Below are 57,671 nucleotides of genomic sequence, written 5' to 3'. Positions count from 1 at the left end.
AGGCCGCGATCCATTTCAAGCGCGGCCGCGAGATCCTGCTGATCGGCCACTCGCACCATCCGGAGGTGGTCGGCACGGTCGGCCAGCTTCCGGCCGGCGCCGTGACGCTGATCGAGACCGCCGAGGACGCGGCGACCTTCACCCCGAAGGACCCGGACAACCTCGCCTTTGTCACCCAGACCACGCTGTCGATCGACGACACCAAGGACATCGTCGCGATCCTCAAGGGCCGGTTCCCGAACATCTCGGGCCCGCACAAGGAGGACATCTGCTACGCCACCACCAACCGCCAGCTGGCGGTCAAGAAGGTGGCCCCGGTGGTCGACGCGCTGATCGTGGTCGGTGCGCCGAACTCGTCGAACTCGCAGCGCCTGCGCGAGGTCGCCGAGCGCGAGGGCTGCCCGATTGCGGTGCTGGCGCAGCGTGCCTCGGACATCGACTGGGCGCGCTTCGAGGGCATCAAGAGCCTGGGCATCACCGCCGGTGCCTCGGCGCCGGAGGTGATCGTCGAGGAGATCATGGGTGCCTTTGCCGAGCGCTACGTGCTGCATGTCGAGACGGTGTCGGCGGCCGAGGAGAACGAGTTCTTCCCGCTGCCGCGCTCGCTGCGTCCGGAAGCGGCCGCCGAGTAAGCCGGCCGCTTGTTTTCCGCCCTCGGCGGCCTCTCGGCCTTGAACCCGGCGCCCGCATGCGCGATGAAGGGCGCAACGGGCCTGTCCGGTGATGAAGTTCGCATCGGAGAGGCGGGGGCAGGCGAACTTCGACAACTGGGATAGCGCATGGCGGTCTATACCGACGTCGCCGCCGACGAGCTTGCGGACTTCCTCAAGACCTACGACATCGGCGAATTGCTGTCCTACAAGGGCATCGCCGAAGGGGTCGAAAACTCCAACTTCCTGCTCCACACCACCAAGGGCTCCTACATCCTCACGCTGTACGAGAAGCGCGTGGCGGTGGACGACCTGCCGTATTTTCTGGGACTGATGGCGCATCTGGCCGAGCGCGGCGTGAGCTGTCCGCAGCCGGCGCGCAATCGGGACGGCGCGGTGTATTCGAGCCTGTCCGGCCGGCCCGCGGCGATCATCAACTTCCTGGAAGGCATGTGGCCGCGCAAGCCGAACGTCACCCACTGCGCCGGGGTCGGTGCGGCGCTGGCGCAGATGCACCTCGCCGGACGCGACTTTCCGCTGGTGCGCAAGAACCCGCTCTCGGTGTCCGGCTGGCGCTCGCTGTTCGCCCAGGCGGGCGACCGCGCCGACACGGTGCAGGCCGGCCTCTCCGCGCTGCTGTCGACCGAGCTCGATCATCTCTCGCGCGCATGGCCGACGGATCTGCCGGAGGGCGTCATCCATGCCGACCTGTTTCCGGACAACGTGTTTTTCCTCGGCGACAAGCTCTCGGGGCTGATCGACTTCCCGTTCTCCTGCAACGACATTCTGGCGTATGACGTCGCGATCTGTCTCAACGCCTGGTGCTTCGAGTCCGATCATTCGCTGAACGTCACCAAGGCGCGCGCCTTCTTCAACGCCTATGGCCGCGTCCGGCCGCTGTCGGAGGCGGAGCTGGAGGCGCTGCCGCTGCTGGCACGAGGCGCGGCGATCCGCTTCCTGCTGACGCGGCTGGTGGACTGGCTCAACGTGCCGCCGGGCGCGCTGGTCAAGCCGAAGGACCCGCTGGAATATGTCCGCAAGCTGCGCTTCCACCAGGCGGTGACCAGCGTGCGCGACTACGGCATCGGTGGAGCAGTGGCGTGAGCGAGCATCCGGTCGTCAGCATCTACACCGACGGCGCCTGCTCGGGGAATCCCGGGCCCGGCGGCTGGGGTGCGATCCTGCGCTTCGGCGACAAGGAGAAGGAGCTCAAGGGCGGCGAGCCGCACACCACCAACAACCGCATGGAGTTGATGGCCGCCATCTCGGCGCTGGAAGCGCTGAAGAAGTCGTGCCAGGTCGAGCTCTACACCGACAGCCAATATGTCCGGCAGGGCATCACCGGCTGGATCCATGGCTGGAAACGCAACGGCTGGAAGACCGCCGACAAGAAGCCGGTCAAGAACGCCGAGCTGTGGCAGCGGCTCGACGCCGCGCTGAAGCCGCACAAGGTCAACTGGCACTGGGTCAAGGGCCATGCGGGGCACGCCGAGAACGAGCGTGCCGACCAGCTCGCGCGCGATGGGGTGGCGATGGCGCGGATGCAGAAGAACGTGCGAGGCTGACCCGATCGCCACGGTCGATCGTCATCGATCGTGGCGTCGCCTTCTCGTCACGTCCCTCCGAGTGGGCTGCGCTCGATGGCGAAATCGTCAAGCAAGGGGGAGCTGCGGCCTCCGATCAGCGTCGCGACGAGCTCCGAGGCGAGGTAGCTGAACGTGATTCCATTGCCGCCATATCCGTAGGCGCCGTATACGTTCTTGTAGCCCGGGACGACGCCGATCAGAGGCAGCCCGTCATCGGTCGTGTCGAATGTTCCGGACCATTGATAGTCGGTATCGAGAATAGCGTGCGGCCATAGGGCCGAGAGTTCTGCAGCCAGGCGCCGCGACTTCTCCGGGATGGCATGGTCACGAGCGTCCGGCTCGATGAGCTCGTCGTCGTCCTCGCCTCCGAAGATGATCCGCCCGTCCGGTGTGGTGCGGGCATAGTGATAGTCGTCGCTGGCCTCCCAGATCAGAACCTCGTCCTTCCAGAGATTCTGCGGCTGGGGCACGGTGGCAATGGCCCAGCTCGACGTCACGCGATGGATCGTCGGCTTGACGATTCGGGGGATCGCGTAGCCGGTTGCCAGCACGACGTGACGAGCCTCGATCTCGTGACCGTCGTCGAGGCCGACGGTCACCCTTGCTTTCCCGCAGTCGAAGAAGACGGCATTGCCTTGAACAAGGTGTGCGCCTCGCGACAGCGCCAGGGACAGCAGGCCGCCTGCCAACTGCACCGGGTCAGCGTCGGCGGCACCGGGGGACAGGATCGCGCCCGCTCGGGCGAAGCCGAAATTGTCGAGGAGAGTGCGGTGATCAAGGAAGATGCCGGGCAGCCCGGCTCGGGTGCGTTGCGCGAGCTCGTCACGCAAAACCCTCGAGTCGTCATCGCGCGCAAGATAGAGCGACTGGCGGGCCCGCAATTCACCGGGCAGCGTCCGCTCCGAGATCTGGCGCTTCAATTCCGTCACCGCGCGCAGGCTGGCCTGATAGCATCGCGCGGCGCGGTCGAAGCCGATCAGCGACCCAAGCTGCCCGAGTGGTCGATCGATTTCCCACAGCAGCATGGCGGTGCTGGCGGCCGTGCTGCCGCGGCAGGGCTGCTCGCGATCAATCAGGACGACGTCGTGCCCTTCGCGGGTGAGCCGTTCAGCCATCATCGCGCCGGTAATTCCGGCGCCGACGATCAGGACGTCGCAGCGAAAACTCGCGACACCGGCCGCCGTCGAAAACGACGGTACATCCGGCCAGGGCGGCCTGACGCTCCGGACGTCGTCCTGCTGCATTTGTTGCGGCTGATCGTTGAAGATGTCGACCTCCCGGCGAACTGAGGAACCGGCCTCTCTAACGCCGTCATGCAACTTCGGTTCGGCGTAAAATGTCTTCGCGAGGTCACTTCCGAGGCGGTCCATTGCGCGGCCTTTCCCCGGTCGACGGCCGAGCGTGGAGGGCCGGGCTGGGACGTCGACAGCGCGCAAAAAGCAAGGGCCGGGAGAGATTCCCCCGGCCCTTCGCCGCATATCCTGGACTTATCCGTTGGAGTCGGCCGCTCCTAGCGCCTTGACGGTCGAAGCCGGATCGAGCCGTCCAGCGCGCCTGATCGCCGTCACAGCTGCCCGAGCAGCGTGTCGCCGCCGGAGACCTCGACCTTGCCCGGGGCGGCTTCGAGGTTCAGCTTGGTGACCGTGCCGTCCTCGACCAGCATCGAGTAGCGCTTCGAGCGGATGCCGAGGCCGGCGCCGGACGCGTCGAGCTCCATGCCGATCGCCTTGGTGAACTCGGCATTGCCGTCGGCCAGGAACACGGCCTCGTCGCGCTGGTCGGTGTCGCGCTTCCAGGCGTTCATGACGAAGGCGTCGTTGACCGAGACGATCGCGATGGTGTCGACGCCCTTGTCCTTCATCGCATAGGCGTTGAGGAAGATGCTGGGCAGATGCATCTTGTGGCAGGTGCCGGTGTAGGCGCCGGGCACCGCGAACAGCGCGACCTTCTTGCCCTTGAAGATGTCGTCGGTGGTTTTGACCTGCGGGCCTTCGCCGGTCATGACGCGGAATTGGGCCTGCGGCAGCTTATCGCCAACCTTTATGGTCATTCGAGTTACTCCTTCCCCTGGATGTGTCTTGGATCTGTCTTGCGCGGTGCGCGCTACACTATTCGGCAGGCCGGAAACGGCAACGGCCCGCCGCGATCACGACTCCGTCATCGCACAACGCTGCCGCCCCGCCAACGGATCAGGCCGCCGCTGCCGGCTTCTTCTTCTCGTCGCGCAGCTCCCGGCGCAGGATCTTGCCGACATTGGTCTTCGGCAGCTCGGTCCTGAACTCGATCTGCTTCGGCACCTTGTAGTTCGTGAGCTGCTCGTGGCAGTGCTTGATGATGTCCTCGGAGGTGAGGTTGGGGTCCTTCTTCACCACGAACGCCTTGACGACCTCGCCGGTCTTCTCGTCCGGCAACCCGATCACGGCGGTCTCCAGCACGCCCGGATGGGTCGCGATGACCTCCTCGACCTCGTTCGGATAGACGTTGAAGCCGGAGACCAGGATCATGTCCTTCTTGCGGTCCACGATCTTGACCGAGCCGTCCGTGGCCATGACGCCGACGTCTCCGGTGCGGAAGAAGCCGTCCGCCGTCATCACCTTGGCGGTCTCGTCGGGACGATTCCAGTAGCCGGCCATCACCTGCGGGCCCTTGGCGCAGATCTCGCCGGCCTGGCCGAGCGGCACTTCGTTGCCGTCATCGTCGCGGATCGACAGCCAGGTCGACGGCAACGGCAGGCCGATGGTGCCGGTGAACTCGGTCGAGGTCGGCACGTTGCAGGTCAGCACCGGCGCGGTCTCCGACAGGCCGTAGCCCTCGGCGATGCTGCAGCCCGTCACCTGCTTCCACTGCTCGGCGACCGGGCGCTGCACGGCCATGCCGCCGCCGTTGGAGACCTTGAGCTTGGAGAAGTCGATCTTCTTGAAGTCAGGATGATGCAGCAGGCCGTTGTAGAGCGTGTTGACGGCCGGGAAGGTGTTGACCTGATACTTCATCAGCTCCTTGATGAAGCCGGGAATGTCGCGGGGATTGGGAATCAGCAGATTGGCGCCGCCGGCGCGCACTGCGAGCAGGAAGCAGCAGGTCAGCGCGAAGATGTGGTAGAGCGGCAGCGCGCAGACGATCAGCAGCTGATCGACATGCGGCGGCCGGTCCATGACCGGCTGCAGCCAGGCGTCGTTCTGCAGCACGTTGGCGACGACGTTGCGGTGGAGCAAGGTGGCGCCCTTGGAGACGCCGGTGGTGCCGCCGGTATATTGCAGGAAGGCGACGTCGTCGGGGCCGATGGTGGGCTTCTGGAAGCGCTTGCCTCGGCCGGCGGCGAGCGCATCGTTGAACGGCACGGCGCCCGGCAGCGAGAACGCCGGCACCATCTTCTTCAGGCGGCGGACGACGAGGTTGACGATCACGCCCTTGAAGCCGAGCAGGTCGCCCATGCTGGCGACGACGATGTGTTTGACCTGGGTGTGTCCCATCACCTGCTGCACGGTGTGGGCGAAATTCTCCAGCACGATGATCGCCTCGGCGCCGGAATCCTTGAGCTGGTGCTCGAGCTCGCGCGGCGTGTAGAGCGGGTTGACGTTGACGACGGCGTAGCCCGCGCGCAGCACCGCGGAGATCGCGATCGGATATTGCAGCACGTTCGGCATCATCAGCGCGACGCGTGCACCCTTCTCCAGACCCAGGCCCTGCAGATAGGCGCCCATCGCGACCGACATCTCGTCGAGCTCGCGATAGCTGATCGCCTTGTCCATGCAGATGAAGGCGCGGCGATCGGCGAATTTCTTGAAGCTCTCCTCCAGCAGGTCGACGAGCGACGGGTATTTGCCCGGATCGATATCGGCGGGAACGCCGGCCGGATAGTGCTTGAGCCAGATGCGCTCCATGACCCTTCCTCTCTGATCGTCTCTTGTTCGTATATCGGCAGCCGCCTCTCTGGGGCCGGCGGCGCCAATATCGAATTTCCGGCCGTTCAAGGCAAGCGGCCGGCGCGTCGATGAAAGGGGAGGTACAGGCAGTCCGGGCCGAGGGCCCGCGCCAGTTGCTGGCTGCGTCCGTATGCGCCGCGCGGGATCAGCCGTCCTTCGGCGCGGGCTTGCCGTCCGTCTTCGGCTTGGCGGCGGCCTTGGGCTTGGCGGGCTTGGGCGCGTCGGAGCCGGCTTTTTCCGCCGGTTTTCCGCCGGCTTCGTGCTTGGCGGCGACGTGGCGTGCCGCGCCCGGCTTGGCGTTCGACGGCTTGGCATCCGACGGCTTGGCCGCGGCCTTCGCATCCGCATCGGTCTTGGCGGCGGTCCGGGTCGCCGGCTTGGCATCCTTGCGGGCGGCGGCATGCGCCTTCTTGCCGCGGTGCCTGGCCGGGGTCTGCGCGTCGGCATCGGCGGCGACAGCTGCGATCAGCGCCGCGCCGGTGCGCGTCGGGCCGGTGTAGACCACGACCGGCTCGGACGGAGCGGGGGCCGCCGCCAGCAGTTCGGACGGCTTCATGGACGGCGCCTGCAGGCCGGCGAGCAGGGTGCCGCCGGTCGCTTCGCCGTCCGCACCGGCAACGGTGTCCTCGTCCTCGTCGCTGGCCGGCCGGTGGCGGCGGCCGTTGCACATGTCGTCGCGCAGGTTGGGCGGCGTCGCGTCGACCGGGGCCAACTGATCGACCGTGCCGAGCGGCGACTTCAGCCAGCTCAGCTGGTTGCCGTTGAAGCCGCGGTCCAGCATCTGGATCGCGCGCACGGCGCGCATCTGTCCCGAGGAGGCGCCGAGCACCACCGCGATCAGGCGCTTGCCGTTGCGGGTCGCCGACGCCACCAGATTGTAGCCCGAGGCGCAGATGAAACCGGTCTTGAAACCGTCGGCGCCGGGATAGCGCCCGATCAGCTTGTTGAAGTTCTGCACCACGCGGCGGCCGTAGCGGATCGACGGGATGTGGACGAAGTATTCGTACTCGGGAAGATCACGGATGATGGCGCGCGCCAGGATCGCGAGATCACGCGCTGAGGTGATCTGGCCGTCGGCAGGCAGTCCGTTCGGATTGACGTAGCTGGTCTGCGTCATGCCGAGCTTGCGGGCGGTGTCGTTCATCATCGCCGAGAAGCCGTCGATGGAGCCGCCGACGCCCTCGGCGAGCACCACCGCCATGTCATTGGCGGACTTCACCAGCATCATCTTGAGCGCGTTGTCGACGGTGAGCTGCGTGCCCGGCCGGTAGCCCATCTTCGACGGCGACTGCGAAGCCGCGGTCGGCGAGACCGTGAACAGCGTGTCGAGCGTAATCCTGCCCTCCTTGACCGCCTTCAAGGTGACATAGGCGGTCATCAGCTTGGTGACTGATGCTGGGTACCAGGGATAGGTCGCGTTCTGCGCTTCCAGCACCTTGCCGGTGTCGGCTTCGACGAGCAGCAGCGCCTCGGCATGGGCCCAGCGCGGCGCGAGCACGAGAGCGGCAGCGAGAACGATGATCTTGATCGGGGAATAGCGGAACAACAGGCGAAGCGTCTGCACTGGTCAGATCCGGTCCTTTGAGACCCGCCTCGCGCGGCGAGGTGGGCAAACGGGCTTTCGGGTTTCAAGCGTGTCCGGTGCCGCTTCGGTTGCGGCAGGTCGCGAACCTATACCGGCTCGACGCTGGCGAACAGAGCCCAGCCATTCAATTCCACGATGAAAGCGTCCCGCGATCAGGCCTTGACGGTGGTGCCGTCGCTGTCCGGCGCGACAAGCGACGCGCGTGCGTTCTCCTGCACCATGAACTGGGCCTTCGCGAGTTCCGCGAAATGGCCGCCCTTGGCAACGAGTTCATCGAACGTTCCGCTTTCGATCACGCGCCCGTTCTCGAACACCAGGATTCTCGTTGCATTGCGAATCGTCGAGAGCCGGTGTGCGATCACGAAGGTCGTGCGTCCCTTCATCACCTCGTCGAGCGCCGCGTTGAGCTTGGCCTCGGTGACGGCATCGAGCGCGGAGGTCGCCTCGTCGAGAATCAGGATCGGAGGATCCTTCAGGAGGGCACGCGCGATCGAGAGCCGCTGGCGCTCGCCACCGGACAGCATGCGGCCGCGCTCGCCGGCGTTGGTATCGAAGCCCTGGTCGGCACGATCGATGAAGTCGAGCGCCTGGGCGCGCGCGGCGGCGGTGCGCAGCTCCTCGTCGGTCGCGTCCGGCTTGCCGACCAAAAGGTTCTCGCGGATCGAGCGATTGAACAGCAGCGCCTCCTGGAACACGACGCCGATGTTCCTGCGCAGTGCCGCGAGCTTCAATCCGCGGACGTCCATGCCGTCGATCCTGATGAAGCCGGATTGCGGATCGAAGGCGCGATGCAAGAGTGCAATCGCGGTCGACTTGCCGGCGCCGGTCGGTCCGACCAGCGCGATGGTCTGGCCGGGCAGCGCGGTGAAGGTGAGGTCCTCCACCGCCGGACGCTTGCCGTCATAGGAGAACGAGACGTCGTTGAATTCGACCAGGCCCGAGAGCCGGCCGACCTCGATCGCGTCGGGGCGGTCGCGCACGGCCGGCACCGCATCGAGCACGGTGAAGAACTCGGCCAGCCGCGGCGCCTCCATGAACACGTTGTTGATGAAGGACACGACCTGCTCGAGCTTCTGGATCAGCATGGTCGCGAACGACACGAACATCACGATCTCGCCCACGGACGTCAGCCCGGCCTGATGCAGGGCGATGCCCAGCGTGAAGATCGCGAGCACGGTGATGGTGGTCGAGGCACGCGTGATGACCGTCACCAGCGCCCACCAGCCGAGCACCGGCATCTGCACCGACAGCAATTGTCCGGCCACGGTGCGCAGGCCCTGCACCTCGGCATCGATGCGCACGAAGCTCTGCACCAGCGCGACGTTGCCGAGCGCGTCGGAGGCACGCGCCGACAGGTCGCTGTAATGCTCCTCGACCTCGCTCTGCATGCCGTAGGTCTTGCGCACGACCAGGGTCGTCAGCACGGTGAACACGACGCACAGCACGAACAAGAGGATCGCGAGCCGCCAGTTCAGATAGAGCGACAGCGGCAGCAGCACCAGCACCGACATGATCGCGGCGAAGTGCTCGCGGAAGAACGACAGCCACAGCTTCCACAGCGCGTCGGTGCCGTTGATCATCACCTTCATCAGCCGGCCGGAATGGGTGCCGGAATGGAACGTCAGCGGTAGCTGCAAGATGTGCTCGAAATAGCTCGTCAGCACCGCATGGCGCTGCCGGTGCGCCAGCCGGTCGGCCTGCAGCGCGACCCAGGCGCTGGCCAGTATCGTGAACAGCCCGAATCCGGCCCAGGCCGCGAGCAGCGGCCAGGCGGTGCTGGTCGAGGCGTTGCCCGAGAGCGAGTCGACAATGCGTCCGAACAGCACCGGCTCGGCGAACTGCGCCACCGCCAGCGCCAGGTTGGCGATCGCGAGAAACCAGCCGAGCCGCGCCTCCTTTCCGAGCAGATGGAGCACGCGGGCATAGATGCGGAGCAGGGACATGGGCGGGGCGCTTCGTGTCGGCAGTTGGAATCAGCGCTGGGCGCGCGGCGCCATGTTAGCAAGGGAACGGCCGCCGCGGCGAGCGCTCAGTTGACCAGCCGGCTGTCGGCGGGCGGCAGGAAGCTGTCGTCGAAGATGTCGGCGGGTTGCGGACGCTTGTGGTGGAATTTGCCGTCCTCGGCGAGTTGGTCGAGGGCCCGCTCGAACCGGGCGGGATCGATGCCGCCGATGCCATCGCGTCGGACGTCCGGCGTCAGCACGTTGTCGACGAGCACGCTCTGCAGCCGCTGCAGCTCGAGCTCGCGGGAGCCGTCATCCATCCGGCCCACCACGTCGGCGATCGCGCCGGCAGGGTCCTTGATGGCAAGCTGGAGGCCCGACGTCAGCGCGCGCAGGAAGCCCTTCACGGCAGCCGGCTGCTTGGCCGCAAAGCCGGGATTGACGATCACCGCATGGCCATAGGCCTCGCAGCCATAATCAGCGAAGCGCAGCACCGCGAGATCGGCGGCGGGCACGCCGCGGTCGCGCAGATTGATCGCCGAGAGATACGAGAAGCCGCTGACGGCATCGACCTGGCCGGCCGACAGGATCGGCTCGCGCACGGCCGCGCCGACGCGCGACAGCTTGATGGTCTCGGGCCTGAGATGGTTGTGCCTCACGACCGCCGGCCACAGCCGGATCGAGAGATCGCCCTCGGCGACGCCGAGTGTCTTGCCTTCGATGTCGCCGAGCCCGTTGATGCCGCGGCTCCTGCGCGCGATGATCGCATAAGGCGCCCTGTTGAACAGCACGAACACGGCCTTGACCGGCTGGCTGTTCGACGCGTCGCGATAGCGGATCAGCTCGTTGATGTCGGCGAGACCCATGTCGGCCTCGCCGGAGGCCACCCGCGCGATCGCATCGGGCGAGCCTTTGGCCGTCGTCATGGTGACCGTTACGCCCTCGGTGGCGAACAGCCCGCGGCTGGCGGCGAGGACCAGCGGCGCCATGCTGCCATCGAGCGGCCGATCCAGCGCGAACATGACGGCGACCGGACGTTTCGGCTCCTCCGCCGCAGCTTCCTGTCGCGACAGGCATGAGGGCACGACGACGACGGCGAGCAGCGCCAAGGCAAGCAGGGTGAGGGATCGTCGCCGCATCATGTCACGCCGGTATTCGCAGGCCGTACCGGTCTTGTCACGCCGGTATTCTAATCAGTTCGCCGGCCGTCGCGGGATCGTCATGTCAATTTCGTGACAACGTCGCTGTCTCGCTGCCCCGCTCGGGGCCGGCGGTGCCTCATCATGTCGGATCGAATGTGAACGGTCCATGAGCAAGGCCTGCGGCGATTTGCGGCTTCGACTCCGGGTTTCGCGAGGGGAACTGTGGGCGCAGTTCGCGAGTTGGTACGCGAGATTTGATCGTACGGAGAAAACACATGAACGCACAGTGCGGAAGTTTTTCCCGCTTTGGCCGTGCTACCGTCCTGGCGACGGTGGCCGCGGTGGCTTTGACGGCCGTGCAGCCGACACTCGCCTTTGCCGGCTCCGCGCCGGCCGACAAGGGTGTCGTCGCCAAGACGGCCAATGATGGCGGCCTGACCGATGTCAGCGCGCGCCGGCGCCACTATCGCGGCAATGGCGGCGCGGCGGCTGCGGCTGCCTTTGCCGGCATCGTCGGCACCGGCCTCGCCATCGCGGCGGCGCAGAACCGCCGTTCCTACTACGAGGACAACTATTACTATGGCCGTCCGGCCTATTACGGCTACGGGCCGCGCTATCAGTACTACGGCGGTGGCCCCTATTACGGTGGCGGCTATTATCATCACCCGCATTGGTGATGTGAGATCGGATGAGACGATCCGCCGGCCCTGGGCCGGCGGATTTTTTCTTGCCTGCTGCGAACGTTAATATGGGGGCCATCGATTTTAACTAGTGTGGCGAGATGACTGATTCGATCGATCGGCTTTATCGCGCTGTCCTGGCGGCCAGGGATCTCGATCCCGCGCGATCGCGCACGGCCAAGCTGATGCAGCAGGGCACGGCCAAGATGGCCAAGAAGCTCGCCGAAGAGGCGATCGAGGTCGCGATCGATGCCGTCGGTGGCGACGCCCAGGCCGTGGTGCGCGAAAGCGCCGACCTGATCTACAATCTGGCCGTGCTGTGGGCCGAGCTCGATGTCCAGCCCGAGGATGTCTGGCGCGAGATGGAACGGCGCGAGCTGATGCTCGGCATCGCCGAGAAGCTGCCGAAATCGCCCGTGAAGGTCGCCAAGGTCGCGTCCGGACGGGTGGCGGGGCGACCGATCGTCGCGGCCGACCGGACGATCCGCAAGCGGCACTAGTGCGGGGGTCCGATTCGGACCGGCATATGGGCCATGGACAAATCCTGCCCGGTTTGCTTCATCGCCACCATGCTCAGACGGATCTACGACTGGTGTATCGACGCCGCCCACAAGCCGCATGCCATGTGGATCATGGCCGCGGTCGCCTTCGCTGAAAGTTCGTTCTTTCCCGTTCCGCCGGATGTGATGCTGATCCCGATGTCGCTGGCGAAGCCGCAGCGGGCCTGGCTGTTCGCCGGCGTCTGCACGGTGGCCTCGGTCCTCGGTGGCATCGTCGGCTACGGCATCGGTGCGCTGCTCTATGACTCGCTCGGCCATTGGCTGATCCAGCTTTACGGCCTCGGCGACAAGGTCGAGGCGTTCCGCGCCTCCTATGCCGAGTGGGGCGCCGTCATCATCCTGCTGAAGGGATTGACGCCGATCCCCTACAAGCTGGTCACGATCACGTCGGGCTTCGCCGGCTATAATCTGTTTCTGTTCATCGTCTGCTCGATCATCGCGCGCGGTGGCCGCTTCTTTATCGCCGCGATATTGCTCAACCGCTATGGCGAATGGATCAGGGTGCGCATCGAGAGGCATCTCGGCCTGTGGGTGGCGATCGGCGCGGCCGTGCTGGTGGCCGGCTTCGTCATCGCCGTGAAGCTGATCTGATGCGGCCGCTGCGCCCGGGGCGGGGGGCGGGGGCAGCGCTGCTCGTGGTCGTCTCCGTGCTCTCTGCCGCCGCGGCATGCGCGCAAACGGCGCCTTCCTTGGGGTTGCGAGAAGCGCCGCAACAGCCACCGCCGGAGGCGCCTGCCGTCCAGCCTGCGCCGCCCTCCAATCCGGGTCTGGTGGAGGAGCTCGGCAAGCTGTTCGAGAAGATGTCGATCATTCCGCTGAAACCTTCGGGCGATGCCCGCGCCGAGCCGCCGGCGGCCGGCAGCGATCCCACCGGCGCTGCCGCGGATCAGCCCGCCGCGACACCGGTGCAGCCCAGCGGCGGCCCGGTCGCGCCGAAGGGCGCCGCCGACACCAAGGACGTGCTGAAGGAGACCGGCGAGACCTTGTCGCGCCTCGCCAAGCCCTCGAGCATGATCACCGGCCGCTCGGTCTGCCCGATTGCCACCAACGGCACGCCGGACTGCAAGCTCGGCGCCGACCGGCTGTGTCAGGGCAAGGGCTACAAGGAAGGCAAGAGCCTCAACACCGATTCCGCAGAGACCTGCTCCGCCAAGGTCTTGATCCCCGGCCGCCAGCGCAAGCCGGATGACTGCCGCACCGACACCTTCGTGACCTCGGCGCTTTGCCAATAGGCGACGCGCGCGTCAGCGCCTCAACGCAAGACCCCCCACGGGCTTTTCCGGTCCCTCTGAGAGCGAATTGCCAGCACGGCACGATGTCGGGCATGCTCGCGATCACGAGCGTCTCCGCATTTCACAACGAGGAATTCCCATCCATGTCCATGCCCGCCTTGTTCAAGGGCCGCCTGTCGATCCCGGTCATCGGCTCGCCGCTGTTCATCATCTCCGTGCCAGACCTGGTGATCGCGCAGTGCAAGGCCGGCGTGGTCGGTTCGTTTCCGGCCCTGAACGCGCGGCCGGCCGCGCTGCTCGACGAATGGCTGGCGCGCATCACGGAAGAGCTCGCCGCCTATGACCGGGCGCATCCGGAGCGCCCGTCGGCGCCGTTCGCCGTCAACCAGATCGTGCACCGCTCCAACAACCGGCTCGAGCAGGATCTCGCGCTGTGCGAGAAGTACAAGGTGCCGATGATGATCACCTCGCTCGGCGCGCGCGAGGAGCTGAACCAGGCGGCGCATGCCTGGGGCGGCATCGTCTTCCACGACGTCATCAATCAGTTCTTCGCCCACAAGGCGATCGAGAAGGGCGCCGACGGCCTGATCCTGGTCGCGGCCGGCGCCGGTGGACATGCCGGCACGATCTCGCCGTTTGCCTTCGTGGCGGAGACCCGGAGCTGGTTCGACGGCCCCATCGCGCTGTCCGGCGCGATCGCGAACGGCCGTGCCATCCGCGCCGCGCGCGTCCTCGGCGCCGACTTCGCCTATATCGGCTCGGCCTTCATCGCCACCAAGGAGGCGAATGCGGTCGAAAGCTACAAGGACATGATCACCAAGTCCGGCGCCGACGACATCGTCTATTCGAACCTGTTCACCGGCGTGCACGGCAACTACCTGAAGCCGTCGATCGTCGCCGCGGGCCTCGATCCGGACAACCTCCCGACCTCCGACCCGTCGAAGATGAGCTTCGGCACCGATGCCTCGGGCGAGCGCGCCAAGCCGAAGGCATGGAAGGAGATCTGGGGATCGGGGCAGGGCATCGGCGCCATCAAGGACGTGCTGCCCGCCGCCGAGCTGATCGCGCGCTTCAAGAAGGAATATGACGAAGCGATCGATCCGCCGCTCTGAGCGGCTTCGCGCCGGACAGAAGAAAAGCGCGGCAGCCAGGGCTGTCGCGCTTTTTTTTGCCGAGGCCGCAACAGAGCGGGCGAGCTACTCCAGCTCGATCGCCTGGAACTTGCCGCGCTCGTCCAGCGCGGTGCCCCAGATCTTGTGCGAGGCCTGGTGCTCGGCGCGGCCGAAGCCGAGCTTGGCGCCGAGACCGAGATCGATGTCACGCATGTTCTCCAGCGTGTCGATCAGCGCCTCGGTGTCGAGCTGCGGGCCGACCCGGCGCAGCGCCTGGATCAGCACGTTGGCCGAGACGTAGCCCTCGAACGACACGTAGGACGGCGCCTCGCCCGGGAAGTACTTCTCCAGCGCGCTCTTGTATTCGAGCACGGCGCTCGAATAGCCGCCGACGGCCGGCACCACCTGGGTGACGATCACGCCGCTGGCATAGCGCGGGCCGAGCAGCATCAGCTCGTCGGAGAGCTCGGTCGAACCCACGAAGGAGACGTTGGTGTAGATCATGTGCGGGAACAGATCGCGCGTCTTCTCGATGAACTTCGCGGCGGCGCGATAGGTTGCGACCATGACGATCGCCTTGGGCGGGTTCTTCAACGCCCTCAGCTGGTTGACCGCGTCGTCGACGTCGACCGTGTTGCGCTTGTAGTTGAGGCGCAAGATGGACGTATCGGCGAGGCCGAGCGTGCGGAAGGCCTTGGCCACACCGGAGAAGCCGGCATCACCATAGGCGTCCTGCTGCGCGAACACGGCAATGTCCTTGGCCGGCAGGCGGCGCAGCTTGACGAGGTAGCGCACGACGGTGTCGGTCTCTTCCGCGTAGCTGGCGCGATAGTTGAATACATAGCGATCCGGCGGATCGTTGCGCAGCAGGTTGGCGCCGGTGAACGCGCCGTAGAACAGCACGCGACGCTGCAGGGCGTAGGGCATCGCCACGGCAGAAGTTGGGGTGCCGACGTTGCCGACGAAGCCGAACACCTTGTCCTTCTCGTAGAGCTGCTTCATCGCGTCCAGCGTCCGCGACGGCTCGTAGCCGTCGTCGGCCGAATAGATCCGCAGCGAGCGCCCGGCGATGCCGCCGGCGTCGTTGGCGCGGTTGAAGGCAGCCTCGATGCCCATCTTCATCTGCCGGCCGAGCTCCTTGGCAGCGCCGGAGAACGGAGCGGCGATGCCGAAGCGGATCTCGTTGGCGGTGACGCCCTGGACGTTGGTCGTGGACGCCGGCGGCAGCGTCGCGGTCGGTGCCGTCGCGGCGACAGCCGCGGACGGGGCGATCACCCCGGCGAGGCTGGTGGCGGTCTGGCTCGGCGCGCTTTGCCCGAGCGAGCGCTCGAGCTCGGCGAGCTGGCGGCCCGCGGAGTTACAGTCGGTCTGAGCCGCCCCGACGCGGTTGCGTCCATCGGCGACGTAGCCGTTGAAGACGCGGGTGAGCTCGTCACGATCCGAGCCGCCGGTGGAGGCCTCCCGGATCACCTCGCGAAACTTGTCGACAATGGCCTGAACGCGGCCCTGGTCGATCGCCTGACAGGCGGATGCTGCTCCCACGATCGGCCCGACCCGGCTCGCAAGATTACGCACCACATCCGCATTGGTGCCCGCCGCGCTGGCGGGCGTTGCGAGCAATGCCGCAACCAAGAACACGCTACAACGAAAGTTCATTGCCACTATCCCACTTTGGACCCCATCCAGGTCTTCCGCCTGGTGAATTGACGCCGTGTCTGCGACGGAGAAGACATAAGACCGTCACCATGCACAGACCAGCCTTTCCTAAGAGCATGACCATTTCGGTAACCCGACACGCCTTTTTCCGATCATACTTTAGGACCTGCTAACGAAACGTCTTCACCAGTTCTTCCCCTTCGAAGCTAATTCTACTCAAGTTCGATTGCCTGATACGTGCCGGTTTCGTCGAGTGCGGTGCCCCAGATCTTGTGCGAGGCCTGGTGCTCCGCGCGTCCAAATGCGAGCGTCGTGCCGAGGCCGAGATCGAGGCTGCGCATCGATTCGAGCGTGTCGATCAGCCGCTCGGTGTCGAGCGGATTGGTCTGCTTCAACGCCTGGATCAAAATCGTCGCCGAGATATAGCCTTCGAGTGACGTGTAGTCCGGTGCCTCGCCGGGCGCGTATTTGGCCAGGGCGCTCTTGTAGTCGAGCACGAGGCTTGAGTAGCCCGAAACCGCCGGCACGCCCTGCGTCACGATGACGCCGTTGGTGAAGCGCGGGCCGAGCAGCTTGAGCTCGGTCGCGAGCGAGGTCGAGCCGACGGCGGACACGTTGGCGTAGATCAGGCCCGGCACCGCGTCGCGCGTCTTCTCGATGAACTTCGCGGCGGCGCGATCGGTCGCGACCATGATGATCGCCTTCAGTCCCGGCTTGTGCGCCTTGACCTGATTGACCGCCTCTTCCACGTCCATCGTCGCGCGCGGATAGTTGATTCGCGTCACGGTATCGCCGATGTTCAACTGTCGGTAGGCCTTCGCGACACCGGTGTAACCGTCGTCGCCGAATGGGTCCTGCTGGGTGAACACTGCGATCTGCTTGGGCGAGACGCGCTTCATCCTGATCAGGTAGCGCACCAGCGCTGCAGTCTCCTCGGCGTAGCTCGCCCGATAGTTGAAGACGTAGCGATCCGGAGGATCGCGTCGCACCACGGCTGCGCCGGTGTTCGGCGCGAAGAACAGCGTGCGCCGCTCCAGCGCATAGGGGATCGCCACCTGCGAGTTGGCGGTGCCGACGTTGCCGATGAAGCCGAACACCTGCTCCTTGTCGTAGAGCTGCGTCATCGCCGCCAGCGTGCGGTTCGGATCGTAGCCGTCGTCCGCCGCCACGAGGCGGAGCATGCGCCCGTTGACGCCGCCGGCATCGTTGGTGCGTGCGAACGCGGCCTCGATGCCCTGGCGCATCTGACGCCCGGTCTCCTTGCGGATGCCGGAGAACGGCAGGACCATGCCGAAGCGGATCTCGCGGTCGGTGATGCCGCGCACGGGGCCGGCGGTGACGGCGCCGGTCGTCGTTTCGGCCTTGACCGGTGTGATCGGGGCCGTCGCCGCAGCCGGCTCGCCGAGCGAGCGTTCGAGCTCCGTCAGTTGCCGCTCCGCGGCCGCGCAGGTCGCCTGCGAGGCGCCCGTACGACTACGGCCCTCGGCGATGTAGCCATTGAAGCTGCGGGTCAGCTGATCGCGCTCGCCGTCATTCCTCGTCGCCTGGCGGATGGCTTCGCGGAATTTGTCGACCATGCCCTGGACGCGGCCCTGCGCGATGTCCGGGCAGGCGGAGGCCTGTCCCACGATCGGCCCAACCCGGCTGCCGAGCTCCCTGACGACGTCGGGAGCCGCCGCCAGAGCGGGGCTGAAGGGAGCTGCGAAAACACTCCCGATGATCAACGTGGACCAACGCACGGCCATCGAACCTTCCACCTGCTCAGCCTGTTTCAAACCCTCTTCGTTCTACTATTCGTGGCATTTCGAATTAATGTCGGGTTTCTCTGTCGCTCTTTTGTCGTGGTAGTCGAGGCCGTCGCGCCTCCAGCGGTATCCTATTCAAGTTCGACGGGTTGGTAGGTGCCGCTGTTGTCAAGTGCCGTGCCCCAGATCTTGTGCGAAGCTTGGTGTTCGGCGCGGCCGAAGCCGAGCTGTGTGCCCAGGCCGAGATCGATGTTGCGCATGTTCTCGAGCGTTTCGACCAGTTGCTCGGTATCGAAGTTCGGGCCCGCGCGCTTCAGTCCCTCGATCAGGATGCTCGCCGCGATGTAGCCCTCGAGCGAGGTGTAGTCGGCCGGCTCGCCCGGGGCATATTTCGCAAGTGCGGTCTTGTATTCGAGCACCAGGCTCGAATAGCCGGAGACGCCGGGCACGGTCTGGCTGACGATCACGCCCTCGGCGTAGCGCGGTCCGAGCAGCATCAGCTCGCTGGCGAGCGCCGAGCCAGCAACCGCGGAGATGTTGGCGAAGATGACGCCCGGAAATACGCCCTGGGCCTTCTCGATGAACTTGGCTGCGGCGCGCGTCGTCGCCAGCATCACCACCGCCTTGACCGGGGTCTTCAGCAGCTTCAGCTGATTGATGGCGTCGTCGACCTCGACCGTGTTGCGCGGATAGTTGACCCGGACGATCGAATTGTCGCTCACCCCGAGCGTCCGGAATGCCTTTGCCACGCCGGCGAAGCCCGCGTCGCCGAAGGCGTCGTTCTGCGCGAACACGACGATCTGGCGCGGATGCAGCCTTCGCATCTTCACGAGATAATGGACCAGCGCGTCGGTCTCCTCGGCATAGCTCGGCCGGTAGTTGAAGACGTAGCGGTCGGGCGGATCGTGGCGCACGACGTTGGCGCCGGTATAGGGCGCGAAGAACAGCGTGCGGCGCTCGAGCGCGTAGGGGATGGCGACCGCGGCGGTGGCCGAGCCGAAATTGCAGATATAGCCGAACACCTGCTCCTTCTCGTAGAGCAGTTTCATCGCATCCAGCGTGCGCGCGGGATCGTAGCCGTCATCGGCAGTGACGAGCTTGAGCATGCGGCCGTTGACGCCGCCGGCCTCGTTGACGCGATTGAACGCCGTCTCGACGCCGATCTTGAGCAGTCGCCCGCTCTCCTTCACCGGTCCGCTGTAGGGAATGACCATGCCGAGCTTGATCTCGCTCTGCGTCACCCCGCGCACGTTGCCGGCCGGCGGCAGCAGTTGCGCCGGGACGGTTGCGGCCTGCGCCGTCGCAGGTCCGATGCTCACGGCAGGCAGGTTCGCGCGCGCCGGAGGCGGCGCTGCGATGGATCGTTCGAGATCGGCAAGCTGCCGGTCGGCGCCGCCGCAATCCATCCGGCCTGACGTGACAAGGCTGCGGCCTTCGGCCACATAGCGGTCGAGCAGGCGCGTCAGCTCGTCACGGTCGGCCTCGCTGGACGCGGCCTCGCGGATGACGAGCTGGAATTTCTCGATGATGGCCTGGATGCGCGGCCGGGCGATGTCGCGGCACGCGAGTGCTGCGCCAATGATCGGGCCGACGCGGCTGCCGAGCTGGCGCGCCACGCTCACACTCTCGCCGGGCGCGGCAACGGCCTCGCCGGCCACGAGGGACGCGAGCAGGATGGCTGCCACACGGGCGTGAGCCAGCGGACGGCGTGCTGCCGCTTTCTGCGGTAGGACGTCGATCATCGTCGCCTGTGAAGTGTTGGAAGCTGGATCAGTCGTAGAGGGTTAGCGAACCCGCTCCATCTGACCCGTCTTCTGGTTCCACTGCATGAACTGCTGCAGCATGGGCTTTTCGGGATTGTCGGAATCTGCCGCGGGCTCCGGAGCGTCCGCGAGCAGCGACTTGAACTGCGACAGCGCCGGGGCGGCCTGAGCCTCGACCCGCTCCGGCAGCGCGCTGGTCTGATCCGCCTTGGCGTCCTGCACGTCGGCGGCGACCGGCGGCAGCGTCTTCATCGACTGCACGGCGGCGACGAAGGACGAGCTCGCGTCGGGCTGGCGCCACACCGGCACGATGTTGACGAAGAACAGCGCGACGACGGCGGCGACGCCGGTTGCGGCGGCGAAGCGGCCGGCCACCTTGAACACGACCGAGCGGCGGTCGCGCTCGCGCTCCAGATCCGGCGGCTCGCGCATGACCTGGGGATTCAGCGATTGGCGAAGGGATTCGAACACGGCGGTCTCCAGGCGAGCATCGAGCGGTCCTTGCTGTCCCGAAGCGGGACGCTCGGCCGCCTCCGCTGCCTTGGCATTGTCACCGACGAGAGATAGACGCGCGGCTTCCGGACGTTCGCGCAGCCACCGCGGTGCATAGTGCAGCGGGTCCTGCGGGTTCATCGGATTCTGTTCACTCAACGAACTCATACGCTACTCCTCTGACGCTCGATTCCGGTAAACTGATACGCTTCTGCCACGGTCGTATGAGAGCTAGTTTCAAACGAAGAGCGGGAGCGGTTCTGCCACTTCAGATCACACGGAATCATTTGCAGAATCAGACGTTTCGCGTCGATCAGCGATCGCACGCCAGCAGTCCCTTCCTGCAAGGCGCCGTGGCACGTTTGCCGTGCCTTGGGCGCCTCTATCGATCCCATGCCCCGCCCCCTGACGAGTGTCAATCGATCGGAACTTCCTAAAGCCGTCGGTTCCGAATTATATGTACGTTAAAGTTATCATCATGATGTGATTAAAATGAGGCATGACAGGTCTTGACGCAGATGCTCATGAATTGCGTCTCATTGATGCCAACATTGCGCCTTGATTCGATCATCATCGAACTATGTCGGGCGGGCCGCTGTCGATTTTTGAGCGGCTTAGCGTCGATTTAACCATCCGTTAACCATCTGGCGCCGACAGTTAACCAATCACTAAGAAGGGTTGGGTCGGATGGTCATGAGTGCCAGCGCTGAAACGGTGCGTCCTGTTATTCGTCTGCGCGGGCGCTCCTACGTCGCCTTCGTGTTTTCGCCGGTTGTGCCGATTGCCGATTGGCTGGCTGAGCTCGATGCAACGCTCGCGGGCTCGCCCGGCTTCTTCGTCGGCAAGCCGATCGTGCTCGATCTCTCGGCGCTGGATCTGAGCCCGCTCGCCATCACCCATCTCATCAAGAGCATCGAGTCGCGCAACATCCGCGTGCTCGGCCTCGAAGGCGTCGAGCAGGGGCGGCTGTCGCTCGGCATGCCGCCCTTGTTGTCCGGCGGCCGTCACTGCGCCGTGCAGGAGATCGAGCCGGAGAAGCCACAGCTGCAGCAGCCGACCTCGCTGCTGCTCGACCAGCCCGTACGCTCGGGCCAGTCGATCGTGTTTCCCGATGGCGACGTCACCGTGCTCGGCGCGGTGTCGTCGGGCGCCGAGATCGTCGCCGGCGGCTCGATCCACGTCTACGGCGCGCTGCGCGGCCGCGCGATGGCCGGCATCAACGGCAACGCGGCGGCGCGCATCTACTGCCAGAGGATCGAGGCCGAGCTGGTCGCGATCGACGGCTACTACCAGACCGCCGAGCAGATCGATGCCGCGTTGCGCGGCCGGGCCGCGCAGGCGCGGCTCGAAGGTCATTCCATGAAGATCGTTGCATTGAACTGAGTAGCAGGAGGATTCCCAAAATGTCGAAAGTACTTGTTGTAACGTCGGGCAAGGGTGGCGTCGGCAAGACCACCACGACGGCGGCGATGGGCGCGGCGCTGGCGCAGGCCGGCGAGAAGGTCGTCGTCGTCGATTTCGACGTCGGCCTGCGCAACCTCGACCTGGTGATGGGCGCGGAGCGCCGCGTCGTGTTCGATCTCATCAACGTGGTGCATGGCGTCGCCAAGCTGCCGCAGGCCCTGATCCGCGACAAGCGGCTGGAGAATCTGTGGCTGCTGCCGGCCTCGCAGACCAAGGACAAGGACGCGCTGACCGAGGATGGCGTCGGCCGCGTCATCACCGAGCTGCGCAAGACATTCGACTGGGTGATCTGCGACAGCCCGGCCGGCATCGAGCGCGGCGCGATGCTCGCGATGCGCTACGCCGATGAGGCCCTCATCGTCACCAATCCCGAAGTGTCGTCGGTGCGCGATTCCGACCGCATCATCGGCATGCTCGATTCCAAGACCGTGCGCGCCGAGAACGGCGAGCGCGTCGAGAAGCACATCCTCATCACCCGCTACGATGCGGGCCGTGCCGCGCGCGGCGAGATGCTGTCGATCGACGACGTGCTGGAGATCCTGGCGACGCCGCTGCTCGGCATCGTGCCGGAGAGCCAGGACGTGCTGCGCGCCTCCAATGTCGGCTGCCCGGTGACGCTCAACAGCCCGGCCAGCGCGCCGGCGCGCGCCTATCACGATGCAATGCGCCGCCTGCTCGGCGAGGAGGTCGAGATGCAGATCCCGACCGAGCGCAAGGGCCTGATGAACCTGCTCCTGGGACGGAGGGCTGCATGAGTGTGCTGCGGCTCTTTACGGGGCGTGCGGCCTCCGCGCCCGTCGCGCGGGAGCGGCTGCAGATCCTGCTCGCGCATGAGCGCAGCCTGCGCGGCCAGCCCGATCTCCTGATGCAGCTGCGCGAGGAAATCCTCGCCGTGGTTTCGCGCCATGTGGTACTTGATCCGGACAAGGTCATCGTTCGCATGGACCGGGGAAAGCATGTCTCGACGCTCGAGGTCGACATCGAACTGCCCAATGGCGCCGACCGCGCCTTTGCCAGCGCCGGCTGAGACGTGGCGAGGCGCGCGCTGATGCGGCCGATCTTCCGCATCGCGGACAATCGGGTTGCCGTCAGCTCCGATGCTGCGGGACCATGGGATCCGACCATGCAACATGGGTCTGCGCCATCGGCGCTGGCCGTGTGGGCGGCCGAGAGCATTCCCACGAAGTCGCCGATGCGCATCGCCCGCGTCACCATCGACCTGATGCGCCCGGTGCCGCTCGCAGAGCTCCTCATCGAGACCGAGGTGCTGCGCGAGGGGCGCAAGATCCAGCTCTGCGCGGTGCGCTTGCGCGCCGGCGACACGGTGGTCGTCACGGCGACGGTGCTCAAGATCAGGCAGGACGCGGTGCCGCTGCCGGACGATGTCCGCGAGCTGCCGGTCGATCTGGTCGGCCCGGACGAGGCCCTGCCGGAGCCGGCTGATTTCTCGACCAGCCCCTTCGTCCGCGGCATGACCCTGCGCGCCGCGCGCGGCCGGTTCGGCGTCAAGGGTCCCGGCGCGATCTGGTACCGCGTCGACTGGCCGCTGGTCGAAGGCCACGCGGTGTCGCAAGCGATGCGCGCCGTGGTCGCGAGCGACTTCTGCAACGGCACCTCCGCCGCGCTCGACTTCCACAGCTACACGTTCCTCAACGCCGACCTCACCGTGAACATGGCGCGCGAGCCGGTCGGCGACTGGATCCTGCTCGACGCCGAAAGCTGGATCGGCCCGGACGGCGCCGGGCTGGCGATGGCGCGATTGGGTGATGCGAGAGGCTATTTCGGCCGCGTGGTGCAGAGCCTGGTGATCGAGAAGCGGTGAGGGGGCGGTCCGCCGTCCGTATCTCGTTCATAGCGGGTTGGCGAACTGATCACCGCACCAGTGCTGCTTCGCTTCCAACGGCGCGCCGCGGCGAGGTGTCATGAGGTTGCGCCGGTGATCGGCGGTTGCTTGCTTCGTTACGGGTGAACCAATCAACCCTGCGCCAAGCTCCGCTGCGCCCTCTCCCCGCTCGCGGGGGAGAGTTGGAGAGGGGGCGCCACGCACACCGCCGCTGGAGCGGCCCCCTCCCTAGCCCTCCCCCGCAAGCGGGAGAGGGAACGCACCGCCGTTGTCGCGACTGAACGAGTCCGACCACGAATGATCTCGCTCTCACGCCGCGCGCACCGTGCCGAGGAAGCGCCCGACCTCCAGCTTCAGCCGGTTGCTGTCCTGCGACAGCGACTGCGCCGCCGACAGCACCTGCGACGAGGCCGAGCCGGTTTCGCTGGCGCCATGCTGCACCTCGGTGATGTTGGACGACACTTCGTGCGTGCCCTGTGCCGCCTGCTGGATGTTGCGCGAGATCTCCTGCGTCGCTGCGCCCTGCTCCTCGACCGCCGCGGCGATGGTCGAGGAAATCTCGGACAGCCGTTCGATGGTGCCGCTTATCTCCCTGATGGCGCCGACCGACTCCTGGGTCGCCGCCTGGATGCCGGAGATCTGCTGGCCGATCTCGCCGGTCGCCTTGGCGGTCTGCTCGGCCAGCGCCTTGACCTCGGAGGCGACCACGGCGAAGCCGCGGCCGGCTTCGCCGGCGCGCGCCGCCTCGATGGTGGCATTGAGCGCGAGCAGGTTGGTCTGCCCGGCAATGGTGTTGATCAGCTCGACGACGTCGCCGATGCGCGCTGCGGCCTTGGACAACTCGCCGACGCGGTCGTTGGTCTTGCGCGCCTGGTCGACGGCCTCGTTGGCCATCCGCGCGGATTCCTGCACCTGCCGGCTGATCTCGGTGACCGACGAGCTCAGCTCCTCCGTGGCGGATGCGACCGACTGCACGTTGGCGGTCGCCTGCTCGGATGCGGCCGCGACGGTGGTGGTGCGCTGCTGTGTGCGTTCGGCGGTCGAGGTCAGCGTCGTGGCCGACGCTTCGAGCTCGGTCGAGGCCGAGGAGACCGTGTTGATGATCTCACCGACCGCGCTCTCGAAGCTGTTGGCCAGGTCATGCATGTCGCGCTTGCGCCGCTCGACGGCGAGCTTCTCGGCCTCCGCCTGCTCGGCGCGCAGTTTCTCGGTCTCGATGGCGTTGTTCTTGAACACCAGCACGGCGCCCGCCATGTTGCCGATCTCGTCCTTGCGGTCGGTGCCGGGAATCGGCGCCGCCATGTCGCCGCCGGCGAGCCGGCGCATCGCCTCCGTCATCGCCGTGATCGGGCGCGACACGCCGGCCACGATCAGGTAGCCCATCGCGATGCAGAGCAGCGCCGCCAGTGCGATCACACCCAGAATCCAGGCGCGCGAGGACAGATAGACCGCGGCGCCCTTGTCGGCTTCCTTCTTGCCCTGCTCGACGTTCCAGGCGAGGTCCTGTTCCAGCGCCTTGCGGGCCAGCACGAAGTCGTCGCGCAGCTTGCCCATGAACAGCGCGGTTGCGGCGTCGACCTGGTTCTTGCGTGACAGTTCGAGCAACTGCTTGCTGTCGTCGAGATAGGTGGTCCACGGCGTCTTGAACGCAGCCACCAGCGCCTTCTCCTCCGACGTCGTCACCGTCGGCTCGTAGAGGCGCCAGGTCTTGTCGAACAGCTCGAGGCTTTCGGCGATCTGCCGTTCCTGGATTGCCTTTTCGTCGGCCGTGGTCGCCAGCAGGAACTGACCCTGCCGGGCACGATATTGCTCGATCGATTTGGAGATGGTTCCGAGCCATCCGGTCGCCGGCAGCCAGTTGTCGCGCACTTCCGCAGCCGAGCCGTTCACGCTACCGAGACGATCGATGGAGAAGCCGCCGAGCCCCATTGCCGTGATCAGCACGATGCCGAACGCCAGCAGGACCTTGTTGCGAATGGACAGGTTGGAAAACGACGGCATCTGCGACTCCGGCTTCGATAGGTCCAGGGATTGGGTGCAGCCGGCTCGAAGAGAGCGCGTTACTGCAAATCGGCGCGACGAGCGCTCGTCGGTGAGGCGTCGTGGTCCGCGCGTGCGCCCGATTTGGCCGGGGATTTATAAAGATTGCTCTAAACTTGAGCAGACCAGGATAGCCGTATAAGTACGGCGCGCTGCGAACTACACGCAGATGGAACTACGCGCAGGTGAACGGAACAAGCGTCATGGCGAAATCAACGAAGGCTGAAGGTGCCGGCGAGGGGAGCCAGTCTCCGTCGGAACTGATCGACGTCCGGATCAAGCAACTCGGTGACTGGCGCGGCGTCACGCTCGGCCATGTGCGTGATCTCATCAGACAGGCCGATCCCGATATCGTCGAAGAATGGAAGTGGCGCGGCGTTCCCGTGTGGTCGCATGGCGGCATCGTTTGCACCGGCGAAACCTACAAGGCGGCTGTGAAGCTCACTTTCCTCAAGGGAGCTTCGGTGCCTGACCCTTCCGGCCTCTTCAACGCCAGCCTCGACGGCAACACCCGCCGCGCCATCGACCTTCACGAAGGCGACGTGATCGACGAGGCGGCGTTCATGGCGCTGATCCGCGCCGCGGTTGCGCTGAATGGGACGAAGCGGAGCGGTCGGAAAGCGTAGCAGGGGCGGTGCAGCAGCGGACGGCAATCCTCACGCGTCGCTGCCCGCCCGGGGTCGCGAGCCAACGGGCCGCTGCGCATGCGCGGCGCGATGACAGGCGATGACAGGCTTAGCGAAGCACACCAGTTGCAGGAAACGGTCGAGCACCTGACGAACTCGCTGGAGTTGCGCCGCGCAACGAAACCGGCTATTCAGCGCCACCCCAACTTCAACGCAGGAGGCGACGATGTCCAGACTCGCACGCTTCCCGGGCTCGCTGCGCGATCATTGACGCGGCCACCGGGATGATTGTCCCGGATATGATGTGACTCTTTCACAACTCATCGAAAAGCCCGCGGCCCTCCTGGCCTGCGCTTGAACACTTGTGTCATGACATCTCATCCTCTGCTGACTCCCCGCCGGGAGCCGGTGCGTTCTTCGTTGTGTGAACGTCGGCTGCGGCGCTATGCGTCTCGTTTCCAGTCCCGCGTCACTGCGCTGGCGCAGCGCCATCCGCATCTCGCCGACCTCGCGCTGAGCTTTCCGGCGCTGTTGTTCGCGCTGGCGGTGCCGCGCAAACAGGTTGACCCGGAGCCGGCGATTGCTCGCGTGATCGCGGGACGTTCGCTTGCCGAGGCGGCCGCCGCGGCGGGCTTGCCAATGTGGCTGCGCAAGCTGCCGCCGGAGGCGTTCGTTTGTCCGATCCCGCGGCTGCCGGATGGCGATCTGTTCCGCAGGCAGATCGGCAATCACTTGCCGCGCTCGCCGAAGCTGATGCCGATATGGCTGCAACTCGTCTCGGAGATGGCGACCATCGCCCATGAGGCCGCCGCCGTCTGGATCGCGCGGGAGTACGTCCGTGCGCCGAAGATCGTGAACCGCGACCGCGTGCATCTGCTCGCCCTGTGGATCTGGTTCTCTGGCCAGCCCGGCCGTCTCGCCCACGATCTCATCGAACGGCCGTGGACGCCGGACATGAGGTTCGATGCCGCAATCACTGCCGCATCCAACTGGCGCGGTCGGATCTCGCTGCATCTCAATCTCGGTCAATTGCCGATCAGCGACATGTGGCTCGATCCCGGCCGGATCGGGGACTATGAGTTCAGGCCGCTCGACAAGATTCCGGATCTGGTCGACGAAGCGGCCGCCATGCGCAATTGTGTCCGCACCTACGGCGCTGACATCGTCCACAACCGCTCGCGGCTGTGGAGCGTCCGTCACCGGGGTGAACGCGTCGCGACGCTGGAGGTCGGCCGCCACTGGCGCGATCCTTTGCTGAACATCGTCCAGCTCAAGGGGGCCGGAAACGCGGCCGCGTCGTACGACCTGTGGTGGATCGCGCGACGCTGGCTGCATCTGCACGATCTCTCACAGATCAAGCCGGCCAGGATGAAGTGGGGCCAGGCGCCGCTCGACCACGTCACTTGGCGCGCGCTGTGGCGGCCCTATTGGCTTGCAAAAAGCCGGATTCCCGACTGGCTGCCGCTCGCGCCTTCGCGCGACGCGTTCGGTGCGCTGTGATGAAGCCGCGCGTCGGCGCGGCCGCGCTGGACCCGACGAACGACTCGGGCAGTATCCCGGCAATCGCGCAGAGCGGGGCCATGAACCGACGGAGGTGATTTGCCCGACGAGCGGACTCTCTCACATTCACCGTGGTTCGAGGGCCGCCCCGCGCAGCGGAAACCGCGTGCGCCGAATGTGAAATTCGGCAACGCCTTCAAGCCGATTTGGCCTGTCCAGATCCTCGACGAAAAATATTCGACTTTGCATTATCAGAAATATCTGTTTTCCTCTTCTCATCCCGCCTCACTGACGAGGGGCGCTTCGCGAACGTCACGACGCGTTGGGGTGGGAGGCGGTGGCCGCGACGGGCGCAGCGTGCTCCAAGCATGCCGACGTACGTCTCGTCGCGGACGGTGAAGTCGCAGGGTCCTGGCCTCCCGACGCTGAGGTCAAGTTTCGTGAGATCGCCCAGGGGCATCTTGCGGGACGACGGTGGCAAACAAGCCCGGTCGCCGGGGAGACTGCGTATAATCCGTCAACCCATCGCGCAGGGAAGGCCGGGTCTATCCGGCCGAACCTGTGGTTCTGCCGCGTGCTTTTTTGCTGCACGCGGACCGCAGGCCTCGGTCGAGGCCTGGCCTTCCCTGCACCCTCCGTCTGATGGAGGGGAGAACGTCAGCAAGACTCGGACGCCGATGCGTCGCGAGATGGAAGGGCCATGGTCTCCACTCGTGCAACAAACACAATGTCATCCGCGCGAACGCGGGGATCCATAGCCACAGGCCGATGTTCGAGGCACGCATGTCGACACGACTCGTCTCACCACGCCCTCCTGCGGTCATGGATCCCCGGGTCGCGCTTCGCCTGCCCGGGACGACAGCGGAGGGTGGCGGCTGCGAGCGGGGGGCCTACCTCGGGATTGCAAAGCCGTATGCTCGGATCTCCGTCGAGACAGCGTGGCTGTGTCCTCACCCCACCATGCGCCCGCGTCCCTCCCAGTACCGCGCGCGCAGCACCTTCTTGTCGATCTTGCCGACGCCGGTCACCGGCAGCTCGTTGACGACTTCGATCCGCTTCGGCGCATGGGCCGAGCCCTTGCGCGCCTTGACCAGCTCGATCAGCTCGCTGGCGTCGATCTGCGCGCCCGCGCGCGGCACCACGATGGCGGTGACGGCTTCGCCCCATTTGTCGTCGGGCACGCCCACCACGGCGCACATCGCCACATCGGCGTGCTGCGTCAGCACATCCTCGATCTCGCGTGGGAAGATGTTGAAGCCGCCGGAGACGATCATGTCCTTCTTGCGGTCGAGGATGTACATGTAGCCGCGCTCGTCGCGGCGGGCGATGTCGCCGGTGTGCAGCCAGCCGTTCTTCAGGGTCTCGGCGGTGGTGTCCGGCCGCTTCCAATATTCACTCATCACATGCGGCGCGCGCACGCAGATCTCGCCGGCCTCGCCCTGCGCAACCTCCTGATCATGGTCATCGAGGATCTTGACCTCGCAGGCCGCGATCGGGAAGCCGCAGGACAGGAACAGCTCCGGCTGCTTCGGATCGTGGTCGGCCTTGCGCAGCACCGACACCGGATAGCATTCGGTCTGGCCGTAGAGCTGAGAGAACACCGGGCCGATGCGCTCGATCCCTTCGACGAGCCGCGTCGGCGACATCGCCGAGGCGCCATACAGCACAAGCTCGAGCGAAGAGAGATCGGTCCTGGCCAACGCGGGATGATCGAGCAGCACGTAGATCATCGTCGGCACGAACAGCGTGAAGTTGATGCGCTCGCGCGCGATCGTCGCCAGCACCGCCTCGGGATCGAAGCCCTTCAGCATGTGAACCGTGCCGCCGCGCATCAGGGTCGGCAGCACCTTGGTGCCGGCGACATGGCTGATCGGGGCGACCGTCAGGTAGCGGGCGCGCTCCGGAATCTCGAAATCGGCGAGGATCGCGGTGGCGAAGCCGCCATATTCCTGGTGATGACGCAGCGCGCCCTTCGACTTTCCGGTGGTGCCGCCGGTGTAGTTCAAGGTCGCGATGTCCTCGGGCGTGGCGAAGTTGCGCGCGGTGGCGTGGCCGGACTGCTCGATCGCGGCGAGGAGGTCGGCGCCGTAGCCGGCTGCGCCAAGCGTGAACACGTGGCGCAGGCCGCCCGAGCGCGCGGCCAGCTCGCCGCCGCGGTCGTGGAACGCGGCGGCATCGATCACCAGCACCTGCGATTCGGAATCGGCGAGCTGGAACAGCTGATCGTCCAGCGAGCCCAGCGGATGCAGCCAGGTGATGGCGAGCCGCGACAGCTGCGCCGCCGTGCCGGCGCACCAGGCATCGGCGCGGTTCGCGCTGAGGAACGCGACGCGTGTTCCCGGCGGCAGGCCGAGCCGCATGAACACGCGCTGCATGCGGCCGATGAGGTCGGTCGCGCCCTGATAGGTCAGCGATCCGCCAGGCCAGCTGAAGGCGGTGCGCGACGGATGACGCGACAGCGTGAGCAGGGTCTGCTCACAGACGACCGGAAACGAATGAAGCTGTGGGCTCATGGACGATCCTTCCGAGATGCCGCGATCGTTGTTGCGTCGCGTGGCTTGTTGCCGACGCTATCAGAAAGCCGATCGCGCTCAAGGTGCGCTTGTCGTCCTCGGAACATCGCTGCGCGCGCCGCGTTGCCCGGCCGAACAACAACGGAGCAAGGCCATGCGCACCTCGACAGCTTTTTTTGCGGGAGCCGGAACGGTTGCCATTGCCGTCGCGGCCGGTCTCGGCGGCGGGCTCATGATCGCGGAAGGCATGCATCCGAGATCGCCGGCGCTCGAGCAGGCCAAGCTCGAGCGTTCCGTGCCGGAGGCGCCGTCGCCAAGTCCGACGGTCACCTCGTATCTTGCGGCAACGCAGGCGGCTGCGATCACGCCGGTCAAGGTGGCGCCTGCCGCAACCGAGACGAGGCCCGTGACCCCGGTCTCGACCGATCCCTCGCCGGCGCCGCAAGACGCCGCAGCAGAGGCGACGGCGGCCTCTTCGGCGAACGCCGTCACCCAGACCGCTACCGCCGAGGACGTTCAGGACAAGGCCGCAGCGAAGCCCGAGGACGCCGATCTCAAGTCGCGCGGCGCCGAGCGCAAGCGCGCCGCGGAGCAGCGCCGCGCCGAGCGGCACCGGCAATATGTCGAGCGCCGGCGGCAGCGCCGCGAGCAGGATATGCGCGCCGTCGAGCAGGCGGTGCGCGATGACACGACGCCGCGCGCCTATGCGGCGCAGCCGGTCGGCATGGATGGACCGCGCTTCAGCTTCTTCGGCGACGATTGATCGCACGCGGTCGCGTCGCTATCCCTGAGCCCAACGAAGGATCAGGGAGGGACCTGAAGTGCAGGACACGCGATGGGGAGGGCTGCGGACGCGGCTGCGATTGCCGCTGATCGCAGCGCCGATGTTTCTGGTGTCGGGGATCGAGCTGGTGAGCGCGGCCTGCGGGAACGGCGTGATCGGCGCGTTCCCGACCGTCAATTGTCGTACTCCCGATGAGCTCGATGCCTGGCTGCGCGAGATCGCCGATCGGCTCGCGCGCCACAGCGATGCCAGTGGGCGGGCGGCTGCGCCGCTCTGCCCGAACCTGATCGTGCACCATTCCAACGCGCGGCTGCAGGACGATCTCGCGGTGCTGTTGCGGCATCGTCCGGAGATCGTGATCACCTCGGTCGGCTCGCCGGCGAAGGTCGTTGCGCCCCTGCATGATGCGGGCGCGCTGGTGTTCGCTGACGTTGCCTCGATCCGTCATGCCGAGCGCGCGGTCGAGGCCGGCGCCGATGGCCTGGTGCTGCTCACGGCCGGGGCCGGCGGCCAGACCGGCTGGCTCAATCCATTCGCCTTCGTGCGCGCGGTCAGGGCGTTCTTCGATGGTCCCATCGTGCTTGCCGGCGGCATCAGCGACGGCGTCGCGCTGCGCGCGGCGGAGATGCTCGGCTGCGACCTCGCCTATATGGGCACGAAGTTCATCGCCACGCGCGAAAGCCTGGCCGATGATCGCTACAAGGCGATGCTGGTCGCGAGCTCGGCCGACGACGTGCTGCTGACGTCCGCCTTCACCGGCCTGCCGACCAGCATGCTGCGGCCGTCGATCGTCGCGGCCGGGCTCGACCCCGAAGCCTTGCCGGCGCGCGGCGCGATCGAGATCGGCAGCGACATCGACATTGCTGCGCGCGAGGCGCGGCCGAAACGCTGGCGCGACATCTGGAGTGCGGGGCACGCGACCTCTGGGGTCACCGACATTCCGTCCGTTGCCGAACTGGTCGCGCGCACGGCCGATGAGTACATGGGCGCCGGTGGCCACGCTCGTGAGAAAACGTGATGTGTGTCCTTAAGGCACCATTAACCATCGGGTCCCACAATCCGCGGAGCTTGAACTTGGCGGAATCGTGCGATGGGCATCGGGCTACGGCAGGACAAAGAGCGGGCGACGCTTGAGGAGATCCGGATCCGTGTCGGGCATGCCCTGCAGCGGCATCCGCTGTGCCGCAACGTCCAGTTCGACATCATGAGCGTTCCCCGCACCGCCCGCGGCGGGAACTGGACCATCAGCCTGCATTCGGTGGAACCGGCGGCGCTTTGGGAGGCCTCCGACATCGTTGCCGACATCCAGGCCGCGTACGATCTGCTGATCCCGGCCGAGCTGTCTTCGGCGGCGTGAAAAAAATATCCGTCATGTTCACAGGGCGGAATGGTGGCCGGCGTGTTTCTGTGGCATCGTAAAGCCTTAATTAACTCCCACTTTTCGGCAAAGTGCGGCTTTCCGCCGGGATACGGAGAATTGCGTGACGAAGTCGATCGCTTTTGTCGCTTTGCTGGGCGTGCTGATCGCAGGCGCGGCCGTGACGAGCGTCCTGATGCAGGACAGCGTGCCTTCGGCCGGTGCGATGATGCCGCCCGTGGTGGCGAAGAGCCCGCTCTCCAACCGTGAAGCCAAGGGCGACCGCCTGGCGATGGTCACACTTGCGGCCCCCGAGGTGCAGCAGCCGAGTGCCGCCCCGAAGACGACTCTCCGCCAGGCCTATGCCTATGCGCCGTCCGAGGCCGAAATGGCCAAGGCGTCGGCCGCTGCGGTCGTTGCTGCCGAGCCGGTGGTGCCGAAGTCCAAGATTCTCGCCCGGAGCGAGCCGACGCCGGCGCCGCTGAAGCCCGAGGTGCAGAAGGCCTATTCGCTGCTGTCGGACGGCCAGATCGCCGGCATCAAGGAGCGGCTGCGGCTCTCGTCGAGCCAGGAATATTATTGGCCGGCGGTCGAGACCGCGCTGCGCGCCGTCGCCCGCAAGATCCACGCCGGACGGCAGGGCGCGGCGAAGCCGGGCGCGGTGGCGCTCGATCCGGATTCGGATGAGGTGCAACAGCTGAAGTCGGCCGCGATGCCGCTGCTCTGGCAGTTGCGCGAGGACCAGAAGGACGAAGTGCGGCGGCTCGCGCGCACGATCGGCCTCGACAAGGTCGCCGCTGCGATCTGATCCGGGCGATCCCTGCCGTGAACACGTCAAAAGGCCGCGCATTGCGCGGCCTTCGCTGTTCGAGGGGGTCTTTTACCGCGCCGGCGGATTGGCCTCTGGATGTCCGCCGCTCTCGGGACCGGCTCCGGTCGGCGACGACGCGGGCGCGGTGCGCAGGTCCGGGCCCGGCCGCGCCGGCTGGGTCATGGTCGGAGCTTCCGGCGGGGTGATCGCGGCGCCGGCGCCGACCGTGGTGCCGCGATCGGTGTTGCTCGGCGCCGACGGCACCGGGGTCGGCTTGTCGCCGCCGGCAAAGCGCGTCGCGCCGCCGCTCTGATAGCCGGCGACCAGCAGGCCGGCGACCACGAGCCCGAGCACGAACAGGCCGCCGAGCTCGGGCAGCGCGCCAGATGGGGCGACGCCGCGGCTCCGGCCGTCGCCCTCGAGCGCCACCGCCGCGATCTCCCGGTTGTGCCGCGAGCGCAGGAAGGCCAGGAACGCGCCGGCCGCGATGATGATCGCAGCCGCGAGCGTGAAAAACATCAGCCAGCTGATGGGTTGATCGCCTTGCATGTCGAACATCCTTTGATCCGTGAGGGCTGCGCGACGTGCAGTCGCGTCAAACCCGCATGACAATCTCTGTTCGTTGCAATCGCCGGTGGCATGAAAGGTTTCCCGCCCGGCGGCGAAAATCTTGCCTCAGCGCCCGTCGCCGGCGGCCCACAGCGCGTCGAGCCCGGCGCGATAGGTCGGGTAGGCGAAGCCGACGCCGAGCTCCTGCCTGGCGCGAATATTCCGGATGCGCCGGTTGCTGGCATAGAAGCTGCGCGCCATCGGCGACAGCTCGGCGCTGTCGAACGGCAGCTCGGGCGGCGGGGCGATGCCCATCAGGCTGGCTGCATAGGCGATGACGTCCTGCGGCGGCGCCGGCTCGTCGTCCACGATGTTCCAGGCGCCGCCTTGTGCGCGCCGGATCGCGCCCATGATCGCGCTGGCGGCATCATCGACATGGATGCGGTTGAACACCTGGCCCGGCTTGACGATGCGGCGCGCCCGCCCGGCCTGCAGCTCGACCAGCGCGTTGCGGCCGGGCCCGTAGATGCCGCCGAGCCGGAGCACCGCGAGCCGGTCGCCGATGACAGCGCGCCATTCCGCCTCGACGCGGACGCGGGCCTGAACCCGGTCGTGCTCTGGCGCCAGCGGCGTGTCCTCGTCGATCCAGCCGCCCCGGTGGTCGCCGTACACGCCGACGGTCGAGAGATAGACCACGCGCCGCGCGCGCCCCGCCGTGATCGCGTCGCCGAATGCGGCCAGCACCGGGTCGTCGCCCGCTCCGGGGGGCACCGAGATCAGCACGACGTCGGCGTCCGCCGCCTTCGCCAGCGTCGCGGCGGCGGGCGCCGTGCCGTCGAACAGGTCGATGTCATCAGGCGCCAGCTCCGCGCGCTTGCCGGCGCTGCGCACCGTGCCGCCGATGCGGGCAAACGCGCCTCGGTGCAGCTCGACGAAGCGCTGGGCGGTGTAGCCGAGGCCGATGACGAAGAGGTTCATGGATGCCGTTCACCTGCACTGCGCGAATAGATGAGCCTCCGAGTTACCCGGCGCCGGGTGGCCCGCGCAATTCAAATGACGCGCGCGGAGTCAGCCTGCGGGCGGGGGGGTGCTGACCTGCGGCGCTTGTTATGGCTCCCGTCATGGTCCATGTCGTATGCTCCGGCGACAGGAGATGGACTGCCACGATGAATTTTCATTCGATCTACCGCCATGGCTTTGCCCGCGTCGCCGCCTGCGTCACGGTCTCCAGCGTCGCCAACCCGACCGCCAACGCGGCGGCGATCCTGGCGGCGGCGCGCGCCTGCCATGATCAGGGCGCGGCGGTCGCGGTGTTTCCGGAGCTCTGTCTGTCCGGCTACGCGATCGAGGACCTGGTCAAGCAGGACCCGCTGCTCGATGCCGTGCAGCGCGGGCTGCTCACCCTGGTCGAAGCCTCGCACGACCTGATGCCGGTGCTGATCGTCGGCGCGCCGCTGCGCTTCGCCCACCGGGTCTACAATTGCGCCGTCGTGATCCATCGCGGCGAGGTGCTCGGCGTCATCCCCAAGAGCTACCTGCCGACCTATCGCGAGTTCTACGAAGGCCGCCACTTCGCCTCCGGTGCCGGCATCCGCGGCGAGATGATCGAGGTCGCCGAGACCATGGCGCCGTTCGGCACCGACCTGCTGTTCGCCGCCGCCGATGTCGCCGGGCTCGTGATCGGCGTCGAGATCTGCGAGGACATGTGGATCCCTGTCACGCCGGCGTCCGAACTTGCGCTTGCCGGCGCCACCGTGCTCGCCAATCTCTCCGGCAGCCCGATCACGGTCGGCCGCGCCGAGTCTCGCTCACTCTTGTGCCGCTCGACCTCGGCGCGCTGCCTCGCCGCCTATGTCTACGCGGCGGCCGGCGCCGGCGAATCCACCACGGACCTCGCCTGGGACGGCCAGACCTCGATCTTCGAGAACGGCGTGCTGCTCGCCGAGAGCGGGCGCTTCCGCCAGACCGGCCAGACCATCGTCGCCGACGTCGATCTCGATTTGCTGCGCCAGGAGCGCGCGCTGATGGGCACGTTCGACGACAATGCGCGCGCGCAAGGCGCCGGCGTGCACTGGCGCCGCATCGGCTTCGAGCTGCAGCCGGCCGAGGGCGACATCGGCTTCAGGCGCAGCATCGAGCGCTTTCCGTTCGTGCCGAGCGATGCCGCGCGGCTCGATCAGGACTGCTACGAGGCCTACAACATCCAGGTCGCCGGCCTGACGCAGCGGCTGCGCGCCACCGGCACCAAGCGCATCGTGATCGGCGTCTCCGGCGGGCTCGATTCCACGCATGCGCTGATCGTCGCGGCGAAGGCGATGGATCTGCTCGGCCTACCCCGCACCAACATCCTGGCCTACACGATGCCGGGCTTTGCCACGGGCGCGCAGAGCAAGTCCTACGCGCATGCGCTGATGTCTTCGCTTCAAGTCAGTGCCGCCGAGCTCGACATCCGCCCCGCCGCCACGCAGATGCTGAAGGACATCGGCCATCCGTTCGGCCGCGGCGAAGAGGTCTACGACGTCACCTTCGAGAACGTGCAGGCCGGCCTGCGCACCGACTATCTGTTCCGCCTCGCCAACGACCGCGGCGGCCTCGTGCTCGGCACCGGCGATCTCTCCGAGCTCGCGCTCGGCTGGTGCACCTATGGCGTCGGCGATCAGATGGCGCACTACAACGTCAATGCCGGCGTGCCGAAGACCCTGATCCAGCATCTCATCCGCTGGGTTATCGCCTCGCATCAGTTCTCGGCCGATGTCGACCGCACCCTGGAGGCGGTGCTGTCGGCCGAGATCTCGCCGGAGCTGGTGCCGGTGAAGGAGGGCGAGACGCCGCAGAGCACGCAGGCCATGATCGGCCCGTATGAGCTGCAGGACTTCAACCTGTTCTATACGCTGCGCTACGGTATGCGCCCGTCGAAGATCGCCTTCATGGCGCATCACGCCTGGAAGGATGCGGGCGAGGGCGCCTGGCCGCCGCACTTTCCGCCCGACAAGCGCAACGCCTATGCGCTCGGCGACATCAGGAAGTGGCTCGAAGTGTTCCTCAAGCGCTTCTTCGCCTTCAGCCAGTTCAAGCGCTCGGCGATGCCCAACGGCCCGAAGGTGGTGGCTGGCGGCGCATTGTCGCCCCGCGGCGACTGGCGCGCGCCGTCGGACGGCAATGCCACGGCGTGGCTGGAGGACCTGGAGAGCGTGCCGAAGTGAGGGACGCAGTTCTCGTGGCATGTTGATGGCGCACCGTTTTGCATCACGGGCGGTGCGCTCCCTCTCCCCGTAAGAACGGGGAGAGGGAGCGCAGCGGCGCTCGCCGTAACCGCTGTTGCCTCCCACCGTCTTGCTCCGCTGCCCCGCTTGCCATATCCGAAGAAGCGTCGCAGCGTAGTTTGCGGCGCTGCAATTGCCTCTTCAAACGGAGCCCCCCATGAGCGTGACCGCCGCCGGCATTTCCTCGATGGCGACGAGGCAGATCCTCGCCGAGCTCGCGGCCGCCTATGAGGAGGCGACCGGCGAGGTGATCACGATCGAATCCGTCGGCGGCGTCGATGCCGCCAAACGCATCCGCGCCGGCGAAGCGTTCGATTTCGCGGTGCTGGCTTCCGACGCGTTGCAGAAGCTCGAGGCCGACGGCCACCTCGTGCCCGGCAGCATCATCGAGATCGCGGAATCGCCGATGGCGATGGCGGTGCGCGCCGGCAGCGCCAAGCCCGATCCGCTCGACGAAGCCGCCGTGCGCAAGGCGATGGAGAACGCCAAGGCGATCGGCATCTCCACCGGCCCGAGCGGCACATATGTGCAGAAGCTCGTCCGCGACTGGGGCCTGGAGGGCGATGGCGCCTCGCGCCTGGTCCAGGCCAAGCCAGGCATTCCCGTGGCCAAGCTGCTCGCCGATGGCGAGGTCGATGTCGGCTTCCAGCAGCTCAGCGAGATGCTCGGCGCACCTGGCATCGACATCGTCGGTCTGCTGCCGGACGCGCTGCAGCCGGGCACCGTGTTCGCCGCCGCGTTGTGCAACGCCGGCGCACACACCGACGCCGCGCGCGCGTTCATCGAATATCTGGTCTCGGACGAGACCGCCGAGACCAAGCGCCAGCACGGCATGACGCCGGTGTGAGGCGGCGAGGGGCAAGGATCGTCCTGGACGTCACGTGCCTCGCAACTTCCGCATGGAACTTCGCCCCGCCGCGCCCTATGGAAGGACGTGTGCTGAAAGCGAATGGAAGGACTCATGCGTCGCTGGCCTCTCGTATCTCTCATCCCTCCGTTGCTGACCGGCTGCGTCACGCAGAGCGCGGAAAATGACAAGGCTGCGGAAGCCGCCGCGATGGCGACGCATCTGCCGGCCGACTATCGTCAGATCCTCGCCAACGATTTCAAGACCTGGCCGGACTACGCTGGCATGCCCATCACCAAGGCCCAGATATCGAACCCCGCCAAGGAGTTCGGTGACATCCTCAATGGTGGAACCGTGGTCGGCATCTGCGTGCGCTACATGACCAGGCCGCGTGCTTTTGGACAGGAGCTCAGCCCGCGGACGGTGGTTGAATCGATTTCCTTCACCAACAAGCGCTTGAATCACGCAGGTCTGAAAGGCCGGCGCGAGATCGCGATGCTCAGCTGCGACGCAAAGCGCGTCTACTCGCCCTTTCCCGAGATCGAGACGGAGTAGGCACGGATCGGAAGCGACCAGCGCATCGGCACCGGCTTGGGGCGCGGCTGCCGGTTGCGCGCGTCGGCCGATCCCTTCGACGGTCCAGGGGCGACGAAAAATGGTCCGCGCGTATGTCGTCCGAGCCCCGCGCCGTTCGTCTTGTCATCGAACGGCAGAGGAGGAGACGAATGAGCACATCGCACTATCGCTGGGTGATCGTCGCGGCCGGGGGCGTGCTCGGCTGCGTCGCGGTCGGCGGCCTGTTCTCGCTGCCGGTGTTCCTCAAGCCGATGGCCGCCGAGACCGGCTGGTCGGTCGCGGGGATCTCAAGCGCGATGACCATCGGCTTCCTGGCGATGGCCGTCACCAGCATGGGCTGGGGCACGCTGTCCGACCGGATCGGCCCGCGTCCCGTGCTGCTGATCGGATCGGTCCTGCTCGCCGTCAGCCTGCTGCTGGCAAGCCTGACGTCCTCGCTGCTGGCGTTCCAACTGCTGTTCGGACTGATCGCTGGCATCGCGACAGCGGCGATCTTCCCGCCGGTCATGGCGACCGTCACCGGCTGGTTCGACACCCACCGCAGCCTCGCGGTCTCGCTGGTCTCGGCCGGCATGGGTGTCGCGCCGATGACGATGTCGCCGCTCGCGGCCTGGCTCGTGTCCAGCTACGACTGGCGCACCGCGATGCAGTGCATCGCCGCCATCGTCGCCGCCATCATGATCCCGACGTCGCTGCTGGTGGGCCGTCCACCATCGTCAGCGCCCGACGCCGCCCTCGCGTCGGATCCGGCCGCCGGGCCGGCTGAGATGACGCGCGCGGCGGCGCTGCGCTCGCCGCAGTTCCTGATCCTGCTCGCCACCAACTTCTTCTGCTGCGCCACCCATTCCGGCCCGATCATCCACACCGTCAGCTACGCCGTCACCTGCGGCATCCCGCTGATGGCGGCGGTGACGATCTACAGCGTCGAGGGGCTCGCGGGCCTCGGCGGCCGCATCGCCTTCGGCCTGCTCGGCGACCGCTTCGGCGCCAAGCGTGTGCTCGTGCTCGGCCTGCTGGCGCAGGCGTTCGGTGCGCTCGCCTACGTGGCCGTGCGCGACCTCGCCGCGTTCTATGCCGTCGCGGCGACGTTCGGCTTCCTTTATGCCGGCACCATGCCGCTCTACGCGGCGATCGCGCGCGACAACTTTCCGCAGAGCATCATGGGCACGGTGATCGGCGGCACGGCGATGGCCGGCAGCCTCGGCATGGCGACCGGCCCGCTGGCCGGCGGCCTGATCTACGACAGCTTTGCCAGCTACACCTGGCTCTATGTCGGCTCGTGGGTGATGGGCCTCGGCGCTGTCATGATGATGATGACATTCAGGCCGTTTCCCAAGCCGGCGTCGCAGCCTGGCGTCGTGCCCACGCAGGCGCCGGCCTGACGCTGCTGCATCGCACCTTCACGCGCGCTGTCGGAATCGGACAACAACGCTTGATCCACCGGCAGGAACTGTGATGTCGCAGCCGGGTTGGGCGAGCGTGGGGTTCAACCGGATGGAGATCGGATCCATGAAGAAGACCCAGCTCGCCATTGCCACCCTCGTCGCCGCCACCCTCGCTGCCGTCCCGCTCGCCGCGCAAGCCAAGCATGCCAAGAAGCACAGCGCTGCGACCTCGACGACCTCGTCGCAGACCACCGGCAGCAACATGCGGGCGACCGGCGGCGCGATGAAGTCCAGCCGCGATTCCACCTCGTCGAGCCAGGGCAACGTCGGCCCAGGCACGAACCAGGCGGGGAGCATGGGGAAGTAGGACGGAATCGTCCCTCGGATTCCGCGTCGGAGTGCCCGGTGCCCGGGCTTTCCGGCGCGCGGTGGCACTCCGCAGCAGCGCAGCGATGCAAGACGCCGCTACACCACAGCGCTGCAAGACGACGCGCTCCACGCGAACGGACGGCACGAAACCACGGGAGCGAACAAACCTTGCGAACACCAATCGGCCTCGCCAATCGGGCGATGAGTCCCGATCAGCAAAACCCGATTACTTCGAGGCTTCCTTGATCTTGTGATCCAAATGCCCGGTGCCGTGGTCCCGGCGCAACTGGCTCAGCGACGTCTCGTTGAGCTGAAGCAGCACGTCGCTCAGCTTCGTCGAGTCCGGATAGCCCGCTGCGAACGACTTCCCGTAGATCTTGCGCAGCGTGCCGACCAGCGTATTGCCGTGCTTCCTGCTGATCTCGCCATCCTTGTCCCGATGGCGGCCGTCCAGGCCCGGTTCCTTCATGCGTCTCTCCCCCTGATGCGACTTCTGCGCTTCTGATAGCCTGCGCTCAATCAACGAGATTGGCAACGCTGCAGCGCGACAGACGAAGTCGCGGGCGCCTGTGCGTCGTTGCGGTTGGCCATCTTTTTCAAGGCGTCGGCCGAAATAAAGATTCCACTTACCGGTTTTCCGAAATCGCGATTTTATCTGCGCATCCCGCCTCGTGCAGAGGGCGTACGCGTCGTCACGATACGTGAGGTGGGCTGCGATGGACGTGGATGCTGCGCCAGACGAGCGCTTGCATCGCGGACGGCGAAGTCGTGTGGTCCCGGCCTCCCGATGCTGAGGTCAAGCCTGCTGCTGATGCGCAAGCGTCGCGCGGGCGATGGGGGCAAGAAAGCCCGGTCCCCAAGGAGAGCACGAAGGACACCGTTAAAACCGATCGCGCAGGGAGGGCCGGGTCGTCCGGCTGGACCTGTGGTACCTGCCGCCTGCATTTTTCTCGCAGGCGGGCCACGGGCCTCAGTCGAGGTCCGGCTCTCCCTGCGCCTCTCGTATGTCGAGGCGCGCCGACCAGCGCATCCCTCGGACTCATCGAGCCGCGAGACTGCGCGCGCACGCCTGAAGCGACCGCAAGTGGCTGTTTGACATCTGGCTGTTTGACATCCGAATGACGTGACGGTGCTTGTCTGCGCCCGTGACAACGTCGAGCAGCGTCGGGCCGAACTCACGGATAGGAGACGCGGTCAGTCGCAGTACGTCTCAAGGAGCTCGACGGAGAGAAACCGGATCGCGCCATAGAGCGGTCGTGTTCATCCGTGAACGAGGACAACGAGAGCTCCACGCCGCCGGCATTGCAGCAGGATTGGCCCCAGTGATGGAGAACACCACTCGGCAAACGACAATTGCGGAAGGATGTCGAAACAGTATCACGTTGAGGTTGTGTTGAGAAGGCTTGAGTGTACAATCTTGATGATGCCAGATTTTCGATGGGAGCGACGGGCTTCCCGATAGGTGTGCTGGCTGAGAGAGGGTCGTGCCGGCATGCCTCTCATCGTCTATCCGCATTGCGACATGCACGTCGCGCTGAAGAAGCCCGCGACCAAGGTGCTGCCGTTCCGCGTGTTCGACCAGGACCTGCCGAACGGCTCGACGACCTACACGCTGACCGACGTCACCGCGGACTGCAATTTTCGAATCCTGGCGCCGTACAACCCGGTCGGGTCCCGGCTGACCAGCTTCGTGACGATTGATCCTGCGGCGCGCACCATCACCGGCGACGACGTCGGCATCAATCTCGTGGTGATCGAATATGGCCCCGGCTACGTTGTCGCGCGTATCCAGGTGCACGACGATGTGCTCGGCTGGTGGTTCGGCAACTCGTCGATCACCACGGCGCTGCATCCGACGGTTGCCCACAGCCAGCCGACGCTGTGCGCGCTGTTCAGCGACGACCCGACCGGGACCGATCTCGTCGGCGACATCACCGGGCACGGCTTCGTCACGCTCAGCTCAGGCAGCCCCGGCACCTTCGTGGTGGCAAATACGAACAATGAGGGACGGTTGAGGGGCGTGAGCGAGGGGACGGCCCAGCTCGACGGCAGCTTCCTCGGCGTCAACCAGAGCCTGCCGGTGAAGGTGGTCGACTACGCCAAGACCCGCGACAACATCTCCACGGTGCGCGCCGGCGACCTCGCCAATGCCGCCGAGATGCACAACATCCTGTTCCTCGCCGAAGGCTTTCGCGCGTCCGAGAAGGACAAGTTCGACAAGATCGTGCAGGAAGCGGCGGATGGTCTGTTCTCGCAGAAGCGCCACGAGCCCTATGGCACGCTCGCGGGCAGCTTCAACGTATTCAAGGCCTTCCAGGCGTCGGAAGAGCAGGCGGTGACCTGCGGCTGGCGCGTCAACGACGAGGAGACCTCCGAGCTCGGCAAGGGCGGACCGATTCCGTGGAACTACAGCGTTTCGGACGACAAGAGCATCTACGAGGTCGACGAGCTCGTGGCCCGTGTCGGCCTGCCGCTCCGCAACGAGACTGCGACGCCGGCGCAATTGAAGGCGCGGTGGGCGAGCCAGTCGCTGCCCAATTACGACGCGGCGAAGGTCAACGACACCCTGATCGAAGCGTGGAGGAAGCAGAAATCGCTCGGCATCCTGGAGGCACGTGACACCTTCTACGGCCTGATGCTCGGCGCCCGCTGGGGCGACCGGTCGGCGAAGTCCGGGGCCGCTTTGACGATGCCGGCGGCGGATGCGGCGGGCGATGCCAACCTCGCGCCGCTGATCGCCCGCGCCTATCAGTTCTTCAAGCCGGCCAGCGCCACCCGGCACCTTGCCCCGGATCCGCGCCGGCACCCGCCGGAGCTCGCCAGGGACGGCCGCGCGAACGTTGCGGCGCCGATCATGGCCTACCTGTCCGGACTGCGGCTCGGGCCGTCGCCGCACACCGCGCTCGGCGCCGAGTGGATACCGGACGGCAGCTTCAAGCGCAGCCGCGGCCTGATCGCCATGATCACCAACGAGGACATGATCGGCGGCACCAATTTCAACCAGTCGACCGTGACCGCCAATTCGCTGCAGAGCCTGAAGACGCTCGACTTCGAATATCCGGCGACCAACACGGCGACGAAGAAAGTGATGCGGCGCAAGCCTGCCAGCGACATCGACGCCGACCTCACCGATATTATCGACACGGTTGCGCACGAATTCGGCCATTCCTTCAATCTCGGCGACGAATACGAGACGAGCGCCGAAGACAATGCGACCGCTTCGAGCGAGGACGACAACATCGTCGCGCTCGCCGACATCTTTCAGGATCCGAGCTACGCCGCCAACCACTCCCGTCTGGTCGATCCGTCCAAGGTGAAATGGTTCGAACTTCTCAGGATCGAGCTTTCGGCCAAGCTGACCCAGGCTTCGACCCAGCAGGGTGGCTCGATCGAGGTCAGGATCGACCCGCGCCAGATCCCGCGCTGGGTGCAGGCGAAGGCGGCCGGCCGCCAGGCGTTTCTCCGCCGCATCCAGATCACGGCGATCGGCCAGCAACTGCCGCTTACGTTCATCGATGCCGATTACCTCGTCAGACTCGACATCGGCGACATCGACCAGAACCTCGGCTCGATCCGGCTCGGCGGGCTGGAATTGCCGCCGGCGCCGTTTCCCGTGTTTCCGAAAGGCTCGCTGCTGTTCGTGCCGCGCCGCGACGATGCGGACGCGCTGGTCTATGTGGTGGAAAAGAAGGTGCGCGACTTCATCGCAGGCAACCATCTGCCGCTCAACAAGGATACCGACACCGCTCATGTGAACGACGAGGGCGACGACCCGAAGGACATCCCGGACTTCAAGCCGCCATGCAAGGCGCAGCGGCTGGTCGGCCTGTACGAGGGCGCATACAACTTCACCGGGCTGGTCTATCGGCCGGCCGGCGACTGCAAGATGCGGAACAGCAGCGGCGCTTTCTGCCATGTCTGCAAATGGCTGATCACCAACCGCGTCGATCCCGCGCTGCACGACGTCGTCGACCGTGAATTCTATCCGGAGGCCAAGAAAAATGGCTGAACCGGGCGCCCTCGAAACGATCGTCGCCGAGATCGGCAAGCTGCTGCTGCCGCTGCGGGCGGCGGTGGAGTCGCCGGCCGCGTTCCAGGGCCTGCTGCTCAAGCTGGGCTGGGATTCCGACGTGATTCCGAAGCCGATCGCCGATCTCGCGGTCGACTTGCAGTTGTTGTTCGATCGGCTCCAGGCGCTGGTCGGCGGTGGGCTGTCGCTCGACGGCGAAGTGGCGTCCGACGGCGAGATGACGCTGGAGTCCGGGGCGCTCGAAGACGCCTTCAAGGCCATCGAGGCGATCGCCGGCGTCGTGCAGGCGATCGACGACCTCGTCTCGGCGCCCGGCGGTGCATTTTCGGCGACGCTGAACGCCGACAATTTCAAGGGCGAGTTTCCGGGGCAGCTCGTCGGCTATCTCTTCATCACCTATCTGCGCAACCATCATCCGGGCATCGGTTTCGCGCTGCAGGCGCTCGGCGTCATCAGCACCCGCTATACCGCGCCGGCCGGCAACCGCCCGGACTACATCGACTACAGGTTCAGTTTCCCGGACCTGCCGAAGATCGTCTCCGACCCGGTGACACTGTTCGAGAACGCCTTCGGCTGGGGCACCGACAGCTTCGACTTCTCCGGCTTCGCGCGGCAGATCGACAGCCTCGCGGCCGGGCTCGGGCTCGACGTCCGGATGGTGGAGGTGCCGGATCGGGTCGCGCGCGCGCTGGAAGGCGGCCCTCCGACCGGGCGTGCCGCGGTGCGCAAGCGGCTCCGCCTGGTGTTCTTCGAGCGGGCGCGCGACGCGGGTCGGCTATCGGCCGAGCTCGGACTGTTCCCGCTGCCGAAGTCCGGGAGCAAGAAGCCGGGCTTCGCGCTGCTGCCGTCGTTCAGCGGGCTGCTGTCGGTGCGGATGCAGCTCGGTCCGACGATCGCGGTGACGATCTCGAGCGACCTCGATCTCACCGGCGGTGTCGGCCTGATGGTGCGGCCGGGCAGCGGCATCGACATGGTGACCGGCTTCGCGGGCAGCGGCGCGCCGACGTCGGCCAAGGGCACCGCGCGCGTCGAAGTGGAATACTCCGCCGCCTCCGGCAGCCCGACCATTGTCCTCGGCACCGGCGAGGGCACGCGGCTCGAATACCAATCGGTGAGCGGTGCCGGCGGCTTCACGCTGGTGGCGGGCAAGGACGTCGAGGTGTTCGCCGAGGTGGACCTCAAGGGCCTCGCTTTCGTCCTTGACGCGTCCGGCTCGGACGGCTTCATCTCGACCATCCTGTCGGGGATCTCGACGCGGTTCGAGTTCGATCTCGGCCTCGGCGTCGCCTATCCGCGCGGCGTGTACTTCCGCGGCACCTCGCATCTCGAGATCCAGATCCCAGCGCATATCGACCTCGGTCCGATCGAGGTGCAGGGACTGACGCTCGCGGTGACACCGTCGGGTGGCGGCCTCCCGATCGATATCGGCGCGACGCTGAAGGCGGCGCTCGGTCCGCTGGTCGCGGTGGTGGAAAACATCGGGCTGCGGACCGATCTCGCTTTTCCGGGGAGCGGCGGCAATCTCGGCCCGATCGATCTATCCTTCGGCTTCAAGCCACCGAACGGCGTCGGGCTGTCGATCGATGCCGGGGCGGTGACAGGCGGCGGCTATCTCTTCATCGATCCGGACCGCGGCGAATATGCCGGCGCGCTCGAACTGAAGATCCTCGACTTTCTCTCGGTGACGGCAATCGGCGTCATCACCACCAAGATGCCGGACGGGTCAAAGGGCTTTTCCTTCATCGCCATCATCACGGTCGAGTTCAATCCCGGAATGCAGCTCGGCTTCGGCTTCACCCTGCTGGGAGTCGGCGGACTCGTCGGCCTCAACCGCTCGATGGACCTCGACGCGCTGGTCAACGGCGTGCGCGCCGGCTCGCTGGACTCGGTGCTGTTCCCGCACGACGTCGTTGCCAACGCGCACCGGATCATCTCCGACCTCCGCACCTTCTTCCCGCCGGAGCAGGGGACCTTCCTGATCGGCCCGATGGCGAAGTTCGGCTGGGGCACGCCGACGCTGATCAGCCTGTCGCTGGGGATCATCATCGAGATTCCCGGCAACATCGCCATCATCGGCAAGCTGACGGTGGCGATCCCGGACGAGCGGCTGCCGCTCATCATCATCCAGGTCGCCTTCATGGGCGCGATCGAATTCGACAAGAAGCGCGGCTGGTTCTTCGCCATCCTGTACGAATCGCGCGTGATCTTCATGCCGCTCGACGGCGGCATGGGCGTGCTGGCGTCATTCGGCGGCGACGCCACTTTCATCGTCTCCGTCGGCGGCTTCCACCCGGCCTACAATCCACCGCCGCTGCCGTTCCCGCCGATCCCCCGGATCGCGATCAACATCCTCAACACGCCGGTGGCCCGCATCCGGGTCGACGCCTATTTCGCGGTGACGTCGAACACCGTGCAGTTCGGCGCAGATGCGGAGCTTTATTTCGGCATCTCGATCGCCAGCATCGAGGGCCATCTCGCCTTCGACGCGCTGTTCCAGTTCTCGCCGTTCTATTTCATCATCACGATCTCTGCCTCGCTGTCGGTGAAGCTGTTCGGCGCGGGGCTGTTCAGTATCCGCTTCCGCGGCTCGCTCGAGGGCACATCGCCCTGGCACGTCGAGGGCACCGGGAGCATCTCGCTGCTGTTCTGGGACGTCGACGTCGACTTCTCCCACACCTGGGGCGACAAGGAGGACACCAGCCTGCCGCCGGTCTCCGTGCTGCCCCTGCTGGTGGCGGAATACTCGAAGGCGGAGAATTGGACTGCCGCGCTGCAGAACAGCAGCAGGCTGTTGGTGACGCTCAAGACCGTGGACGCGGGCTCCGACCTTGTGCTGCATCCGGTCGGCTCGCTCAAGATCACCCAGCGTGCGATTCCGCTCGGCATCACCCTCGACAAGATCGGCGCGCAGCGCCCGGACGACGCCAATTACTTCTCGGTCGCGGCCGCGACGTCGGGCATCGAGAAGCGCGCCACCATCCGGGAGTCGTTCGCGATCGCCCAGTTCAAGGACCTCAAGGACGGCGAGAAGCTCAGCGCTTCCGACTACGAGGCCGAGGAGGCGGGGCTGGAGCTGTCGGTCACTGGCAACCAGGCCAAGACCAGCTATGTCACCAAGCGCATCGCCCGCTACGAAGAGATCATCGTCGACAACAATTTCAAGCGCGCACGCCGGCGCTTCGTCACGCTCATCTCCGGGCTGTTCACGCACTTCCTGGCCAACAACGCCGTGGCGCGGTCCGAGATCTCGGCGAAGTCGCGCGATCTGAAGCACGGATTCGACGACAAGATCGCGGTCGATCAGGCGTCCTATGTGGTGGTGAGCCTGGCCGACAATTCGCCGATCGCCGGCGCGCCTGCGTCGTTCCAATCGCGCGCCAGCGCCGGTGAATTCATGGCGGCCGAGACGCGGCGCAATCCGAGCTTCGCCAGCGAGGCCCATATCGTGCGCCCGCACGAGATGAAGCGCGCGGCGTAGCGGAGGCACGATGATGGCGGGCGGTCCGGCGAGGCGGCGGGGAGGGGCGGGATGAGCGACACGATCGGCACCTATTCCTTCCTGCCCTGGCTGCGGCTCGGCGTGGCGAACAACATCACCGCGGCCGACAACGACAACGCGGTGGCGCTGCGCGCGACGATCAAGGTCGACTTGTCGCTGGCCGGGCGGCCGGTCCAGGGCGACACGGATCTGACGGCGACGATTTCGCGCGACGTCGCGCTCTATGGTCCCGGCGACATCGTCGGCATCGATCCGAAGGCGGTGGTGAAGGTGGAGCCGCGCGACTGGATCACCAATTTCGAGCCGAACTACCTGCCCTTCGTTGAGTTCTATGACGAGGATTTTCCGTGGCGCTACACGCCGGCGGCGCCGGACGAGTCGCGCCACCGGCTGCGCCCGTGGCTCGCACTCTTGGTGCTCGAGGTGGAGGAGTTCAAGGAAGTCGCGGTGTCGTCGGCGCGGCCGCTGCCGGCGATCGAGGTGACGGGCGATCCGGCCTCGGTGTTTCCGCCCGCCGACCAGCTTTGGGCCTGGGCGCACGTCCACGTCAATCGCGACCTGATCCAGCAGGACGGCGTGGTGGAATCGACCAATGCCGACCAGGCGAGGGCGCGACTGGAGAGCCTGCTGGCCAGCAATCCGGACTACGCCTATTCGCGCGTCCTGTCGCCGCGTCAGTTGAAGCCGAATACGTCCTACCATGCGTTCGTGGTGCCGACCTTCGAGAGCGGCCGTCTCGCCGGCCTCGGAATCGCGCCGGTGGCGAATCCCGCGCTCTTCGCCACCCTGTCGGCCTGGGCGGACTATACCGACCGGCCGTTCCCGACGCTGCATCCGGTGTACAAGCGGTGGTACTTCAAGACCGGGACGGTGGGCGATTTCGAGTACCTCGTCCGCCTGCTGAAGCCGCGTCCGCCGGACTCGCGGCTCGGCCGCCGCGACATGGACACGCAGACGCCGGGTTCCGGGATGCCGCCCATCGCGGTCGCCGGGCTTCACGGGGTGCTGCGGCTCGGCGGCGCGCTCAAGGTGCCGGACGAGGCGCTGACCGGTGCGCAGGAGGCAGAAGCTGCGGCCTATGAGGGCTGGGATGAACCCTACGCGCACGAATTCGAGAAGGCGCTGGCGGGCTTCGTCAACCTGACCGACGACTATGCCCGCGAAGGCGCGCCCGACCCGGTGATCACGCCGCCGCTGTACGGCCGCTGGCACGCGCTCACCGAACGGCTGCTTGAGGAGGCGGATGGCAGCGACGCGCCGCAGCCGCGCAACTGGGTGCACGAGCTCAATCTGGACCCGCGGTTTCGCGTTCCCGCCGCGTTCGGCACGGAAGTCGTGCAGAAGAACCAGGAGGCCTATATGGACGCCGCCTGGGACCAGGTCGGCGACATCCTCGCGGCGAACCGGCGGATCAGGCTGGCGCAATTCGCCAAGGCGGCGGCCGCGATCTGGCATGCGCGCCATCTCGGGCCGCTGAAAGATCTCAGCGCGGAGCGCGGGCTCACGATGATGGCGCCGGTGCAGCGCCGGGTGATCGCCGACGGCTTCACGCTGCGCCATCGGCTCAAGGAAAGCACGGTGCCCCGCGCGGCGCTGTCTGCGCCGTTCCGGCGCGCGCTCCGGCCGCGCGACCAGGTCGCGGCGACGCTCGGCTTCGACTCGCCGAAAGGCGCCGAAGAGCTGCTGGAGAAGATCAATCGCGGCGAGGTCAGCGCGGCGCCGCCGCGGGTCACCCCGGAAGCCTTGCCGGCGGTGGAGGATGTCGCCGCGCAACTTCAGCCGAAGTCGCTGCCCGCGGAGCTGACCGACTGGCTCGCCAAGCACCGCTGGGCGAAGTGGGTATTGCTGGTCGTTCTGCTGCTGCTCGCCGTGCTGCTGCTGGCCGTCGCCATTCCGTTCGCGATCGTGGTCGCGGCAGCGGCGCTGGCGCTGTTCGGATGGCTGGTGCGGCTCGAGAAGCAGGCCGGCATCGCGACCGGCGTGTTGCCGCAAGGGGCTTCGCCCGAGATCATCGACGCGCTGCCGGGCTTTCCGTCGTTCACCATCCGCGATCCTGATCCCGCCGCGCCTGAGCCGGTCGGGGGCGCTTCGTCCGCCGACAGCCCGGAGGCGGCGCGCTTCAAACTGGCCCTCAAGGACCTCAACCGGCTGCTCACAGTCAGCGCCGATCTCGGCAAGCCGCCGTTGCGCAAGCCGATCGACATCGCCGCGCTCGGAGCGTCGACCTTCGCTGCGATTGATCCCGACAAGACGGTGCCCGCCTTCACCTTCTCCTCGATCACCATTCCGCCGCGAGTGCTGGCCATCAACGGGATCGCGACGCTGCTGCAGCCGGAAGTGTTCAAGCCGGTGATGGCATATCCGGAAATCGACCTGCCGATGTACAAGCCGCTTCTCGGCCTGTCCGACGAGCACTTCCTGCCGAACATCGACAAGATTCCGCAGAACACGATCACGCTGCTCGAGACCAATCAGCGTTTCATCGAGGCCTACATGGTCGGCCTCAACCATGAATTCGCCCGCGAGCTGCTGTGGCGCGAATATCCCACTGACCAGCGCGGCAGCTGCTTCCGCCAGTTCTGGGACCCGAGCGGCGTGATCGACCGGGAGGGCCTGTCGAAGGACGAGCTGCGCGAAAAGCTCCGCGATATTCCGCCGCTCCACACCTGGTCGCTGTTCTCCAAGCTCGGCGATCACGACCATCGCGAGAAGCCGGGCGAGAACGAGGAGGAAGTCGTCCTCGTCATCCGGGGCGAGCTGCTGAAGAAATATCCGACCGCGGTGATCTACGCCCAGAAGGCGCGCTGGCAGCGCGACGACGGCGGCGCGATCAATCCCCGCGTCGAGCGGGTGCTGGAGACCGACGGTCCGGTGGAGGATCGCCTGCGCACACCGCTCTACGAAGCCAAGGTCGATCCCGACATCACCTTCATCGGCTTCGACCTGACCTCGAAGGAGGCGAAGGGGGGCAGCGGCCGCGGCAATTCGACGGCGCCGGGCTGGTTCTTCGTCATCAAGGAGCGGCCCGGCGAGCCGCGCTTCGGCCTCGATATTTCTCGCGATGGGCCGCTCAACGTCTGGAACGACCTCGCCTGGCCCGACGTGCTGTCCGACGCCGACAAGGGCTTCCTGCAGATCAGGCCGGGCGGGCCGACCCTCACCCTGGACGATCCGGTGGCTCCGGAGCTGCAGGAGAAGAAACAACAATACGATGAGGACAAGGCGCTCCGCTGGCATCCGGACAGCAACTCCGCGGAGCTCGCCTACATCCTCTACCAGGTTCCCGTGCTGGTCGCGGTGCACGGCAGCGAGATGCTGCCGAACTGATCGCGCAGCGGACACGACAGGGGGCGGCTGAAGCGAAATGTCCGAGTTCGATGATATCCGCAAGGAGCTGGAAGCGTCGCGCGCCGCGGCCGATGCGACGTCGCGCGAAATCGGCCGGCTTCGCCACACCCGCGCGCGGCTGATCCGCGACCGCGCACGGGCCGAGCGCGTCAGCAAGGGCGCCGACGATCCGGCGCTGGCGGCGATCGACAAGGAGATCAAGGCGGCGGCCTCCGAGATCGAGCGGCTGGGCGGTGCGCTGAGGGCGGCGAAGGACGAAGTGGTCCGCAATATCGGGCTGTTCGCGAACTTCACCGATCCCCGCCGCAACATCGGCCTGCTGTCCGATCAGACGCCGATCCTGCTGATGCCGCTGCGAATCGAAACGCGCTTCAAGCAGGCGGCGGCATTCGGCGGCGACCGCGACGAGCTGTGGGTCCGGGTCTATCCGGACGACATCGCCGTCGACAGCTTCGAGGAGGCGTTGTCGGAAGACGAAGTGAAGCGCGCCCAGGCCTATTGGGCCGACGTCTGGCGGGCGAACCACGACCCCGCCGGGGAGCGGGCCGCCTGGCGAACGCTGCTGAGCGGACAGGGCTCGGGGCGGTCCTACTACGTGATCCAGACTCATCGCCCGCTCAACGAGGCGGCGCGACCGGCCAAAGTGGAAGGCGTGCCGACCGTGATCCTGACGGTGGTGACCAGCGCGCCGCTCGTCGATCCCGAGCGAGGTGCGGTCAGCACGTTCTGGACGGCACTGTGGCGCGCGGGCACCGATGCGGCCGCGCAGGCGGACGCGATCGCCGCGCTCGACAGCGCGCTCGGCGCCGAGCGCGCCGCGGCGGTCCGTGAGGCGTACCGGCCGCGGAATCTCGCCGACGCGCCGCCCGAGGGCGCGGACCGCGCGACCACCACGGTCATCGCCGCGTATCTGGAGTTTCCCGCCGCGGACGCCACGCCGATGCGCGAGACCGGCTGGTCGCAGCCGGCGACCGCCCGGACCTTGCCTGATCGCCTCGTCCTGCTCGGCTACAACAACGGAACGCTCGAGCTCGAGCAACTTGGAAAACCGATTCCGTCGCCGCTGCCGGTCACGCCGTCGCCGACCGGAACGGACGACGCATCGGTCGCGGGCGACGGCGACGACATCACGTTCGGGCCGGAACTCGAATGGGTGCGCAACTTCGACCGCGCCGTCGAGATCGGCATGGGATTCCGGGTGCCGCTAACGCCGGCCGCCTTCCGCCGTGGCTTCGATCAGTTGATGGTGCTCGGTGTGCGGCTCGGGGCCGATGCAGACGCCGGCCGGGTCGCGCTGGAGCAGTTGTTCGTCCATCATCATCAGTCGAAGGCGGGGTTCTCGATCCTGCCGCAGGGCCAGCCGACCAACAACGTCGAGGGCGAGGGCGCCGCCTACAGCTGGCGCGAGGATTCCGACGTCAGCTTCGATCACTACTTCGGCACTCCGCCCCTGGACCCCGACGGATGGTTCGAGCGGACAGACGGACGCTGCCTCGCCGCCACGCTCGGTCTCGATCCGGCCGCGCTGGCGGCGATCCCCTTCTACCATCGCCACGACGTCAACGACGCCCGCGCCATGAACACGGCGCTGTGGCCGGCTACGCTCGGCTACTTCATGGAGAGCATGCTTCATCCGATCTTCGACGATTCGACGGTTGAGCGGACCCGCGACTTCTTCGTCCGGCACGTGTCGGCGCGCGGGCCGATGCCTACGATCCGCGTCCGTCGTCAGCCCTACGGCATCCTGCCGGCGACGCCGCGCTCGCGCATCCAATGGATCTTCGCCGGGTCGAACGTCGCGGTCGGGGCCGCGCGCGCACCGGACGATCCGGAATTGCGGTTCCTGATGCGGTTGTATCAACTGCTGCGCAAGGTCGAGGCCGATCTGGAGCCGCTGATGTCGCGGGTGTCCTACATCGGCAAGCCAGGCGGCGACCGTCATCAGATACTGCTCGATGTCCTCGGCCTGCACGCCGGATCGGTGGAATTCCAGCAGCGCTTCGCCGAAAGCTTCAAGGAACTGTACAACCGCCTCGCGATGCAGGGGGCGGGCGGCGCCTTGGTCGCGCTCCTGCTCGCCGCAGGCTATGTCGGAAGCGGGCTCGATCTGCTGAAGCAGCTCGGCTACACGCCGCCCGAGGGAATCGAGGTGCCGGACATCCTTGAGAAACTCTTTCTCAAGGCGCCCAACCAGCTCAAGGGCCCGCTGATCGACGACCGTCCGTTGTCGGAGACCGAGCAGATCCGCGCCTACACCGCCGGCGGCGACAACTACATCGGCTGGCTGATCAAGGCTGCGGCGACCTCCCACGACGCGCTGCGGCTGCAGCAGGGCTTCACCCAGCGCCCGAATGCGCTGCTGTATCTCATGCTGCATCACGCGCTCGACCTGAGCTTCGTCGAGACCAGCATCCGTCTGTTCTTCAATGCCGGGCTGATCGGCGAGACCGAGCTGAAGGCGGCGCGGCGCGAGCCGAAGTTCTTCCAGGTCGAGGAGGCGAGCCTCGCCGTGCCGGCCGCGGCCGGCGGCAGCCGCTGGCGCTACCTCCACCGCAGCGACGCCGCCGTCACCGGAACGGGACTGAGGACGGTCGGCGAGTTCATCCCGACGGTGCTGACCTCGATGGTCGCCACCGCGTATCTCAAGCGCCAGCTCGATGCGCTCGAACGGCTGAAGAGGTCGCCGACGGCGGTTCTGGAACGAGTGTTCGCCGAGCATCTCGACCTCTGCACCTACCGGTTCGACGCCTGGTACGGCGGCATCATGAGCCGCCAACTGGAGCGGATGCGCTATCCGAACGGTGCCGGCCGGGGGACCGCCCAGCCGGGCGCACCGGCCGGCGAGGCGAAGAGGGGAATCTATCTCGGCGCCTATGGCTGGCTCGAGAACGTCAAGCCGGAGTTCAAGAAGCTGACGGCCGTCGAACTGCCGGCAAACCTCGCGGCGATCTTTGCCGATCCCGACGCGCCGCCGCTGATGCGCGACCGCAGCAACCAGGGCTACATCCACGCGCCGTCGCTGAACCAAGCGGTGACCGCCGCGGTGCTGCGCAACGGCTATCTGTCCAACGCCACGCCCGACAATCCGGGCAGCCTCGCTGTCAATCTCAGCTCGGAACGGGTCCGCATCGCGCTATCGATCATTGAGGGAATGAAGGGCGAGCAGAGCCTCGGCGCGTTGCTCGGCTACCAGTTCGAGCGCGGCCTGCACGACCGCCACGACGTCGAAGTGGACGGGTTCATCTACGACCTCCGCAAGGTGTTCCCGCTGGTCGGCGACCGGCTGACTCCGACGCGTACCGGTCGGCTCGACGCGTTCGGTCGGCGGCTGCGGATCGACCGGGTGGAGGCGCGCAACGTCATCGACGGCCTGGCCTTGGTCGAGCACATCAAGACCAGCGGCGTGAGCAGCTATCCGTTCGGCCACGATGCCGACCTGCCGGCGGCGAGCCCGCAGCAGGCAGCCGCGATCACCGCCGAGGCCGCGCGGATTGCCGACATCGCCGACGCGGTCGCCGACCTCGCGATGGCAGAGAGCGTGCATCAGGTGGTGCAGGGCAACTACGACCGTGCCGGCGCCGTGCTCGACACCTACTCCAAGGGAAAATTCCCGGCGACCCCCGACGTGGTGCGTACGCCGCGGTCGGGGGTGACGCTGACCCACCGGGTGGCGCTGCATCTCAAGGCCGGGCTCGACCCGAACGACGGCGCGCTGACATCGCCGCGGGCGAAGGCGGAGCCTGCGCTCAACGCCTGGCTCGCGGGCATTCTGCCGCCGCCGGCAGCGGTCGCCTGCTCGGTGACGGTCACCGACCCGCTCGATCTTTCCGCCGTCAACTACAACGTGACGCAGGCCGATCTCGGCCTGCTGCCGATCGACCTGCTGTATCTGCTCGATCCGGACAACGATCCAGCCGCCAAGGCGCTCGACGATCTGATCGAAGCGCATGTGATCGCCGCTCATACGCCTCGCCCGGACGCCATGCTGACGATCGCCTACCGCGAGAGGATCGCGGCGATCGCCGGGCATGTGCCGCTGTTCGAGCTGTCGGCGTTGATGCGGCATCTCAGAAGCCTGCTGCTGCGCTCGCGTCCGCTCAAGGCGAGCGACATGGCGATGGCCGGCGAGGCGAACGAGGCGGTCGATCTCGACGCGGCGCTCGCACGCGAGCGGGCGACGCTGCCGCGCGTCCTGCTCGTCGGGGGGCTTGCGGATCTCGACACCTTCCGTACGGCGCTGCAGGCCCGCCTGGACGCCAAGCAGGAGGCGCAGATCGCGACGGAGATCGAGCTGACGATCACCGGCTTCGTGTCGGTGATGCAGGGTCTCGGTCCGTTCGCGCCGTTGCAGACCGGTACCGGTGCCGTCTACGCCGACCGGCGGCGGATCTTCTCCCAGTTGCATGCCGCACTCGCCGGCTACATCGCTCGATGGACCCGGCAACTCGCCGAGTTCGACGCACGCATGGCCGCTTACGACGCTGATCCGGGCGCGCCGGACGCGGCGAAGTTCCTGGCGCTGCGGGTGGCCGAAAAGCTGATCGCGACCACGGCGACCGACCCTCTACCGGCGCAACCGGACGATTTCCGCGACGATCTCATGAGCGGCAAGCGCGCCGCCTTCGTCGGACAGCGCGCCGCTCTGATCACGCTTTACGACAATGCGTCCGACCTCGCCGCCCTGCACGACGGCATCGAAGCCTCGAAGGCTGCGAACGCCGCGTTCGACGCCGCGGTGATCGACATCGCAGCCCAGCGCGCGGCGATCGTCGACCTCGCAGAGGACATGGCGAAGCGCACCGCCGCGCTCGCGCTCGAGCTGACGACGCGGCTGCCGGCGATCCAGGCCCGGCTCGATCAATACGATGCCGCGGCGGAGGCGAAGAACAAGATCGAGGCGTTGACCGCGGCGGCGAAGCTGCTGTTCGGCGACGATTTCAAGATCGTGCCGGATTTCGGCCTGCCAGCGGCGCTGGCCGGTGAATGGAGCAACGCCTGGGGCGCGGGCGCGCAGGCGGACGAGACCATTCTCGGGTTCGTCAAGACGACGATCGGACGCCGCTTTCCGCTCGACGACTGGTTCACGGGTGTCGCGCGGGTGCGGTCGAAGCTGCACGATCTGGAAGCCTCGCAGCATCTCGCCGAGGCGTTCACGGGGGCGGGCGTCGCGCTGCAGGCGCTGCAATTTCCGCATCGCCCCGAGTTGCCGTGGCTCGGACTCGAATTCCCGGAGACCGATGCCGACGGAAAGCCGTTCGTGATCGATGAGGACAAGCTGCTCTATACCGCGCATTTCGCCGAAAGCTTCGATCCGGCGCGGCGGCAACTCGGGCTGTTGCTCGACGAGTGGACCGAAGTGATCCCGCGCCCGACCGAAGATACCGGGCTGGCGTTCCACTTCGACCGGCCAAACGCCGAACCGCCGCAGACCCTGCTGCTGGCGCTGCCGCCGAAATTTGTCGGCGCGTGGCAGTGGCAGGATCTCGTCGACACGGTGCGCGAGACGATGGACCTCGCCAAGAAGCGCGCGATCGAGCCCGACCACGTCGACACCACCGCCTATGCCCGCTTCCTGCCGGCGCTGGTGTCCGCCGTGACCTTCCATCCGATCACGGCCTCGCTCAACCTCGCCTTCAACAACAACCTCGCCGCGGTCCTGGCCGAGACGGAGACGGGCAATGGCTGACTATGTCGCGGTTCAGAACCTCTCCGCCGTGTTCTCCGGCAAGGTGAAGCTGCCCACCATCACGTTGTGGAACAGGCTCGAGGGCCGCCCACGCACGCACGATTTCGACCGCGCGCTCAAGGCCGAGGTTCGTGATCCGCTGTGGCTGCTGACGAAGCAGTGGCAGATGGGCGAGTTTCAGGGCGACGACGCCGGCTCGCCGGTCGTCGCCAAGGTGCACATCGAGACCACCGAACTGACGAAATACCGCGCGGCCGGCAATCCGCCCGAAGCGTTCGCCGACGACGTGCCGCTCGAAGCCAAGGTCGAGCGGCGGCCGATCCCGTTCCGTCTCGCCGGCCAGAAGATGGCGTTCGATCTCCGCATCGCCCTGGGCCGACGCTGGCTGAAGCTCGTCGCCGGCATCGAGCCGGGGCTTGCCCAGCAATTCATCGCGGCGCTGCCGCTCGCCATGCCAGATCCGGCGCTCAAGGCCGATGCGCCGGTCGCCGCCCATCGCGAAGCCTGGCAGACGATGGCGGCGCTCGCCGGCAGGTCGATGGACGGCTACGACCTCGTCGAGCATCTGATGGCCGCGCCCGGCAATCACGCGCACGACCTCGTCGCGCTCGGCAACCCGGCCAGCACTGCTGCGATCGAGACGGCGGAGGCGGAATTCCTGGCGTGGTACCGGGAGGCGTTCTACCAGCCCGCCGCGGGTGCGGCCGATGCCTGGCTGCCCGATCGCCTCGAATACGCCTTTGCAGCGTCGGCGCCCAAGGCGGGCGGCGAGAAGCTCGTGGTCGCCGACGAATACTTCCAGGGGCATCTCGACTGGTACAATTTCGACGTCGACGCCTCCGGCGCAGGGCTCGGTGACCTGGCGGACGCGCCGCCGCCTGCCGCCATCGAGACGACCTTCACGGCGTCGTTCATCCCGGCGCCGATCCAGTTCGACGGCATGCCGAACACGCGCTGGTGGACCTTCGAGGAGGGACGAACGAATTTCGGCGACATCGATCCGGAGACGACGGACGTCAACAAGCTGCTGCTGATCGAATTCGGCCTCGTCTACGCCAACGATTGGTTCCTGATGCCGTTCACGGTGCCAGCCGGGGCGATCACCAGGGTCG

Annotated in this window: 43 protein-coding genes (2 of these 43 only partly in view); 28 read left to right on the top strand and 15 right to left on the bottom strand. The window is 66.7% G+C overall.

The window, feature by feature from the left end:
• From ispH to rnhA, 3 genes are all read left to right on the top strand, one after another.
• Positions 1-632, top strand: the 3' portion of a protein-coding gene (gene ispH / locus QW845_RS27330) for a 4-hydroxy-3-methylbut-2-enyl diphosphate reductase (RefSeq protein ID WP_315804620.1). It extends 337 nt beyond the left edge of the window; only the last 632 of its 969 coding nucleotides appear in the window; its start codon lies off the left edge, out of view; it ends in the stop codon at positions 630-632.
• Between the two features lie 147 nt (positions 633-779).
• Positions 780-1,754: a homoserine kinase gene (locus QW845_RS27325; RefSeq protein WP_315804619.1), complete on the top strand. Its 975-nt coding sequence runs from the start codon at positions 780-782 to the stop codon at positions 1,752-1,754.
• The gene (gene rnhA, locus QW845_RS27320) at positions 1,751-2,215 is read left to right on the top strand and encodes a ribonuclease HI (protein ID WP_315736125.1); all 465 of its coding nucleotides are present in this window, start codon (positions 1,751-1,753) and stop codon (positions 2,213-2,215) included. Before QW845_RS27325 ends, rnhA begins: the two co-directional genes overlap by 4 nt.
• 47 nt (positions 2,216-2,262) lie before the next feature.
• On the opposite strand, the gene QW845_RS27315 is transcribed toward rnhA, so the two are convergent.
• The 6 genes from QW845_RS27315 to QW845_RS27290 form a co-directional block, all read right to left on the bottom strand.
• Positions 2,263-3,606 (bottom strand): FAD-dependent oxidoreductase, encoded by a 1,344-nt coding sequence (locus QW845_RS27315; protein WP_315804618.1) that lies wholly within the window; start codon positions 3,604-3,606, stop codon positions 2,263-2,265.
• A gap of 194 nt (positions 3,607-3,800) precedes the next feature.
• On the bottom strand, positions 3,801-4,286 hold the full coding sequence (locus tag QW845_RS27310; RefSeq protein WP_315804617.1) for a peroxiredoxin: 486 nt from the start codon (positions 4,284-4,286) through the stop codon (positions 3,801-3,803).
• Positions 4,287-4,425: 139 nt separating this feature from the next.
• Positions 4,426-6,117 (bottom strand): long-chain fatty acid--CoA ligase, encoded by a 1,692-nt coding sequence (locus tag QW845_RS27305; protein WP_315804616.1) that lies wholly within the window; start codon positions 6,115-6,117, stop codon positions 4,426-4,428.
• A 187-nt stretch (positions 6,118-6,304) separates the two neighbouring features.
• The gene (locus tag QW845_RS27300; protein ID WP_315804615.1) at positions 6,305-7,723 is read right to left on the bottom strand and encodes a D-alanyl-D-alanine carboxypeptidase family protein; all 1,419 of its coding nucleotides are present in this window, start codon (positions 7,721-7,723) and stop codon (positions 6,305-6,307) included.
• 173 nt (positions 7,724-7,896) lie between these two features.
• Positions 7,897-9,687 (bottom strand): glucan ABC transporter ATP-binding protein/ permease, encoded by a 1,791-nt coding sequence (locus QW845_RS27295; RefSeq protein ID WP_315804614.1) that lies wholly within the window; start codon positions 9,685-9,687, stop codon positions 7,897-7,899.
• Positions 9,688-9,773: 86 nt separating this feature from the next.
• A complete protein-coding gene (locus QW845_RS27290; RefSeq protein WP_315804613.1) occupies positions 9,774-10,829 on the bottom strand; it encodes an ABC transporter substrate-binding protein in 1,056 nt (351 codons plus the stop codon).
• Positions 10,830-11,104: 275 nt separating this feature from the next.
• Here QW845_RS27290 and QW845_RS27285 point away from each other — a divergent pair, with 275 nt between their 5' ends.
• The 5 genes from QW845_RS27285 to QW845_RS27265 all read left to right on the top strand — a co-directional run bounded on the left by QW845_RS27285 (position 11,105) and on the right by QW845_RS27265 (position 14,413).
• Positions 11,105-11,506: a hypothetical protein gene (locus QW845_RS27285; protein ID WP_315804612.1), complete on the top strand. Its 402-nt coding sequence runs from the start codon at positions 11,105-11,107 to the stop codon at positions 11,504-11,506.
• A gap of 104 nt (positions 11,507-11,610) precedes the next feature.
• The gene (gene hisE / locus QW845_RS27280) at positions 11,611-12,009 is read left to right on the top strand and encodes a phosphoribosyl-ATP diphosphatase (protein ID WP_315804611.1); all 399 of its coding nucleotides are present in this window, start codon (positions 11,611-11,613) and stop codon (positions 12,007-12,009) included.
• A gap of 69 nt (positions 12,010-12,078) precedes the next feature.
• The gene (locus QW845_RS27275) at positions 12,079-12,660 is read left to right on the top strand and encodes a YqaA family protein (RefSeq protein WP_315804684.1); all 582 of its coding nucleotides are present in this window, start codon (positions 12,079-12,081) and stop codon (positions 12,658-12,660) included.
• Positions 12,660-13,301, top strand: coding sequence for a hypothetical protein (locus tag QW845_RS27270; protein ID WP_315804610.1), 642 nt, complete (start codon positions 12,660-12,662; stop codon positions 13,299-13,301). Before QW845_RS27275 ends, QW845_RS27270 begins: the two co-directional genes overlap by 1 nt.
• Before the next feature lie 143 nt (positions 13,302-13,444).
• The gene (locus tag QW845_RS27265) at positions 13,445-14,413 is read left to right on the top strand and encodes a nitronate monooxygenase family protein (RefSeq protein WP_315804609.1); all 969 of its coding nucleotides are present in this window, start codon (positions 13,445-13,447) and stop codon (positions 14,411-14,413) included.
• A gap of 84 nt (positions 14,414-14,497) precedes the next feature.
• Here QW845_RS27265 and QW845_RS27260 read toward each other — a convergent pair whose 3' ends face one another.
• From QW845_RS27260 to QW845_RS27245, 4 genes are all read right to left on the bottom strand, one after another.
• Positions 14,498-16,069: an ABC transporter substrate-binding protein gene (locus QW845_RS27260; RefSeq protein WP_315804608.1), complete on the bottom strand. Its 1,572-nt coding sequence runs from the start codon at positions 16,067-16,069 to the stop codon at positions 14,498-14,500.
• Positions 16,070-16,281: 212 nt separating this feature from the next.
• The gene (locus QW845_RS27255) at positions 16,282-17,814 is read right to left on the bottom strand and encodes an ABC transporter substrate-binding protein (protein WP_315804607.1); all 1,533 of its coding nucleotides are present in this window, start codon (positions 17,812-17,814) and stop codon (positions 16,282-16,284) included.
• Between the two features lie 131 nt (positions 17,815-17,945).
• Positions 17,946-19,556, bottom strand: a complete 1,611-nt coding sequence (locus tag QW845_RS27250) for an ABC transporter substrate-binding protein (RefSeq protein WP_315804606.1) — start codon at positions 19,554-19,556, stop codon at positions 17,946-17,948.
• A gap of 42 nt (positions 19,557-19,598) precedes the next feature.
• Positions 19,599-20,237, bottom strand: coding sequence for a hypothetical protein (locus QW845_RS27245; protein WP_315804605.1), 639 nt, complete (start codon positions 20,235-20,237; stop codon positions 19,599-19,601).
• A 519-nt stretch (positions 20,238-20,756) separates the two neighbouring features.
• Here QW845_RS27245 and minC point away from each other — a divergent pair.
• Genes minC through QW845_RS27225 form a run of 4 tightly spaced genes read left to right on the top strand, consistent with a single transcriptional unit; the run spans position 20,757 to position 23,355 of the window.
• Positions 20,757-21,452 carry a septum site-determining protein MinC gene (minC, locus tag QW845_RS27240; RefSeq protein ID WP_315804604.1) on the top strand — a complete coding sequence of 232 codons (696 nt, stop codon included), beginning with the start codon at positions 20,757-20,759 and terminating at the stop codon, positions 21,450-21,452.
• A 20-nt stretch (positions 21,453-21,472) separates the two neighbouring features.
• On the top strand, positions 21,473-22,288 hold the full coding sequence (gene minD, locus QW845_RS27235; protein WP_315804603.1) for a septum site-determining protein MinD: 816 nt from the start codon (positions 21,473-21,475) through the stop codon (positions 22,286-22,288).
• A complete protein-coding gene (minE, locus tag QW845_RS27230; protein ID WP_315716282.1) occupies positions 22,285-22,560 on the top strand; it encodes a cell division topological specificity factor MinE in 276 nt (91 codons plus the stop codon). Before minD ends, minE begins: the two co-directional genes overlap by 4 nt.
• 21 nt (positions 22,561-22,581) lie before the next feature.
• Positions 22,582-23,355: a thioesterase family protein gene (locus QW845_RS27225; protein ID WP_315804602.1), complete on the top strand. Its 774-nt coding sequence runs from the start codon at positions 22,582-22,584 to the stop codon at positions 23,353-23,355.
• 330 nt (positions 23,356-23,685) lie between these two features.
• Here the strand turns inward: QW845_RS27225 and QW845_RS27220 are convergent, their stop codons facing one another.
• Positions 23,686-25,377 (bottom strand): methyl-accepting chemotaxis protein, encoded by a 1,692-nt coding sequence (locus QW845_RS27220; RefSeq protein WP_315804601.1) that lies wholly within the window; start codon positions 25,375-25,377, stop codon positions 23,686-23,688.
• Between the two features lie 242 nt (positions 25,378-25,619).
• Here QW845_RS27220 and QW845_RS27215 point away from each other — a divergent pair, with 242 nt between their 5' ends.
• Entirely contained in the window at positions 25,620-26,042 is a 423-nt protein-coding gene (locus QW845_RS27215; protein ID WP_315804600.1) for a DUF1801 domain-containing protein, read from the top strand.
• A 420-nt stretch (positions 26,043-26,462) separates the two neighbouring features.
• Complete coding sequence (locus tag QW845_RS27210) at positions 26,463-27,542, top strand: hypothetical protein (RefSeq protein ID WP_315804599.1); 1,080 nt, start codon at positions 26,463-26,465, stop codon at positions 27,540-27,542.
• Positions 27,543-28,492: 950 nt separating this feature from the next.
• Here QW845_RS27210 and QW845_RS27205 read toward each other — a convergent pair.
• Positions 28,493-30,055, bottom strand: coding sequence for an AMP-binding protein (locus QW845_RS27205; RefSeq protein WP_315804598.1), 1,563 nt, complete (start codon positions 30,053-30,055; stop codon positions 28,493-28,495).
• Positions 30,056-30,209: 154 nt separating this feature from the next.
• Here QW845_RS27205 and QW845_RS27200 point away from each other — a divergent pair, with 154 nt between their 5' ends.
• From QW845_RS27200 to QW845_RS27185, 4 genes are all read left to right on the top strand, one after another.
• A complete protein-coding gene (locus QW845_RS27200) occupies positions 30,210-30,818 on the top strand; it encodes a hypothetical protein (RefSeq protein ID WP_315804597.1) in 609 nt (202 codons plus the stop codon).
• A 58-nt stretch (positions 30,819-30,876) separates the two neighbouring features.
• The gene (locus tag QW845_RS27195; protein ID WP_315804596.1) at positions 30,877-31,857 is read left to right on the top strand and encodes a nitronate monooxygenase; all 981 of its coding nucleotides are present in this window, start codon (positions 30,877-30,879) and stop codon (positions 31,855-31,857) included.
• 72 nt (positions 31,858-31,929) lie between these two features.
• A complete protein-coding gene (locus QW845_RS27190; RefSeq protein ID WP_315804595.1) occupies positions 31,930-32,196 on the top strand; it encodes a hypothetical protein in 267 nt (88 codons plus the stop codon).
• Between the two features lie 181 nt (positions 32,197-32,377).
• A complete protein-coding gene (locus tag QW845_RS27185; protein WP_315804683.1) occupies positions 32,378-33,004 on the top strand; it encodes a hypothetical protein in 627 nt (208 codons plus the stop codon).
• Positions 33,005-33,076: 72 nt separating this feature from the next.
• On the opposite strand, the gene QW845_RS27180 is transcribed toward QW845_RS27185, so the two are convergent.
• Together QW845_RS27180 and QW845_RS27175 are read right to left on the bottom strand one after the other, a co-directional pair.
• The gene (locus tag QW845_RS27180) at positions 33,077-33,556 is read right to left on the bottom strand and encodes a hypothetical protein (protein ID WP_315804594.1); all 480 of its coding nucleotides are present in this window, start codon (positions 33,554-33,556) and stop codon (positions 33,077-33,079) included.
• Between the two features lie 126 nt (positions 33,557-33,682).
• Positions 33,683-34,534: an NAD-dependent epimerase/dehydratase family protein gene (locus QW845_RS27175; protein WP_315804593.1), complete on the bottom strand. Its 852-nt coding sequence runs from the start codon at positions 34,532-34,534 to the stop codon at positions 33,683-33,685.
• A 188-nt stretch (positions 34,535-34,722) separates the two neighbouring features.
• On the opposite strand from QW845_RS27175, the gene QW845_RS27170 reads away from it, so the two are divergent.
• The 5 genes from QW845_RS27170 to QW845_RS27150 all read left to right on the top strand — a co-directional run bounded on the left by QW845_RS27170 (position 34,723) and on the right by QW845_RS27150 (position 39,994).
• Positions 34,723-36,759: an NAD(+) synthase gene (locus QW845_RS27170; protein WP_315804592.1), complete on the top strand. Its 2,037-nt coding sequence runs from the start codon at positions 34,723-34,725 to the stop codon at positions 36,757-36,759.
• A 217-nt stretch (positions 36,760-36,976) separates the two neighbouring features.
• On the top strand, positions 36,977-37,666 hold the full coding sequence (locus tag QW845_RS27165) for a substrate-binding domain-containing protein (protein WP_315804591.1): 690 nt from the start codon (positions 36,977-36,979) through the stop codon (positions 37,664-37,666).
• Between the two features lie 114 nt (positions 37,667-37,780).
• Positions 37,781-38,221, top strand: a complete 441-nt coding sequence (locus QW845_RS27160; protein ID WP_315804590.1) for a hypothetical protein — start codon at positions 37,781-37,783, stop codon at positions 38,219-38,221.
• 170 nt (positions 38,222-38,391) lie between these two features.
• Positions 38,392-39,624, top strand: a complete 1,233-nt coding sequence (locus QW845_RS27155) for an MFS transporter (RefSeq protein WP_315804589.1) — start codon at positions 38,392-38,394, stop codon at positions 39,622-39,624.
• A 127-nt stretch (positions 39,625-39,751) separates the two neighbouring features.
• Positions 39,752-39,994, top strand: a complete 243-nt coding sequence (locus tag QW845_RS27150; RefSeq protein ID WP_315804588.1) for a hypothetical protein — start codon at positions 39,752-39,754, stop codon at positions 39,992-39,994.
• A gap of 228 nt (positions 39,995-40,222) precedes the next feature.
• Here QW845_RS27150 and QW845_RS27145 read toward each other — a convergent pair whose 3' ends face one another.
• Positions 40,223-40,465, bottom strand: coding sequence for a hypothetical protein (locus tag QW845_RS27145; protein ID WP_315804587.1), 243 nt, complete (start codon positions 40,463-40,465; stop codon positions 40,223-40,225).
• A 1,023-nt stretch (positions 40,466-41,488) separates the two neighbouring features.
• On the opposite strand from QW845_RS27145, the gene QW845_RS27140 reads away from it, so the two are divergent.
• The 5 genes in view from QW845_RS27140 to QW845_RS27120 are tightly spaced (at most 51 nt apart) and all read left to right on the top strand, a layout consistent with a single transcriptional unit that may run on beyond the window.
• Positions 41,489-44,005 carry a M64 family metallopeptidase gene (locus tag QW845_RS27140; protein WP_315804586.1) on the top strand — a complete coding sequence of 839 codons (2,517 nt, stop codon included), beginning with the start codon at positions 41,489-41,491 and terminating at the stop codon, positions 44,003-44,005.
• A complete protein-coding gene (locus QW845_RS27135; RefSeq protein WP_315804585.1) occupies positions 43,998-47,504 on the top strand; it encodes a DUF6603 domain-containing protein in 3,507 nt (1,168 codons plus the stop codon). The genes QW845_RS27140 and QW845_RS27135 overlap by 8 nt, the downstream gene beginning before the upstream one ends.
• A 51-nt stretch (positions 47,505-47,555) precedes the next feature.
• Complete coding sequence (locus QW845_RS27130; protein WP_315804584.1) at positions 47,556-50,852, top strand: hypothetical protein; 3,297 nt, start codon at positions 47,556-47,558, stop codon at positions 50,850-50,852.
• Between the two features lie 37 nt (positions 50,853-50,889).
• Positions 50,890-56,559: a hypothetical protein gene (locus tag QW845_RS27125; RefSeq protein ID WP_315804583.1), complete on the top strand. Its 5,670-nt coding sequence runs from the start codon at positions 50,890-50,892 to the stop codon at positions 56,557-56,559.
• On the top strand, positions 56,552-57,671 hold the 5' portion of the coding sequence (locus QW845_RS27120) for a hypothetical protein (protein ID WP_315804582.1). It continues 764 nt past the right edge of the window; 1,120 of the gene's 1,884 nt are visible here — the first part of the coding sequence; the start codon lies at positions 56,552-56,554; the stop codon falls past the right edge of the window. The genes QW845_RS27125 and QW845_RS27120 overlap by 8 nt, the downstream gene beginning before the upstream one ends.

This window comes from Bradyrhizobium sp. SZCCHNS3002 (assembly GCF_032377435.1).
Classification (GTDB): domain Bacteria; phylum Pseudomonadota; class Alphaproteobacteria; order Rhizobiales; family Xanthobacteraceae; genus Bradyrhizobium.
This window is presented reverse-complemented; position numbering and strand designations above follow the sequence as displayed.

Bases quoted from the DNA above. Each gene is read 5' to 3' on its own strand.
- QW845_RS27325 (WP_315804619.1), top strand. From the start codon at position 780: ATGGCGGTCTATACCGACGTCGCCGCCGACGAGCTTGCGGACTTCCTC.
- QW845_RS27315 (WP_315804618.1), bottom strand. From the start codon at position 3,606: ATGGACCGCCTCGGAAGTGACCTCGCGAAGACATTTTACGCCGAACCG.
- QW845_RS27310 (WP_315804617.1), bottom strand. From the start codon at position 4,286: ATGACCATAAAGGTTGGCGATAAGCTGCCGCAGGCCCAATTCCGCGTC.
- QW845_RS27305 (WP_315804616.1), bottom strand. From the start codon at position 6,117: ATGGAGCGCATCTGGCTCAAGCACTATCCGGCCGGCGTTCCCGCCGAT.
- QW845_RS27295 (WP_315804614.1), bottom strand. From the start codon at position 9,687: ATGTCCCTGCTCCGCATCTATGCCCGCGTGCTCCATCTGCTCGGAAAG.
- QW845_RS27290 (WP_315804613.1), bottom strand. From the start codon at position 10,829: ATGATGCGGCGACGATCCCTCACCCTGCTTGCCTTGGCGCTGCTCGCC.
- QW845_RS27285 (WP_315804612.1), top strand. From the start codon at position 11,105: ATGAACGCACAGTGCGGAAGTTTTTCCCGCTTTGGCCGTGCTACCGTC.
- hisE (WP_315804611.1), top strand. From the start codon at position 11,611: ATGACTGATTCGATCGATCGGCTTTATCGCGCTGTCCTGGCGGCCAGG.
- QW845_RS27275 (WP_315804684.1), top strand. From the start codon at position 12,079: ATGCTCAGACGGATCTACGACTGGTGTATCGACGCCGCCCACAAGCCG.
- QW845_RS27270 (WP_315804610.1), top strand. From the start codon at position 12,660: ATGCGGCCGCTGCGCCCGGGGCGGGGGGCGGGGGCAGCGCTGCTCGTG.
- QW845_RS27265 (WP_315804609.1), top strand. From the start codon at position 13,445: ATGTCCATGCCCGCCTTGTTCAAGGGCCGCCTGTCGATCCCGGTCATC.
- QW845_RS27260 (WP_315804608.1), bottom strand. From the start codon at position 16,069: ATGAACTTTCGTTGTAGCGTGTTCTTGGTTGCGGCATTGCTCGCAACG.
- QW845_RS27255 (WP_315804607.1), bottom strand. From the start codon at position 17,814: ATGGCCGTGCGTTGGTCCACGTTGATCATCGGGAGTGTTTTCGCAGCT.
- QW845_RS27250 (WP_315804606.1), bottom strand. From the start codon at position 19,556: ATGATCGACGTCCTACCGCAGAAAGCGGCAGCACGCCGTCCGCTGGCT.
- QW845_RS27245 (WP_315804605.1), bottom strand. From the start codon at position 20,237: ATGAGTTCGTTGAGTGAACAGAATCCGATGAACCCGCAGGACCCGCTG.
- minC (WP_315804604.1), top strand. From the start codon at position 20,757: ATGGTCATGAGTGCCAGCGCTGAAACGGTGCGTCCTGTTATTCGTCTG.
- minD (WP_315804603.1), top strand. From the start codon at position 21,473: ATGTCGAAAGTACTTGTTGTAACGTCGGGCAAGGGTGGCGTCGGCAAG.
- minE (WP_315716282.1), top strand. From the start codon at position 22,285: ATGAGTGTGCTGCGGCTCTTTACGGGGCGTGCGGCCTCCGCGCCCGTC.
- QW845_RS27225 (WP_315804602.1), top strand. From the start codon at position 22,582: ATGCGGCCGATCTTCCGCATCGCGGACAATCGGGTTGCCGTCAGCTCC.
- QW845_RS27220 (WP_315804601.1), bottom strand. From the start codon at position 25,377: ATGCCGTCGTTTTCCAACCTGTCCATTCGCAACAAGGTCCTGCTGGCG.
- QW845_RS27215 (WP_315804600.1), top strand. From the start codon at position 25,620: ATGGCGAAATCAACGAAGGCTGAAGGTGCCGGCGAGGGGAGCCAGTCT.
- QW845_RS27205 (WP_315804598.1), bottom strand. From the start codon at position 30,055: ATGAGCCCACAGCTTCATTCGTTTCCGGTCGTCTGTGAGCAGACCCTG.
- QW845_RS27200 (WP_315804597.1), top strand. From the start codon at position 30,210: ATGCGCACCTCGACAGCTTTTTTTGCGGGAGCCGGAACGGTTGCCATT.
- QW845_RS27190 (WP_315804595.1), top strand. From the start codon at position 31,930: ATGGGCATCGGGCTACGGCAGGACAAAGAGCGGGCGACGCTTGAGGAG.
- QW845_RS27180 (WP_315804594.1), bottom strand. From the start codon at position 33,556: ATGCAAGGCGATCAACCCATCAGCTGGCTGATGTTTTTCACGCTCGCG.
- QW845_RS27175 (WP_315804593.1), bottom strand. From the start codon at position 34,534: ATGAACCTCTTCGTCATCGGCCTCGGCTACACCGCCCAGCGCTTCGTC.
- QW845_RS27170 (WP_315804592.1), top strand. From the start codon at position 34,723: ATGAATTTTCATTCGATCTACCGCCATGGCTTTGCCCGCGTCGCCGCC.
- QW845_RS27165 (WP_315804591.1), top strand. From the start codon at position 36,977: ATGAGCGTGACCGCCGCCGGCATTTCCTCGATGGCGACGAGGCAGATC.
- QW845_RS27160 (WP_315804590.1), top strand. From the start codon at position 37,781: ATGCGTCGCTGGCCTCTCGTATCTCTCATCCCTCCGTTGCTGACCGGC.
- QW845_RS27155 (WP_315804589.1), top strand. From the start codon at position 38,392: ATGAGCACATCGCACTATCGCTGGGTGATCGTCGCGGCCGGGGGCGTG.
- QW845_RS27150 (WP_315804588.1), top strand. From the start codon at position 39,752: ATGAAGAAGACCCAGCTCGCCATTGCCACCCTCGTCGCCGCCACCCTC.
- QW845_RS27145 (WP_315804587.1), bottom strand. From the start codon at position 40,465: ATGAAGGAACCGGGCCTGGACGGCCGCCATCGGGACAAGGATGGCGAG.
- QW845_RS27140 (WP_315804586.1), top strand. From the start codon at position 41,489: ATGCCTCTCATCGTCTATCCGCATTGCGACATGCACGTCGCGCTGAAG.
- QW845_RS27135 (WP_315804585.1), top strand. From the start codon at position 43,998: ATGGCTGAACCGGGCGCCCTCGAAACGATCGTCGCCGAGATCGGCAAG.
- QW845_RS27130 (WP_315804584.1), top strand. From the start codon at position 47,556: ATGAGCGACACGATCGGCACCTATTCCTTCCTGCCCTGGCTGCGGCTC.
- QW845_RS27125 (WP_315804583.1), top strand. From the start codon at position 50,890: ATGTCCGAGTTCGATGATATCCGCAAGGAGCTGGAAGCGTCGCGCGCC.